At 62.6% G+C, this 57,671-nt stretch carries 48 protein-coding genes, 1 tRNA gene and 1 pseudogene (2 of these 50 running past the window's edge); 30 read left to right on the top strand and 20 right to left on the bottom strand.

Features of this window, described 5'->3' with window-relative positions:
- Positions 1-251, top strand: partial view of a response regulator transcription factor gene (locus JAB8_RS00755; RefSeq protein WP_070287889.1) — the end only. 382 nt of this gene lie to the left of the window's left edge; 251 of the gene's 633 nt are visible here — the last part of the coding sequence; the start codon falls outside the window, past its left edge; the stop codon is at positions 249-251.
- Here the strand turns inward: JAB8_RS00755 and JAB8_RS00750 are convergent.
- Together JAB8_RS00750 and JAB8_RS00745 are read right to left on the bottom strand one after the other, a co-directional pair.
- Entirely contained in the window at positions 225-3,299 is a 3,075-nt protein-coding gene (locus tag JAB8_RS00750) for a sensor histidine kinase (RefSeq protein ID WP_070287887.1), read from the bottom strand. The two genes, JAB8_RS00755 and JAB8_RS00750, sit on opposite strands and share 27 nt — an antisense overlap.
- Positions 3,300-3,307: 8 nt before the next feature.
- Positions 3,308-4,006 (bottom strand): YoaK family protein, encoded by a 699-nt coding sequence (locus tag JAB8_RS00745; protein WP_070287929.1) that lies wholly within the window; start codon positions 4,004-4,006, stop codon positions 3,308-3,310.
- 245 nt (positions 4,007-4,251) lie between these two features.
- Here JAB8_RS00745 and JAB8_RS00740 point away from each other — a divergent pair, with 245 nt between their 5' ends.
- The 4 genes from JAB8_RS00740 to JAB8_RS00725 all read left to right on the top strand — a co-directional run bounded on the left by JAB8_RS00740 (position 4,252) and on the right by JAB8_RS00725 (position 8,632).
- Complete coding sequence (locus tag JAB8_RS00740) at positions 4,252-6,126, top strand: amidohydrolase (protein WP_070287880.1); 1,875 nt, start codon at positions 4,252-4,254, stop codon at positions 6,124-6,126.
- Positions 6,127-6,135: 9 nt separating this feature from the next.
- Positions 6,136-7,224, top strand: coding sequence for a porin (locus JAB8_RS00735; protein ID WP_070287927.1), 1,089 nt, complete (start codon positions 6,136-6,138; stop codon positions 7,222-7,224).
- A gap of 98 nt (positions 7,225-7,322) precedes the next feature.
- A complete protein-coding gene (locus tag JAB8_RS00730; RefSeq protein ID WP_070287878.1) occupies positions 7,323-8,144 on the top strand; it encodes an AraC family transcriptional regulator in 822 nt (273 codons plus the stop codon).
- 77 nt (positions 8,145-8,221) lie between these two features.
- Positions 8,222-8,632 carry a cupin domain-containing protein gene (locus JAB8_RS00725; RefSeq protein ID WP_070287876.1) on the top strand — a complete coding sequence of 137 codons (411 nt, stop codon included), beginning with the start codon at positions 8,222-8,224 and terminating at the stop codon, positions 8,630-8,632.
- Positions 8,633-8,706: 74 nt separating this feature from the next.
- On the opposite strand, the gene JAB8_RS00720 is transcribed toward JAB8_RS00725, so the two are convergent.
- The 3 genes from JAB8_RS00720 to pepN form a co-directional block, all read right to left on the bottom strand.
- Positions 8,707-8,782, bottom strand: a tRNA-Thr gene (locus JAB8_RS00720).
- 117 nt (positions 8,783-8,899) lie between these two features.
- Entirely contained in the window at positions 8,900-9,901 is a 1,002-nt protein-coding gene (locus tag JAB8_RS00715) for a class 1 fructose-bisphosphatase (RefSeq protein WP_070287874.1), read from the bottom strand.
- A 135-nt stretch (positions 9,902-10,036) separates the two neighbouring features.
- Positions 10,037-12,691, bottom strand: a complete 2,655-nt coding sequence (pepN, locus tag JAB8_RS00710) for an aminopeptidase N (RefSeq protein WP_070287872.1) — start codon at positions 12,689-12,691, stop codon at positions 10,037-10,039.
- A 199-nt stretch (positions 12,692-12,890) separates the two neighbouring features.
- On the opposite strand from pepN, the gene JAB8_RS00705 reads away from it, so the two are divergent.
- Entirely contained in the window at positions 12,891-13,520 is a 630-nt protein-coding gene (locus JAB8_RS00705; RefSeq protein ID WP_070287869.1) for a DUF4136 domain-containing protein, read from the top strand.
- 181 nt (positions 13,521-13,701) lie between these two features.
- On the opposite strand, the gene JAB8_RS00700 is transcribed toward JAB8_RS00705, so the two are convergent.
- The 4 genes from JAB8_RS00700 to JAB8_RS00685 form a co-directional block, all read right to left on the bottom strand.
- Positions 13,702-14,631, bottom strand: a complete 930-nt coding sequence (locus JAB8_RS00700; protein ID WP_070287925.1) for a quinone oxidoreductase — start codon at positions 14,629-14,631, stop codon at positions 13,702-13,704.
- 93 nt (positions 14,632-14,724) lie between these two features.
- Positions 14,725-15,114: a methylglyoxal synthase gene (locus JAB8_RS00695; RefSeq protein WP_070287924.1), complete on the bottom strand. Its 390-nt coding sequence runs from the start codon at positions 15,112-15,114 to the stop codon at positions 14,725-14,727.
- 29 nt (positions 15,115-15,143) lie between these two features.
- Entirely contained in the window at positions 15,144-16,064 is a 921-nt protein-coding gene (locus JAB8_RS00690) for an EamA family transporter (RefSeq protein WP_070287867.1), read from the bottom strand.
- Between the two features lie 175 nt (positions 16,065-16,239).
- Positions 16,240-18,723, bottom strand: a complete 2,484-nt coding sequence (locus JAB8_RS00685) for an alkaline phosphatase D family protein (RefSeq protein WP_254679410.1) — start codon at positions 18,721-18,723, stop codon at positions 16,240-16,242.
- Between the two features lie 143 nt (positions 18,724-18,866).
- On the opposite strand from JAB8_RS00685, the gene JAB8_RS00680 reads away from it, so the two are divergent.
- The 12 genes from JAB8_RS00680 (at position 18,867) to JAB8_RS00625 (ending at position 29,989) form a co-directional block, all read left to right on the top strand.
- Positions 18,867-19,592 (top strand): YebC/PmpR family DNA-binding transcriptional regulator, encoded by a 726-nt coding sequence (locus JAB8_RS00680; RefSeq protein WP_070224399.1) that lies wholly within the window; start codon positions 18,867-18,869, stop codon positions 19,590-19,592.
- Between the two features lie 69 nt (positions 19,593-19,661).
- The gene (gene purD / locus JAB8_RS00675) at positions 19,662-20,930 is read left to right on the top strand and encodes a phosphoribosylamine--glycine ligase (RefSeq protein ID WP_070287865.1); all 1,269 of its coding nucleotides are present in this window, start codon (positions 19,662-19,664) and stop codon (positions 20,928-20,930) included.
- A gap of 113 nt (positions 20,931-21,043) precedes the next feature.
- On the top strand, positions 21,044-21,859 hold the full coding sequence (locus JAB8_RS00670) for a hypothetical protein (protein WP_139142880.1): 816 nt from the start codon (positions 21,044-21,046) through the stop codon (positions 21,857-21,859).
- Between the two features lie 70 nt (positions 21,860-21,929).
- Positions 21,930-23,480 (top strand): class I SAM-dependent methyltransferase, encoded by a 1,551-nt coding sequence (locus JAB8_RS00665; protein ID WP_070287861.1) that lies wholly within the window; start codon positions 21,930-21,932, stop codon positions 23,478-23,480.
- Positions 23,481-23,609: 129 nt separating this feature from the next.
- A complete protein-coding gene (gene hemF / locus JAB8_RS00660; RefSeq protein WP_070224395.1) occupies positions 23,610-24,524 on the top strand; it encodes an oxygen-dependent coproporphyrinogen oxidase in 915 nt (304 codons plus the stop codon).
- Positions 24,521-25,192 (top strand): nicotinate-nucleotide adenylyltransferase, encoded by a 672-nt coding sequence (gene nadD, locus JAB8_RS00655; RefSeq protein WP_265334685.1) that lies wholly within the window; start codon positions 24,521-24,523, stop codon positions 25,190-25,192. Before hemF ends, nadD begins: the two co-directional genes overlap by 4 nt.
- On the top strand, positions 25,193-25,882 hold the full coding sequence (gene rsfS, locus JAB8_RS00650) for a ribosome silencing factor (RefSeq protein WP_070224394.1): 690 nt from the start codon (positions 25,193-25,195) through the stop codon (positions 25,880-25,882).
- A gap of 6 nt (positions 25,883-25,888) precedes the next feature.
- A complete protein-coding gene (gene rlmH / locus JAB8_RS00645) occupies positions 25,889-26,359 on the top strand; it encodes a 23S rRNA (pseudouridine(1915)-N(3))-methyltransferase RlmH (protein ID WP_034747108.1) in 471 nt (156 codons plus the stop codon).
- Between the two features lie 8 nt (positions 26,360-26,367).
- The gene (locus JAB8_RS00640; RefSeq protein WP_070224393.1) at positions 26,368-26,988 is read left to right on the top strand and encodes a nucleoside triphosphate pyrophosphatase; all 621 of its coding nucleotides are present in this window, start codon (positions 26,368-26,370) and stop codon (positions 26,986-26,988) included.
- A 43-nt stretch (positions 26,989-27,031) separates the two neighbouring features.
- Complete coding sequence (rng, locus tag JAB8_RS00635) at positions 27,032-28,495, top strand: ribonuclease G (protein WP_034747098.1); 1,464 nt, start codon at positions 27,032-27,034, stop codon at positions 28,493-28,495.
- A gap of 2 nt (positions 28,496-28,497) precedes the next feature.
- Positions 28,498-29,280, top strand: coding sequence for an AraC family transcriptional regulator (locus tag JAB8_RS00630; protein ID WP_070287859.1), 783 nt, complete (start codon positions 28,498-28,500; stop codon positions 29,278-29,280).
- 79 nt (positions 29,281-29,359) lie between these two features.
- Positions 29,360-29,989 carry a LysE family translocator gene (locus JAB8_RS00625; RefSeq protein WP_070287857.1) on the top strand — a complete coding sequence of 210 codons (630 nt, stop codon included), beginning with the start codon at positions 29,360-29,362 and terminating at the stop codon, positions 29,987-29,989.
- A gap of 4 nt (positions 29,990-29,993) precedes the next feature.
- Here JAB8_RS00625 and JAB8_RS00620 read toward each other — a convergent pair whose 3' ends face one another.
- The 3 genes from JAB8_RS00620 to JAB8_RS00610 all read right to left on the bottom strand — a co-directional run bounded on the left by JAB8_RS00620 (position 29,994) and on the right by JAB8_RS00610 (position 32,219).
- Positions 29,994-30,533 (bottom strand): hypothetical protein, encoded by a 540-nt coding sequence (locus tag JAB8_RS00620; protein ID WP_230502344.1) that lies wholly within the window; start codon positions 30,531-30,533, stop codon positions 29,994-29,996.
- Between the two features lie 66 nt (positions 30,534-30,599).
- Positions 30,600-31,079, bottom strand: coding sequence for a hypothetical protein (locus tag JAB8_RS00615; protein WP_070224388.1), 480 nt, complete (start codon positions 31,077-31,079; stop codon positions 30,600-30,602).
- 114 nt (positions 31,080-31,193) lie between these two features.
- Positions 31,194-32,219 (bottom strand): LacI family DNA-binding transcriptional regulator, encoded by a 1,026-nt coding sequence (locus JAB8_RS00610; RefSeq protein ID WP_070224387.1) that lies wholly within the window; start codon positions 32,217-32,219, stop codon positions 31,194-31,196.
- Between the two features lie 206 nt (positions 32,220-32,425).
- Here JAB8_RS00610 and JAB8_RS00605 point away from each other — a divergent pair.
- From JAB8_RS00605 to JAB8_RS00590, 4 genes and pseudogenes are all read left to right on the top strand, one after another.
- Positions 32,426-33,664, top strand: a pseudogene (locus JAB8_RS00605) (malic enzyme-like NAD(P)-binding protein); the annotation flags it as partial.
- A 257-nt stretch (positions 33,665-33,921) separates the two neighbouring features.
- Positions 33,922-35,133, top strand: coding sequence for an O-antigen ligase family protein (locus JAB8_RS00600; RefSeq protein WP_070287851.1), 1,212 nt, complete (start codon positions 33,922-33,924; stop codon positions 35,131-35,133).
- A gap of 51 nt (positions 35,134-35,184) precedes the next feature.
- Entirely contained in the window at positions 35,185-36,918 is a 1,734-nt protein-coding gene (gene msbA, locus JAB8_RS00595) for a lipid A export permease/ATP-binding protein MsbA (protein WP_070287849.1), read from the top strand.
- A gap of 58 nt (positions 36,919-36,976) precedes the next feature.
- Positions 36,977-38,077: a glycosyltransferase family 9 protein gene (locus JAB8_RS00590; RefSeq protein ID WP_070224383.1), complete on the top strand. Its 1,101-nt coding sequence runs from the start codon at positions 36,977-36,979 to the stop codon at positions 38,075-38,077.
- A 15-nt stretch (positions 38,078-38,092) separates the two neighbouring features.
- On the opposite strand, the gene JAB8_RS00585 is transcribed toward JAB8_RS00590, so the two are convergent.
- From JAB8_RS00585 to JAB8_RS00570, 4 genes are all read right to left on the bottom strand, one after another.
- Positions 38,093-38,704, bottom strand: a complete 612-nt coding sequence (locus JAB8_RS00585; RefSeq protein WP_070287923.1) for a response regulator — start codon at positions 38,702-38,704, stop codon at positions 38,093-38,095.
- On the bottom strand, positions 38,691-40,286 hold the full coding sequence (locus JAB8_RS00580) for an ATP-binding protein (RefSeq protein ID WP_070224382.1): 1,596 nt from the start codon (positions 40,284-40,286) through the stop codon (positions 38,691-38,693). The genes JAB8_RS00585 and JAB8_RS00580 overlap by 14 nt, the downstream gene beginning before the upstream one ends.
- 119 nt (positions 40,287-40,405) lie before the next feature.
- Positions 40,406-41,794 carry an ATP-binding protein gene (locus JAB8_RS00575; RefSeq protein ID WP_083287510.1) on the bottom strand — a complete coding sequence of 463 codons (1,389 nt, stop codon included), beginning with the start codon at positions 41,792-41,794 and terminating at the stop codon, positions 40,406-40,408.
- A complete protein-coding gene (locus JAB8_RS00570; RefSeq protein WP_070224380.1) occupies positions 41,791-42,477 on the bottom strand; it encodes a response regulator in 687 nt (228 codons plus the stop codon). Before JAB8_RS00570 ends, JAB8_RS00575 begins: the two co-directional genes overlap by 4 nt.
- Positions 42,478-42,633: 156 nt before the next feature.
- On the opposite strand from JAB8_RS00570, the gene JAB8_RS00565 reads away from it, so the two are divergent.
- The 4 genes from JAB8_RS00565 to JAB8_RS00550 all read left to right on the top strand — a co-directional run bounded on the left by JAB8_RS00565 (position 42,634) and on the right by JAB8_RS00550 (position 45,492).
- Entirely contained in the window at positions 42,634-43,455 is an 822-nt protein-coding gene (locus JAB8_RS00565; RefSeq protein WP_070224379.1) for a MipA/OmpV family protein, read from the top strand.
- Positions 43,456-43,558: 103 nt separating this feature from the next.
- Positions 43,559-44,098, top strand: coding sequence for a universal stress protein (locus tag JAB8_RS00560; RefSeq protein WP_070287845.1), 540 nt, complete (start codon positions 43,559-43,561; stop codon positions 44,096-44,098).
- A gap of 46 nt (positions 44,099-44,144) precedes the next feature.
- Positions 44,145-45,143, top strand: a complete 999-nt coding sequence (locus JAB8_RS00555) for a VirK/YbjX family protein (RefSeq protein ID WP_175445134.1) — start codon at positions 44,145-44,147, stop codon at positions 45,141-45,143.
- A gap of 118 nt (positions 45,144-45,261) precedes the next feature.
- Complete coding sequence (locus JAB8_RS00550; RefSeq protein WP_070224376.1) at positions 45,262-45,492, top strand: DUF6139 family protein; 231 nt, start codon at positions 45,262-45,264, stop codon at positions 45,490-45,492.
- 65 nt (positions 45,493-45,557) lie between these two features.
- Here JAB8_RS00550 and dnaE read toward each other — a convergent pair whose 3' ends face one another.
- Positions 45,558-49,097, bottom strand: a complete 3,540-nt coding sequence (gene dnaE / locus JAB8_RS00545; RefSeq protein WP_230502684.1) for a DNA polymerase III subunit alpha — start codon at positions 49,095-49,097, stop codon at positions 45,558-45,560.
- Between the two features lie 137 nt (positions 49,098-49,234).
- Between dnaE and JAB8_RS00540 the strand changes: the two genes are divergently transcribed.
- Complete coding sequence (locus tag JAB8_RS00540; RefSeq protein ID WP_070287842.1) at positions 49,235-50,131, top strand: sulfurtransferase; 897 nt, start codon at positions 49,235-49,237, stop codon at positions 50,129-50,131.
- A gap of 61 nt (positions 50,132-50,192) precedes the next feature.
- Here the strand turns inward: JAB8_RS00540 and JAB8_RS00535 are convergent, their stop codons facing one another.
- Genes JAB8_RS00535 through wecB form a run of 3 tightly spaced genes read right to left on the bottom strand, consistent with a single transcriptional unit; the run spans position 50,193 to position 53,886 of the window.
- Positions 50,193-51,377, bottom strand: a complete 1,185-nt coding sequence (locus tag JAB8_RS00535) for a glycosyltransferase family 4 protein (protein ID WP_070287840.1) — start codon at positions 51,375-51,377, stop codon at positions 50,193-50,195.
- Between the two features lie 57 nt (positions 51,378-51,434).
- On the bottom strand, positions 51,435-52,703 hold the full coding sequence (wecC, locus tag JAB8_RS00530; protein WP_071654365.1) for a UDP-N-acetyl-D-mannosamine dehydrogenase: 1,269 nt from the start codon (positions 52,701-52,703) through the stop codon (positions 51,435-51,437).
- A 19-nt stretch (positions 52,704-52,722) separates the two neighbouring features.
- Positions 52,723-53,886 carry a UDP-N-acetylglucosamine 2-epimerase (non-hydrolyzing) gene (gene wecB / locus JAB8_RS00525; protein WP_070287838.1) on the bottom strand — a complete coding sequence of 388 codons (1,164 nt, stop codon included), beginning with the start codon at positions 53,884-53,886 and terminating at the stop codon, positions 52,723-52,725.
- Between the two features lie 1,074 nt (positions 53,887-54,960).
- On the opposite strand from wecB, the gene pseB reads away from it, so the two are divergent.
- The 3 genes from pseB to JAB8_RS00510 form a co-directional block, all read left to right on the top strand.
- Positions 54,961-55,959: a UDP-N-acetylglucosamine 4,6-dehydratase (inverting) gene (gene pseB, locus JAB8_RS00520; protein ID WP_070287837.1), complete on the top strand. Its 999-nt coding sequence runs from the start codon at positions 54,961-54,963 to the stop codon at positions 55,957-55,959.
- An 85-nt stretch (positions 55,960-56,044) separates the two neighbouring features.
- Positions 56,045-56,977, top strand: coding sequence for an aldo/keto reductase (locus JAB8_RS00515; RefSeq protein ID WP_175445133.1), 933 nt, complete (start codon positions 56,045-56,047; stop codon positions 56,975-56,977).
- Positions 56,978-57,029: 52 nt separating this feature from the next.
- Positions 57,030-57,671, top strand: the 5' portion of a protein-coding gene (locus tag JAB8_RS00510) for a glycosyltransferase family protein (RefSeq protein WP_070287835.1). Its footprint extends 117 nt past the window's final position; 642 of the gene's 759 nt are visible here — the first part of the coding sequence; it begins with the start codon at positions 57,030-57,032; its stop codon lies off the right edge, out of view.

The following is a 57,671-nucleotide window of genomic DNA, read 5'->3' as shown; positions in this document are numbered from 1 at the left end:
GGCGCCACATCACGCCCGAGATCGAGGCGGAGCTGGCCCTGTATGCCTGCAGCGACGTGCTGTCGAACCGCGAACTGGACGTGCTCAAGCAGGTCGCGCAAGGCAATTCCAACCGCGAGACGGGCGCCCTGCTGCAGATCAAGGAAGAAACCGTCAAAGCGCACATGAGCACCATCCTGGCCAAGCTGGGCGCCAGGGACCGCACCCATGCCGTCACCATCGCGCTACGGCGCGGCATCCTCGACGCCTGAACGGCGCCAGCGCTGCCACCAGCGTCGCAAGGTCCCGTGCGCCGCAGGCCAGGCGCGCCGCGCCGGTACCCGCAGGCGCCACTGCGTGCCGCACCCGTCGCGCCCGTCCACGGACAGGCGCGCACCGAGCCTGGCGGCGCGCTCGCGCATGCCGGGCATGCCCCAGTGTCCGGGAATCTGTCCGTTCGCCGCGACCACCGGCGGCAAGCCCTGGCCATCGTCGCGCACGACCAGTTCGATGCCGCCGCGCGCATAGCGCACCGCCACCTCGACCACCTGCGCACGCGCGTGCTGGAAGGCATTGCGCAGCGCTTCGCTGGCGATGCGGTAGATTTCGTGCGCGGCGCGCGCATGCAGCATGCGCGCCTCGCCCTCCTCCGCATAGCGGAACACGATGCCGTGCTGCGCCGCCAGCCGTTCGCCTTCGCGCCGCAGGATGGCGCTCCAGCGCGCGCCGCCATCGTCGCCGGCGCGCAGGTCGTGCACATGGTCGCGCCCCTCGCCCAGCATGCGGTCGGCATCGTCGAGCGCGCGCAGCATGGCGGCGCGCGCGGGATCATCCTCGGCGATGGCCATGCTGGCATTGTGAAAGTGCAGGATCATCGCCTGCGTGCCCTGCAGCAGGGTATCGTGCAGCTCACGCGCGATGCGTTCGCGCTCGGCCTGTTGCGCCTCCATCCGCACCTGCAGGCGCGCGGCGTGCTGGCGCAGCCGCCAGCGGTAGGCGCCGTACGCGGCGGCCAGCAGCAGCGCCGCGCACAGGCTGCGGAACCACCATGTCTGGTAAAAGGCGGGCAGCACGCGGAACGGCAGTTGCGCCACAGCGCTGTCCACGCCGTCGCCATTCGCCGCGATTACTTCGAAGCGGTAGCTGCCCGGACCCAGGCCCGTGTACTGCGCCAGGCGCCGCCCGCCCGCCTGCTGCCACTGCGTATCGTAGCCGTCGAGCCGGTAGCGGAACTGCAAACGCTCCGGCGTGCCCAGACTGGCGGCGTTGTAATGGAATTGCACGTCGCGCGTGCCGGCCGCCAGCTGCAGGCCGGCACTTGCGGGCGGATCGACGCGCCGGCCGTCTGCCAGCAGCGCGCCGATTTCCACGCGCGGCGCCGGCAAGGCCGCAAGCGCCTGGCGCGGATCGATCCAGAACGTCGCGCTCTGGCGCGAAAACCAGATCTTGCCATCGTCCGCTTCGGCCACCGAGCGGTTGTGCAGCATGCCGATGCTGCCGTTCAAGCCATCGACGGCGTCGTACGAGGTGGCGCGCATGGCATGGGCGGGGTCGCGCAGCGCCAGGTCCACTTGCGCGGCGGAGATGTGCGCGGCGCCGCTGCCGTGATTGAGCCACAGGCTGCCGTCGCGCGCGCGCAGCAGGCCCACCACGCCCTCGGTGGCGCTGGCCGGCTCGCTGCGCAGGGTAACGAAACGGCCGCCGCGCCACAGCGCCACGCCACGCTGCCCGCCTGCCCACACCTGCCCGTGATATTCGATCAGCATGGGAATCTTGCCCAGGTCCAGGCCCTGCGCGGGACCGAAGGTGCGCAGCCGCCCCTTTTCCAGCATGGCGACGCTGCCATCGGCATACGACAGCCACAGGCGCCCGGCCGCGTCGGCCAGCAGCGCCAGCGGCACTTTCGCGCCGCCATCGGGCAGCAGCGGTTCGCGCCGCCAGGCCCCGTCGCGGTACTGGAAAACCCCGGCGCCACTGAACACGCCCCAGATGCTGCCATCGGGCGCGAGCACGCCGGCGCGCATGCGCTTGACCGCGGCCGCGCCCGATGGATAGGCGATCGTGCGCAGCACGCGCCCATCCTCGCCGGCCAGCTGCTGCAGGCCCGCGCGGGCCGCCACCCACAGGCCGCCTGGCGCTGCCAGGATGGCGCTGACGGGCCCCAGGCGCGGCGCGCGCAGCACCGTGCCGTCGGCCCGCGCCAGCAGCAGCGGCCCCAGGACGTCGTCGCGCGACAGCCACATCGCGCCTGCCGGCCCGGCCAGCATTTCCTGGGTACGGAACACTTCGGCCACATCGGGCGCGGCACGCGTGCGCAGGACCACGGGCGCGGCCTGGCGGAAACGGTCCAGGCCGCCGTACGTGGAAACCCAGACATTGCCTTCATTGTCATCGCACATGGAGCCGACGAGGACATTGCTCAAGCCATCGCGCGGCAGGAACGATTCCGTGTCGCTGCTGATGCCCAGCTGCCCCGGCGCCAGCGCGCCGCCGCTGCGCGTGCGGTGCAAGCCGTACTGGCTGTCGAACCACAAGGTACCCGCGCGGTCGACCAGCATGCTGCCGCTGGTGCCGCTCGTATCGCGGTAAATCCACCGATGATCGAGCTGCTCGTAGCGTTCCAGCGACTCGATGATGCGGATGCCGCGCATCTCCAGCAAATAAATGCGGCCGTCCGGCCCCTGCTGCGGCGGCGCGCGCAGGTCGAGCCGGCCGATGGGCGGCGCGAAGCGCGACTGCGTCGCCTGCCATATGAACAGGCCTTTTTCACTGAACACGGCGATGCGGCCATCGCGGTCGGCAAACACGGCGGACGCCTTTTGCGCCGTGTAGCCCTGCGCCGGTCCCATCGCCTGCCAGCGCCGGCCATCGAAGCGCGAGATGCCGGACACGCCGGCCGCCCACACGGCGCCGTCGCCGCCGATGGCAAAGCCCCAGATGGCGCCCGCCTGCACGCCCTGCGGCTCGGCATAATTGCGCACCACGCCATCCTTGACGTGGCTGATGCCGCCCACTTGCCAGCCTATCCACATGCCGCCGTCGGCGGCGCGCTTGAGCGCCAGCGCCACCGTATCGGGAAAGCTGCCCTGGCGCACGCGCACGGGCTCGAAGCGCAAGCCGTCGAAACGGCGCACGCCCGCATGCGTGCCCAGCCACAGGAAACCGTCATTGCCCTGTGCCATGACGATGATATCGTCGGGCGCGCCGTCACTGGCCGTCCAGCGCGTGTGCTGCAGCTGATGGATACCGCGTGCGGCATCGATGGCCAGCCCGCAAGGACTGGCCAGCATGAACATCAGCCACAGCAGGAAGGCGCGCATGGCGGCTGTCAGGACACGGGCACGGCGGTCCGACCGCTACGCTGCTCCACCACGATCAGGCCGCCCAGCAGCACCAGCGGCACGGCCAGCGCCGCGAAACCGAAGACCAGGTAGCCAAAGCCGGCAGCGATGGCGCCCAGCGCAAAGGCCAGCAGCGGCCAGAAAAACTTCCCGCAGCGCGCACGCGTGCCCCCATCGGCCGCGCCGCGCAGCACGTCGACGGTGTCGAGCACGATCTGCGTCACGTTCCCCGTCATCATGGAGGTGGGCGCCAGATGCGCCAGCAGCAGACGGCTGGTGGCGCTGTGCACGCCCATGGCGGCCGTGCCCAGCAAGCCGGCCAGCATCGCCAGCGTGCCCACTTCCTTGCCGACCGGCTCGGCCAGCACGCCGAACACCATGAAACCAGCCAGCAAGATCCATTGCAGCAGGAAGGCCAGGGTCAGCGCCGGACCGCCGCGGCGCTCGATGGCCAGCACCATCAGGCGCGTGACGACGATGCCGGCGATAAAAGCGGGAAAGGCGAGGATTTTCAGCAGGATGGGGATGCGCGTCGGTTCGGCCAGCGCGGCGCCGATCAGCACGAAGTTGCCCGTGACATGGGCGGTAAACAGGCCGAACAGGGCGATAAAGCCCAGCGTATCGACATACCCGGCCAAAAAGCCCAGGCTGGTGCCGTATAAACGGCTGTGTGGTGCTTGATCCATGAGGACTCCCTGCGATGCGGTAAACCGCGATAAAAAATGCATCCGGACGCATGCCCAGCCGCTACTGCCGGCATGGTAATCCATGTCGCGCGCCGCCGCACCCGCCCTTAGACCAGTCGGCGCGCCGCCATACCTGCCATACCTGATCTTTTGACCCGTGTCCGCTCCCGGGCCCTGGGCTACACTGACCGCAGATCCTGGCCGCGCCCCGGCCTCCCCCCGCATTGCCACCATGGAGCCGCATCATGACCGAACCGACCCTTTCCTCCGCCGCGCCGCTGATACTGATCAACGGCTGCTTCCACACCGTCGACAAGTCGTGCCCGCAGGCGAGCGCCGTGGCCATCGCCGACGGCAAATTCCTCGCCGTCGGCGATGCCGACGACGTCATGCGCCACCGCAAGCCGGACAGCCGCGTGATCGACCTCGGTGGCCGCACCGTCATTCCCGGCCTGAACGACTCGCACCTGCACCTGATCCGAGGCGGCTTGAACTACAACCTGGAACTGCGCTGGGAAGGCGTGCCCTCGCTGGCCGACGCCCTGCGCATGCTCAAGGATCAGGCCTTGCGCACGCCGAACCCGCAGTGGGTGCGCGTGGTCGGCGGCTGGAACGAATTCCAGTTCGCGGAAAAGCGCATGCCGACCTTGGACGAAATCAACGCGGCCGCGCCCGATACCCCCGTCTTCATCCTGCACCTGTACGACCGCGCCCTCTTGAACCGCGCCGCCTTGCGCGTGGTCGGCTACGACAAAAATACGCCGAACCCGCCCGGCGGCGAGATCGTGCGCGATGCATCGGGCAACCCGACCGGCATGCTGATCGCGCGGCCGAACGCGATGATACTGTATGCGACCCTGGCCAAGGGCCCGACCTTGCCGCGCGAACTGCAAGTCAATTCCACGCGCCAGTTCATGCGCGAACTGAACCGCCTCGGCATCACCAGCGCCATCGATGCGGGCGGCGGCTTCCAGAATTATCCGGAAGACTACGCGGTGGTCGAGGAACTGGCGCAAAAGGAGCAGCTGACCATCCGCATCGCCTACAACCTGTTCACGCAAAACAAGGGCCGCGAACTGGAGGATTTTGAAAAATGGACGGAGATGGTCACGCCGGGCCAGGGCGACGATTACTACCGCCATAACGGCGCCGGCGAAATGCTGGTGTTTTCCGCCGCCGACTTCGAAGATTTCCTTGAGCCGCGCCCGGACCTGGCGCCCGGCATGGACGACGAACTGGAAAAGGTGGTGCGTCACCTGGTCTCCAAACGCTGGCCCTTCCGTCTGCACGCCACCTACGACGAATCGATCGACCGCATGCTGACGGTCTTTGAAAAGGTCAACCGCGATATCCCGTTCGACGGCCTGCACTGGATGTTCGACCACTGCGAAACCATCACGCCGAAAAACATCGACCGGGTCAAGGCGCTGGGCGGCGGCATCGCCATCCAGCACCGCATGGCCTTCCAGGGCGAATACTTCGTCGACCGCTACGGCGCGGAAGCGGCCAAGGCCACGCCGCCGATCGCCCGCATGCTGGCCTCGGGCGTGCCCGTGGGCGGCGGCACGGACGCCACCCGGGTCGCCAGCTACAACCCGTGGACGGCGCTGTACTGGCTGGTATCGGGCCGCACCGTGGGCGGCTTGCGCCTGTACGACGCGGGCAGCCGTTTGTCGCGCGACACGGCGCTGGAACTGTGGACGGCGGGCAGCGCCTGGTTCTCGAGCGAGCAAGGCAAGAAGGGCCGCATCCAGGAAGGCATGCTGGCCGACCTGGCCGTGCTGAGCGCGGATTTTTTCAGCATCGATGAAGAGGCGATCAAGTCGATCGAATCGGTGCTCACCATCGTCGGCGGCAAGATCGTCTACGGCCAGGCGGAATTTTCCCATCTGGCGCCGCCAGCCATCCCGGTGCTGCCCGACTGGTCGCCCGTGAAAAACGTGGCCGGCCACTACCGCGCCGCGCCGCCGCAAAAGACCAGCGCCATGCAACAGCACCAGTGCCAGGGCGCCTGCGGCGTGCACGCCCACGCCCACGACGTGGCGCGCAAGAGTTCCGTGCCCGTCTCCAGCCACTCCGGCTTCTGGGGCGCGCTGGGGTGCAGCTGCTTTGCGTTTTGAGGCATGGTGATGCGTGCATTCTCATGCGCTGCAGGCGCCCTGGCGCTGGCGGCCGCCCTGCCCAGCCAGGCGCAGGAAAACGTGCAGCTGTACGGCCGCCTGAACGTGGCGCTCGAAACGCTGCACTCGTCCGGCAGCGGCGACAGCGTGCAGCGCGTCTCCAACAACCGCTCCGTGCTCGGTTTTCGCGGCAGCGAAGACCTGGGCGGCGGCTGGCAGGCGCTGTTCCAGGTCGAGGGCACCCTGGCACCCGACTCGGGCGCCGGCAGCCTGGCCGCGCGCGACACGCGCGTCGGCATTGCCGGACCGTGGGGCACGCTGTTTGGCGGCAACTGGACCCTGCCCTACAACAGCGCCACATCCGCGCTCGACCCGTTCTACCCCACAACGGCCGGCTACATGAGCTTGATGGGCAATGGCTCCGCCTCGAACGATAGCAATACCAGCAACACCTACTCGTTCGACCGGCGCCAGCAGAATAGCCTGCATTACTGGTCGCCGCCATGGCAAGGCTGGTCGCTGCGCGTGGCGCGCGGCATGGGGGAAGAGCGGCCCGCCAGCGGCGCGCATCCGGCACTGACTTCGGCCGCATTGATCTACGACGGCGGCGCCCTGTACGCCACCCTGGCGCAGGAAGACCATCACGACTACCAGGGACGCGGGCTGACCGACCGTGGCAGCAAGCTGGCGATCGCCTGGCGGATCGACAGCGCCACGCAACTGGCGGTGGCAGTGGAAAGCCTGCGCTATGCGACGCCCACGGGTGAGCTGCGCCGCCGCACGGCCTACTTTTCCGCCACGCGCCAGTTCGGTCCCCATGGCTTGCGTTTCGGCCTGGCGCATGCCCAAAGCGCCAGCGGCGGCGCGCTGGAAACCATCGGCACGGTGCGCGCGGGAACCGGTACGGGCGCCACCCACGCCACCGCCGGCTACGACTACCAGCTGTCGAAACGCAGCAGCCTGTATGCCTACTACACGTGCCTGGCCAACGGCAGCAACGGCGTCGCCGACTTTGCCATCAACAGCCTGGGACGCGACGCAGCAACCAAGGGCGCCACCTTGTCGGGCGTGGCGCTGGGAATCCGGCACAATTTCTGAGCCACGATTTCCAATACGGCGGTTTTCGTGGACAACCCCGCGCGCGGCGGGTACAGTCAGCAATCGGCAACCAGGGCGGGCATCCAAAGACAAACACCATGAAGCGAGCACCAGCGCCAGCGCGCAGCGACTGGGTCAAGTGCGCCGAACCGGTACAAGGGGTCGAACGCATCGAGGCATGGTTCAAGGGCAAGGCCTATGCCATGCACCGCCACGACACTTACGCCATCGGCCGCACGCTGGCGGGCGTGCAGCGTTTCAGCTACCGCCGCGGCCAGCGCGACAGCCTGCCCGGCAATACCATGATCCTGCACCCGGACGAGGCGCACGATGGCCAGGCGGGCACCGACGCCGGCTTCCGCTACCGCATGCTGTATATCGAACCGGCGCTGTTCCAGGATGTGCTGGGCGGACGCGCGCTGCCCTTCATTGAAGGCGGCGTGTCGACCGATCCCCGCCTGGCGGCGGCCACGTCCGCCTTGCTGCCGCACGACGGCCGCCCGCTCGAAGCGCTGGAGCAGAGCGAGGCGCTGGCCGAGCTGGCGCATGCGCTGGCGGCGGCGGCCGGCACGCCGGCGCAACGTCCAAAAGGCGACTTCCTGGCGGCGCGGCGCGCGCGCGACTATTTGCAGGCGCACTGCACCCACGCCGTCACGCTGGCGCAGCTTGAAGCGGCAACGGGACGCGACCGCTGGAGCCTGTCGCACGACTTTCGCGTCTTCTACGGCACCAGCCCGTACCGCTATCTGACGATGCGGCGCCTGGAAATGGTGCGGCGCCTGCTGCTGGCAGGCAGCACGCTCGCCTCGGCCGCCATGGCCGCAGGCTTTGCCGACCAGAGCCACATGACGCGGCATTTCCTGAAGACCCATGGACTGACGCCTGGCCGCTGGCTGCGCTACGCCAGCGGCCAAGGCTGAAAACACCCACGATCGTTCAATACGGCCGGCAGGCGCCTGCGTATTCTGGCTGTATCGCCACTTGAACGGAGCACAGCATGACTATCACCACCACCACGCGCGGCCAGGGCCGGTCCATCGACCTGGCAGGCAAGGTCTCCCTGTTGGAGGGGCACTGGCAGCCGCGCGTCATCGCCGAAATGAATGACTACCAATTCAAGGTCGTCAAGGTACTGGGCCAATTCCAATGGCACCGGCACGCCGATACGGATGAAACCTTCATCGTGCTGGACGGCGAATTGCGCATCGCCCTGCGCGGCCCCGGCTACGCGGAAGGACACGCCATCGTGCTCACTGCCGGCCAGATGGCCGTGGTGCCCAAGGGTGTCGAACATAAACCGTGCGCCCTCGCCGAAACCAGGCTGCTGCTGATCGAGCCGCGCGGCGTGGTCAACACGGGCGACGGCGACGCGGGCGAGCGCACTTTGGAGAACGATCAGTGGATTTGAAGCAGGAAAGATAACAGTGACAAAAACAAAAAACCCGCTGACTTTTGCAAGTCAGCGGGCTTTCTGATGAAACCTGGTGCCGTTGGCCGGAATCGAACTGGCGACCTTCACATTACGAATGTGCTGCTCTACCAACTGAGCTACAACGGCGAAGACCCACATTCTACAAACAATGCACAAAATTTGCTAGTGTCAACGCGAACTTTTTTGCATTTTTTTAGCAGCCCGGCTGCGGGCCGCTGAAAATCGTGGAAAAGTGCGGCTTTTTTACTCGGCGTGATACGCGGTGACGCGGGCCACTTCGTCCTTCGAGCCGAGGAAAACGGGCACGCGCTGGTGCAGCTTGTGCGGGGCGATGTCCATGATGCGCTGCTGGCCGTCGGTGGCCGCGCCGCCGGCTTGCTCGACGATGAAGGCCATCGGGTTCGCTTCGTACATCAGGCGCAGCTTGCCCGGCATCGAGGTGTCGCGCAGGTCGGCCGGGTACATGAAGATGCCGCCGCGGTTCAGGATGCGGTGCACGTCGGCCACCATCGAGGCGATCCAGCGCATGTTGAAATTGGTGCCGCGCGGGCCCGTGTCGCCGGCCAGCAGTTCGTCGACATAGCGCTTCACGGGCGGATGCCAGTGGCGCGCGTTCGACATATTGATGGCGAATTCCTTCGTCGTCGGCGGAATCTGCATATTGCTTTGCGTGAGCACCCACGAACCCATTTCGCGGTCCAGGGTGAAGCAATTCACGCCATTGCCGAAGGTCAGCACCAGCATGGTTTGCGGGCCGTACACGGCGTAACCGGCCGCCACTTGCTTGCTGCCCGCCTGCATGAAATCCTTCTCCGTCGGCTGCCCCATGCCGTCCGGCGCCTTCAGTACCGAGAAAATGGTGCCGATCGAGACGTTGACGTCGATGTTCGACGAGCCGTCCAATGGGTCGAACAGCAGCATGTATTCGCCCTTCGGATAGCGGTTTGGGATCGGGTGGATCGATTCCATTTCTTCCGACGCCATGGCCGCAAGGTGGCCGCCCCATTCGTTCGCTTCGAGCAAAATCTCGTTGGAGATGATGTCGAGTTTTTTCTGTACTTCGCCCTGCACGTTTTCCGTGTCGGCCGTGCCCAGCACTTCCCCGAGGGCGCCCTTGCCGACGGCGTGGCTGATGGTTTTGCAGGCGCGCGCGACGACTTCGATCAGCAGGCGCAGTTCGGCCGGAATGCTGTTGTTCGAGCGCTGCTCTTCAACCAGGTATTGCGTAAGACTGATGCGTTTCATGAAACCCCTTAGTTAGTGTTTTAAATACGTCTCGTGCGGTGATTGTCGGCTTGCGCGCCGTTGGCGCCAAGCCGACCTACGAAATCATGACGCCGTGTAGGTCGGATCAGCCCGCAGGGCGTCATCCGACAGCCGTCAATTGGCCAATGCCTTGGAAACGACTTCCATCACGTCGTTCGACAAACTGGCCTGGCCGGCGACTTGCTCCAGCGCCGTGCGCATGTGGTTTTGCAGCGCCGGCACGTAACGGCGCCAGCGCTCCATGGAGCGCGCCAGGCGCGCGGCCACTTGCGGGTTCAAGGCGTCGAGCGCGATGACCTGCTCGGCCCAGAAGGCGTAGCCGCTGCCGTCGGACGCATGGAATTGCGATGGATTGCCGTTGGTGAAATTGAAGATCAGGCTGCGCGCGCGGTTCGGATTCTTCAAGGTGAAGGCCGGATGCGTCATCAGCTGGCGCACGGCTTGCACGTCGGTCGTCGGCGCGGCCGCCTGCATGGCGAACCACTTGTCGACCACCAGCGCTTCGTTCTCGAAGTCGGTATAGAAGCTGGTCAAGGCCGCCTGCGCATGCGGCTGCGAGCCGGAATGAATCAGCGCCGCCAGCGCCGCGGCGCGGTCCGTCATGTTGCCGGCATTGTCGAACTGCAGCCGCGCCAGATCCAGCTCCGCCGCTTCGGGCGCGATCAGCAGATACGACAGGGCCAGGTTTTTCAGCGCGCGCTTGCCGGCCGACAGGGCGTCGGGGCTGTAGTCGCCCGGCGTCTGGTTGGCGTGGTATTGCGCCAGCAATTCAGGTTTCAGGGCTGCCGCGATGGTGCGGCGCATGAACTGGCGCGCCGCATGGATCGCCTGCGGGTCGACTTGCGCCATGCGCTCGGCGATGATGGTTTCCGACGGCAGGATCAGGGCCAGCTCGCGGAAGGCAGGATCGAGGGTGTCGTCGGCCAGCAAGGCGCGCTGCGCTGCGATGAAGGTGTCGTCCAGCGCCAGGGTCTCGCCGGCGGCGACGGCGGCGGTCAGTTTCAGCAGGCGCTCCATGGCCAGGCGCTGGCCCGCTTCCCAGCGGTTCACGGGATCGCTGTCGTGGCGGAATAGGTGCAGCAGCTCCGCATCGGTATAGCCGTATTCGAGCACCACGGGCGCGGAAAAATCGCGCAGCAGCGATGGCACGGGTTCTTCCGTCACATGCGTGAAACGGAAGGTCTGCGACGCCTGCGTCAATTCCAGCACGACGCTGGCAGCGCCGTTCGACGCCACGCCATCCACGTGCAGCGGCAGGTCGCTGCCATCGGCAGCCAGCAAGCCAACGGTGACGGGAATGTGGAAAGGCAGTTTTTTCGGCTGGCCCGGCGTGGCGGGGCAGCTTTGCGCCAGGGTCAGCTCGAACGTCCGGCTGGCGGCGTCGTAGCGCGTGGAAGCGGTGACGACGGGCGTGCCGGCCTGGCTGTACCAGCGTTCGAACTGGGTAAAGTCGCGGCCATTCGCGTCCGCCATGGCGGCGCGGAAGTCGTCGCACTGCACGGCCTGGCCATCGTGGCGCTCGAAATACAGGTCCATGCCCTTGCGGAAACCGTCGCGGCCGACCAGGGTCTGGTACATGCGCACCACTTCGGCGCCCTTCTCGTAGATGGTGACCGTATAAAAGTTATTGATCTCGACGAAAGAGTCGGGACGCACGGGATGGGCCATCGGGCCCGCGTCTTCGGGGAACTGCGCCTGGCGCAGGGTGCGCACCTGGTCGATGCGCGTGACGGCGCGGCCCGTGTCCGTGCCGATCATATCGGCCGAGAATTCCTGGTCGCGGAACACGGTCAAGCCTTCCTTCAGCGACAGCTGGAACCAGTCGCGGCACGTCACGCGGTTGCCGGTCCAGTTATGGAAGTACTCGTGGCCCACCACCGCTTCGATGCCCGCGTAATCGACGTCGGTCGCCACGCGCGGATTGGCCAGCACGTACTTGGTATTGAAGATGTTCAGGCCCTTGTTTTCCATGGCGCCCATGTTGAAGTCGCCCACGGCGACGATCATGAAGCGATCGAGGTCCAGCTCCAGGCCGAAGCGTTCCTCGTCCCAGCGGATCGAGTTTTTCAGCGACTGCATGGCGTAATCGGTCTTATCGAGGTTGCCCTCTTCCACCCACACCTGCAGCAGCACTTCGCGGCCGGACTGGAGCGTGTAGCGCTCTTCCTGGCATACCAGGCGCGCGGCGACCAGGGCGAACAGGTAGGACGGCTTCTTGAACGGGTCTTCCCACTTGGCGTAATGGCGGCCGTCGCCCAGGTCGCCCTCTTCGATCAGGTTGCCGTTCGACAACAGCACCGGATAGTGTTCCTTGTCGGCGCGCAGCATGACTGTGTACTTGGCCATCACGTCCGGGCGGTCCGGGAAGAAGGTGATGCGGCGGAAGCCTTCCGCTTCGCACTGCGTGAAGAAATTATGGTTCGACACGTACAGGCCGGACAGCGAGGTATTGTCCTGCGGCGCCAGCACGGTCTCGATATCGAGCGTAACATCGTCCGGGGCCTTGGGGATGGTCAGCATGCCGGCCGTCAGCTTGTATTGCGACGGTTTCAGCTGCTTGCCGTTCAGGCGCACCATCACCAGTTCGATGTGTTCGCCGTGCAATTCGATGCTGCGGCTGGTGCTGGCCGGGTTGTGGCGCATGCGGATCCGGCTCGCCACCACTGTGCGGGCGGGATCAAGATCGAAACCAAGTTCGACGCTGTCGACCAGGAAGCTGGGCGGCGTGTAATCTTTGCGGTAAATCGTCTGAGGGCTGTCTGTGCGCATAGGGATTTGGGTGGGAGCGGAGGCAAAAGCCTATTTTACCAACACCAGCCCCCCGATAGTCGCGATTCAGCTCAGGAATGTTGGATTCCCTTACACGCCGACATACCAGGTAACATTCTGTAATAATGAATAGAAACAAATAGAACTATTCTTATAATACTAAGCGATGAATTGCGTCTACTAATCAGGAGGTCATGCAATGAAACGATATCTCACCATCATGATGGCCGCATTGACCGTGTTGCTGACCGGATGCGCCACCACCATACGCAGCGATGTGACCGTCTTCCATGAGTGGCCTGCGCAATTGCAGGACAAATCGTATGCGTTTGAAACGCCAGATGCCGAAAATGACACGCTGGAATACCGCAGCTACCAGAACCTGGTGCGCGCGGAACTGGCCAAGCACGGCTTCGGCGAGGCTTCCGGCCCTGCGGCAGCCAATTTGCGCGTGGCAATGCATTTTTCCACCGTCGACTATCCTGAGCGCGTGCTGCAAGCCACCGACCCATTCTGGTATGGTCCTGGCTACTGGCCTGGCCGCTACGGCTACCGCTACGGCGCATGGCCAGGCTATGGCCGCTTCGGCTACAACCCCTATTGGTATGGCCCGCTGGAAATGGAAGAGAGCGTACGCCATAAGTACGAACGCGAATTGCGTGTGACGATCAATGACCGCAGCGGCAAGAAACTGTACGACGTGACCGTGCAATCGACCAGCAACAAGCGCGCCACGTCGCAAGTGATGCCCGCCATGGTGGCGAGCGCCTTTGCCGACTTCCCCGGCCAGAGCGGCGTGCCACGCAAGGTCGAAGTGAAAATAGAATAATTTCGTGGCAAGACAAAAAAACCGGCTGGTGCAGCGATGCGCCAGCCGGTTTTTTCATGCCTGTTTTATGCCTATGAGTAATACGCCTCGGCGGCAAAGGTGAGCGCGCCGATCAGGGCCACGGCCAATAACAGCACGAGCAGCAGGCGGCCGAACTTCGGCGCGCCGTCATGTGGGCCGCTCATGGCACGATGATGGTCGAACCGGTCGTCTTGCGCCCTTCCAGGTCCGCGTGCGCCTGGGCGATATTGGCCAGGCTGTAGCGCTGGTTGATCTCGATCTGCACTTCGCCGCTGCTGACGACGCCGAACAGCGAGGCCGCCATCTCTTCCAGGTTGGCGCGGTTCGAGGCATAGCTGAACAGGGCCGGGCGCGTGATGAAGAGCGAGCCGCGCGAGGCCAGTTCGCTCAGCGTAAAGGCCGGCACGGGACCGGAAGCGTTGCCGAAGCTGACCATCATGCCCAGCGGCGCCAGGCAGTCGAGCGAGCCCGTAAACGTGTCCTTGCCGATGGAATCGTAGACCACGGAGACGCCCTTGCCGCCCGTGATCTCGCGCACGCGCTCGACGAAGTTTTCCGTGTTGTAGTTGATGACGTGGGCCGCGCCGTGCGCCTTGGCCAGCGCCGCCTTTTCATCGGAACCGGCCGTGCCGATCAGGTTCACGCCCAGCACCTTGGCCCATTGGCAGGCGATCAGGCCCACACCGCCAGCGGCCGCGTGGAACAGGACGGTATCGCCCGCCTTCAGCGCCACCGTGCGGTGGAACAGGTATTGCACCGTCAAGCCTTGCAGCATCATGGCGGCGGCCGTATCAAAACCGATGCGCTCGGGCAGCACCAGCAGCAGGGCCGCCGGCAGGTTGCGCTGCTGCGCATAGGCGCCATTGATGCGCGCCGCATACGCCACGCGGTCGCCGACCTTCACTTCCGTGACGCCCTCGCCCACCGCCTCGACGATGCCCGCGCCCTCGACGCCCAAGCCATTCGGCAGCGGCTGCGGATACAAGCCCGTGCGGAAATATACGTCGATGAAATTGAGGCCGATGGCCTCGTGTTTCACGCGCGCCTCGCCGGGGCCGGGCGGCGGCAGTTCCACGTCCACGTATTCCATCACTTCCGGGCCGCCCACGCGCTGTACGCGAATGGCTTTGGTGGTAATCGTTGCGCTCACAATATGCTCCTTGAAGAAGAATCGGGAAAAACGTCAGGCGGCCGCGCTGGCCCGCGCCTGCAGCTGCGACAGCACCAAATGCGCCGACGACAGATTCGTTGCGCACGCCACGTTGTGCACGTCGCAGGCGCGCACCAGGGCGTTGATGTCCGGCTCGTGCGGCTGCGGCGTCATCGGGTCGCGCAGGAAAATCACGCAATCGATCAAGCCTTCCACCAGCAGCGAGCCGATCTGCAAGTCGCCGCCGAACGGGCCCGAATGCTTGCGCTCGACGGCCAGGCCCAGCTCGTTGATCAGGCGGCCGCCCGTGGTGCCCGTGGCCGACAGTTCGCAGCCCTGCAAAAAGTCCAGGTATTCGCCCGCCAGGGTAATCATGTCATCTTTTTTCTTGTCGTGGGCAATCAGGGCGATGCGTGTTTTCATGGTGCGGACCATTTCAGTGAGTGAAGGAATTATTTCTTTTTCGACAGCAAGTAAATACCGGCCAATACCAGGCTGGTGCCAGCCAGTTGCCAGTTGGTGATCGGTTCGTCGAGGATCATGGCACCGAGGAACAGGGTCGACACGGGGCCGATCATGCCCGCCTGCGAGGCGACGGGCGCGCCGATGCGCTCGACGGCGATCATCGTCATGAAGACGGGCATCACCGTGCAAAAGATGCCATTGAGCAAGGACAAGCCATACACGGGCATGGGCTGGATCAGCAGTTCGACGGGGCGCAGGATGAAAAATTGAGCGATGCAGGCAAAGCTGGCCACGCACATCGCGTAGCTGACCAGGCGCATCGAGCCGATGCGTTTCACCAGCTCGCCCGAGCCCAGCAGATACACGGCATACGAACAGGCCGAGCCCAGTACGAGGGTGGAACCGAGCGCCACATTGCTGGCGCCGCCCTGCAAGTCGTGCACGAACACCAGCACGATGCCGCAATACGAAGTGAGCAAGGCCAGCCATTGCAGGCGGCTGATGCGCTGCTTGAAGTACACGGTGGTAATCAGCAGCACGAAGGTGGGCGTGAGAAACAGGATCAGGCGCTCGAGCCCCACGGAAATGTATTGCAGGCCCAGGAAGTCCAGATAGCTGGACAGGTAATAGCCGACCAGGCCCAGCCCGACGAGGCGCCAGCGGTCGCTGTTTGATAACGGCGGCTCCGTGCGCATCTTCCACCAGGCGATGACGGCGAACACGGGCAGCGAAAAGATCATCCTGAAGGCGATCAGGGTGACGGCGTCGATCTGGTAGCGGTACAGCAGCTTGGCGACGATGGCCTTGGTGGAAAACAGCACCGCCCCGCCCACGGCGATGGCCAGGCCACCGAGATAGACGGAACGGGGAATAGATGGAGGGGTTGCTTGCGGGGAACTGGAGCTCATGCCCAGATTGTAATGGCAAAAGCGAAAGGCGGCGTGGGTGGGGCGTAGGTCGGGCGTAGGTCGGGTTAGCCCAAAGGGCGTAACCCGACACCACCGCAACGTAACCCGCCCCCCATCCCCGCCAACCATGTTGTCGGATTACGCGCGGCATCGCCGCGCTAATCCGACCTACCCTTTACGCCACCACCACCGCCGCCGCGCCCGCCGTCACTGTGGCCGTCGTCACGCGCGCAATCACGTTCGACGGCGCCGCCGTGCCGATCAGTTTATTCACCTGCTTGAACTGCGCCACCAGCTTGCCTGGCGTCAAGGTCACCACCGTGTAGCCCTGCGCATCCGTATTCAAATGCTTGATCCACGGATTGTTGCCAAGGCCGGACAATTGCTGCGCCAGGCCCAGCAGGGTCACGCTGAAGTCAGTGCTCGCTTTCAAGCCAGCCTGCACGGCAGAGACCGTTGCGTCGAGCTGCGCTTCCGGCACGCCCTTGGCGGCCAGGGCGCCGCGCAGTTGCACGCGCAACTGCTCCAGCAGGCTGTCGACGGTGGGCGCCGTCTTGCCCATGGTGTAGTCGAGCAGGTTGACGTCGAGGTTGACCGTGCCCAGGCCCGTGACGGGAATGGCCAACGGATAACTGACGAGAGTGCCGATGTCGCCCATGGCGGCAGCGGCCGACTTCAGGTAGCTGAAAAAGGAATCCGAGCTGACGCCGGCCGAGACCAGGTCCACCATGACGGGCGTGCCGCCGCCGGCCGCGTCGAAGTCGTCGCTGACCGTGCCGGCAAAAAACGAGTGGATATCGCCGGTAATGGCGACCACGTTGCCGATGGCGTTGTTTTTCAGATGCGCCATCAAATTCTTGCGCTCGCTGTTGTAGCCATCCCACTGGTCGCAATTGAGCAGGAAGCGCGTGAAGAACGGCGCCAGCGCCGCTTGCTGGCCCGACGCGGCGACAAAGCTGGACGCCGCGCCCTTGGCCTGCACATCGGGCTTGATCCAGCCGAAGGCGATCACTTGCGCGGCGGCCGCAGGCGTGGCGCTGTTGTAGGCGGCCACCGTGATGCCGGCCTGGGCCGCGCTCAAGCCGGCGCCCACGGCAGCGGCGCCCTGCGCGCCGGCATTGGCTGCCGCGCCGGCAATCGCCATGGCCGCCGCTTGCGCCACGGACTGCGATGCACCGGCCGTCGAGGCGGCGACGATGCTTGAGGCCAGCGGCACGCTGCCGCCCACCAGCGGCAAGGTGCCGGCGATGGCCTGGCCCACGTTCGACATCGCGCTCAGGGCCAGCAAAGTGGCAATCGCATCCGTGCCATTCAAGCCCATGCGCAGCAGGGACACTTCATTGCCCCACAGCTTCCAGGTCGAGGTGGCCGCCTTCATCTTGCTTTTCCACCAGTCGCGCTGGGTGCTGCCCAGCATGCCGACGGCGCTCAGCGGATCGGCGCCAGCCTTGGCGGCGGCCGCCATTTTCTGCCCTTCCACGCTGTCGAACAGCGCTTGCGGCACCAGGTAGCGGCTGCCGATGCTGCCCAGCGGCTTGCCCGTGGCGGGGTTGATCGTCGATTCGGCGATCGCATGGTCGGCGCGGTACAGGCGCTCGTCCGTCATCACCAGCTGCATCAGTTTGCCGAACTGGAAATCGCGGTAGATCTGGATGTTCTGAAACGTTGTCGCGGCGGCATCGAACGTGATGTCGGCCGGCATGTATTCGAACCATGCCTGGTTGGCGCTGCGGCGGCGGGCCGGCTGGTGCAGATCGCTGCCATCAAGCGCCACGATGCCTTCGTAGGTGGAGGCATCCTGCCAGGCGTCGTCCGTGAATTCATGGTCGTCCCAGATGGCGATGAAGGCAAAGCGCTCGTGCACGGCTTGCAGGCGCGTATCGGTGCGGTATTTCTTGTACAGGTAGCGGTAATCGGCCACCGTGGTCGCGTATTTCGCGCCGGAGGTGCCGCTTTTATACGTGCCGTCGGGCAATTTCAGCTGGTCGTGGCGGCTTTCCACGGCGCCGCTCTGGAAGGCTTCGCCCACCGTTTCATAGATGTAATCGCCCAGGTGGACGATGAAATCGAGCGATTCGTTGGCGGCGATGTGCGACAGCGCGCCCCAATGGTTGATGCTCCAGTCCTGGCACGTCAGGTAGGCGAACTGCAGCTGCGACACGTCGCTGGTCGCGGCGGGCGCCGTCTTGAAACGGCCCACGTTGGAGCGCACGTCGCCGGCGATGAACTGGTAAAAATACACCTGGCCCGGCTGCAGGCCCGTCACCTTGTGGCGCAGGGTATTGTCGAAATCGGCTTTCAGGGGCAGCTTGGCGTCGACGATGGGCGTGCCGGCCAGGGCCGTATTGCCGCCCAGGGCGGCCGTATTGTCGCTGGCGCTGACGATCAGGCGCACGGCCACGTCCGACTTGCCGGCCACGGCGGGCGCGACGGCGTCGAAACCGGCTGGCACGACGCGCGTCCACAGCATGGCGCTGTCGGCGCGCGGATCGCCCGAGGCCACGCTTTGCGGGAATTTCCAGTCGCTGCCCGAGGCCAGCGGCACGCCAGGATCGCTGTGATCGGTGCTGCCGCAGGCGGCAAGGCCGACGGTGGCCACGGAAACCGTAATAAAGCCGCCCAATTTCAGAAATTGCCGCCTGTCCATTTGACTTGCCATGATGTCGCGCCCTCGATATGGTGAAAGCGCGTCACTTTAGCAACAGATTGTGTCATCCTGATGACGGAGCCATGCCGCTTCGCAGGGGGCCGATATGCTAAAATGTCGGCCACAATTGAACACCCGTCTAAGGAAGATTCGACATGGCAGGACATAGCAAATGGGCCAATATCAAGCATAAAAAGGCTGCCACCGATGCCAAGCGCGGCAAAATCTGGACGCGCCTGATCAAGGAAATCACGGTCGCGGCCCGCATGGGCGGCGCCGACGCCATCACCAATCCGCGCCTGCGCCTGGCCGTCGACAAGGCGGCTGACGCCAATATGCCGAAAGACAACGTCCAGCGCGCGATCAACCGCGGCAGCGGCGGCGTCGATGGCGCCAACTACGAAGAAGTGCGCTACGAAGGCTACGGCGTGGGCGGCGCGGCCGTCATCGTCGAATGCATGACCGACAACAAGGTCCGCACGGTGGCCGAGGTGCGCAACGCATTCAACAAGAATGGCGGCAACATGGGCAACGAAGGCTCCGTCGCCTTCATGTTCCAGCACTGCGGCCAGCTGCTGTTCGCGCCGGGCACCGACGAAGACAAGCTGATGGAAGCGGCCCTGGAAGCGGGTGCCGACGACGTCATCGCCGATGAAGAAGGCGGCTTCGAAGTGGTCACGCCCGTGCACGATTTCGCCGCCGTCAAGGAAGCGCTGGAAGCGGCCGGCTTCAAGGCCGAAGTGGCCGAAGTCATCATGAAGCCGGCGACGGAAACCGTCTACGCGGGCGACGACGCCGTCAAGATGCAAAAACTGATCGATGCGCTGGAACTGCTGGACGACGTCCAGGAAGTCTTTACGAATGCCTTGATCGAAAACTAAGCAAAAATATGCTGTACACCTCAAGGGCGGCACCGCCGCCCTGCAACCCACACTGAACGAACGGTCCCTATGAAAATTCTGGTAGTCGGCTCTGGCGGCCGCGAACACGCCCTGGCCTGGAAACTGGCCCAGTCCGAACGCATACAGATGGTGTATGTCGCACCGGGCAACGGCGGCACCGCGCGCGATGCGCGCCTGGTCAATCTCGACATCAGCGACCCGCAATTGCTGGCCGACTTCGTTCAGCAGGAACACATCGGCCTGACCGTCGTCGGCCCGGAAGTGCCGCTGGCGGCCGGCATCGTCAACCTGTTCCGCTCGCGCGGCCTGAAAATCTTCGGCCCGACCAAGGAAGCGGCACAGCTGGAGTCGTCGAAGGACTTCGCCAAGGCCTTCATGCAGCGCCACGGCATCCCGACGGCCGCCTACCAGACGTTTTCCGACGTCGCTCCCGCGCATGCCTACGTCGACGCCATGGGCGCGCCGATCGTCATCAAGGCCGACGGCCTGGCCGCCGGCAAGGGCGTCGTCGTTGCCATGACCCTGGAAGAAGCGCACCAGGCGGTCGACATGATGCTGTCCGATAACCAGTTCGGCGACGCCGGCGCGCGCATCGTCATCGAGGAATTCCTCGCCGGCGAAGAAGCGAGCTTCATTGTCATGTGCGACGGCAAGAACATCCTGCCGCTGGCCACCAGCCAGGATCACAAGCGCCTGAAGGATCACGACCAGGGCCCGAACACGGGCGGCATGGGCGCGTATTCGCCAGCGCCGATCGTCACGCCGGCCATGCATGCGCGCGTCATGCGCGAAATCATCAATCCGACCATCCAGGGCATGGCCAAGGACGGCATCACGTTCACGGGCTTCCTGTACGCGGGCCTGATGATCGACGACAAGGGCACGCCGAAGACGCTGGAATTCAACTGCCGCATGGGCGACCCGGAAACGCAACCCATCATGGCGCGCCTGAAGACCGACCTGGTCACCGTCATGGAACACGCCGTCAACGGCACGCTCGACGCAGTGGAACTGGAATGGGACCGCCGCACGGCCGTTGGCGTCGTCATGGCCGCCGCCGGCTACCCTGACGATCCCGTCAAGGGCACGCCGATCGGCGACATCCCGGCCGAAACGCCGGACGCCGTCACCTTCCATGCGGGCACCCGCATCGACGGCGAACGCCTGGTCACCAACGGCGGGCGCGTGCTGTGCGTGGTGGGCCTGGGCGACAGCATCAAGATGGCGCAGAAGCAGGCATATGAAACCGTGGAAAAAATCCATTTCGACGGCGCGCAGTACCGCCGCGACATCGGCTGGCGCGGCCTGAAGCACTAAGCACCCAGCACGCCGCTTTGCGGCAAACGGCGGGGCCGGCGCGGAAGTCATCCGCCCCGGCCCCGTTCGTATTGGCGCGCCGGGAAAACCGGCGTTGCGCTAAGATGCAGCCCATGTCCAGCCCCAGCCAACTCCACCCCGCCCTCGCCCAGGTGCGCCAGCTCGGCCTGATCACGGACGATGAACTCGACGACGCCATCGCCGAACTGGACATTATCGAACTGCAACGCAGCCATAACGAAGAAGAGGATATCGACGTGCCGGAGCTGGCCGCTGACGCGGGGCTGGTCGACACACTGGCATGGCTGCTGCTCACGGACCTGCTGCCGCAGCACGGCTTCCTGCAGCGGGTGCGCGACCTGCCGCGCCAGCATGACGGCGCGGCCCTGCTCGAGCGCCAGCAACTGGCCGCCGACGCGCTGCGGCAAGTCAACCGCCAGGCCATCGACACCCTGTACGACGAGGACCTGATCGACCAGTGGCAGCGCGACGCCGCGCACGCCAGCTTGCCTGCGGACCGCCTGCTCGCCTCGCCGGTTGCCGCCCTGTGCGACATGCTCCGGCAAGGCACCTTGTCCGCGCCCCAATTTGAAGCGCTGCGCCTGCGCGCCCGCCAGCGCGGCTCGGAACTGGCCGTCATCATCGTCGACGCCGCCGCGCGCCAGACCCGCCGCGAGCTGCCCGCCCATGCGCGCCCGGGAACGTGGGTGAAGGCCGCGCTGATACTGCTGGTACTGGCCTTTGCGGCCAGCGCCATGATCAGCAAGCAAGTGCCCACTCCCGCCGCCGCCACCGCTGAGCAGGGCGCCGAACGGCATGACCTGCAGCAGCGCGCCGCGCAGGCCGTGGAAAGTGCGCGCCTGCCCGGCGCCGGACCGGACCTGTCCGTCACCGTGGAGCAGGACGGCGCCGCGCCGCCGGCGCGCTGAACCACGGCGCACTTCCCGCGCCGGCGGTGATGATGGCATACTGCCGTTTTGCCACCAATGCGGGGAAACCATGGCCTGGAATGAAGGATACGTGTCGGATATCGAGTACACCAACGGTTTTTACAGCGACCTGAGTCCGCATCACCTCAATTTCAGCTGCATCCTCAACGGCATCGAACCGGTCCCCCTGGATCAACCCTACACCTACTTTGAACTGGGCTTCGGGCGCGGCCAGACGCTCAACGTGCTGGCCGCCGCCAACCCTAACGGCCAGTTCTACGGCAACGATTTCAATCCGGCACATGTCGCCGGCGCACGCACCCTGGCGGCAAAGGCACAGTTGGGCAATCTGACCCTGCTGGAGAACAGCTTTGAAGAATTGGCGCAGGGCCGCGTGGCCGATCTGCCGCAGTTCGACTTCATTACCCTGCATGGCATCTACACCTGGGTCAACCGGGAGAACCGCCAGCATATCGTCGACTTCATCGCGCGCTACCTGAAACCGGGCGGCATCGTTTCGCTCAGCTATAACGCCATGCCGGGATGGAGTTCCGCCCTGCCGCTGCAACGCCTGCTGCTGGAGTTTGCCGCCAGCTTCCCCGGCCGCAGCGACATGCAAATGCAGGCTGGCATCGCCTATGTGCAACAGTTGCAGAATCTGCAGGCTGGCTACATCGCGGACAATCCCGCACTCGCGCCGCGCCTCAATGCGCTCATCAACAGCGATCCCCATTACAGCGTGCATGAGTATCTGAACCAGGACTGGGAACCGCTGTACCACGCCGACGTGATGCGCGATGTGGCGCGCGCCAAGCTCGATTTTGCCGGCTCCGCCGACCTGCCTTTGGCCTTTCCCGAGCTGTACCTGAACGCCGACCAGCAAGCCACCATCGACTTGCTGCCCGATGCGGTCAGGCGCGAAACGATGAAGGACTATTTTCTCAATACCAGCTTCCGCAAGGACGTGCTGGTACGGGGCGCGCGCCGCATGGGGGCCGTGCGCCAGGCCGAATGTTACGCCGACGTGCACCTGGCCATGCTGGTACCGCGCGCAAAAATGACCTTTACCTTCCAGACCAAGGCGGGCGTCGTGACAGGCAACGAGCAGGTCTACGGCGCCGTCTGCGACGCGCTGGCCAACGGCCCGCATAGCCTGGCCGAACTGGCCGCACTGCCCTCCTTGCCCGGACAGAGCGTACAAAGCCTGGCGGAGGTGGCGGCCATGCTCGTCACCGGCGGCCAGGTCGTGATGTATTTCCCGAGTCAGGCGCACGCCGACAGCGGCGACGCAGCCGCGCGCCGCCTGAACCGGACCGTCGGCGCGCAGCAGCGCTACGGCGACGACTACCGCATCCTGTGCTCGCCATTGACAGGCAGCGGTATCGATACGGAATTCATCGACCGGCTGCTGTTTTCGCTGCTGACCCAGGAGCGGGAGCAGCCGGACCTGACCACCCTGCAGGCGCAGGCGGCCACCGCCATGGCGCGCTGCGGGCGCCGCCTGCTCAAGGATGGCGCTGCATGCGCCGACGAGGCGGCGCACCAGCAGCTGCTCAACGCGGCCATCGAGGAATTCATGCGGGACACGCTGCCCGTGCTGCAGCAATTGCGCGTGCTGTAGAAGGCGCTGGCCGCGGACGGTGTGCGCGGCCGGCCCAAAACCACAGCGCAAGCGCCGCCCTATCACAAAAACGCGTAACAGGGTACAATCCGTCCTTACTTTTTTATTTCGGCCTCGTCGGCCCACGCGATGTCGTCAACTCCCTCTCCTTCGGCCGTCAAGGCTTATTTGCTCGATTTGCAAAGCCGTATCGTGCAGGCGCTCGAAGCGCAGGACGGCAAGCCCTTCCTGACCGATGCCTGGCAGCGCCCCGAGGGCGGCGGCGGCATTTCGCGCCTGATCGAGGAAGGCAATGTGTTCGAGCGGGGCGGCGTGAATTTTTCGCACGTCACCGGCGCCGCATTGCCGCCATCGGCCGCGGCCGCGCGCCCTGAACTCGGTGGCAAGGCATGGGAAGCGATGGGCGTGTCGCTGGTGCTGCATCCGCGCAATCCCTACGCGCCCACGGTGCACATGAATGTGCGCTTTTTCAGCACCGTGAATACCGATGGCGAACCCGTATGGTGGTTCGGCGGCGGCATGGACCTGACGCCGTACTACGGCGACGCGGGCGACGTGAAGCACTTTCACCAGGTGTGCCATGACGCGCTGGCGCCGTTCGGCGGCGAACTGCATCCGAAGTTCAAGCAGTGGTGCGACGATTATTTCTACCTGAAGCACCGGCGCGAAGCGCGCGGCGCCGGCGGGATCTTCTTCGACGATTTCAACGCCCTGGGCTTTGACGACAGCTTTGCCATGCTGCGCAGCGCAGGCGACGCCTTCATCGACGCCTATGTGCCGATCCTGGCGCGCCGCAAGGACACGCCGTACGGCGAACGCGAACGCGATTTCCAGTGCTACCGGCGCGGACGCTATGTCGAGTTCAACCTGGTGTTCGACCGCGGCACCCTGTTCGGCCTGCAATCGGGTGGACGCACCGAGGCGATCCTGATGTCGATGCCGCCCGTGGTCAAGTGGCGCTATGACTGGCATCCGGAGGCGGGCAGTCCCGAAGCGGCGTTGTATACTGACTTCCTCGTGCATCGCGACTGGCTGCAGGCGTGAAGGAAAGTGGTACGGCATGCGTGGCGCTACTCGGTGGCAGCTACGATCCGGTGCACATGGGCCACGTCGCGCTGGGCACGCATTTTTCCAGCCTGCTGCACGCCGACGAACTGCGCGTGATTCCGGCCGGCGCGCCCTGGCAAAAGAGCAAGCTGGGCGCCACCGGCCAGCAGCGCGCCGAGATGGCCAGCCTGGCCTTTGCCGGCCTGCCCCTGCCTGTGGTGATCGACCGCCAGGAAATCGAGCGCAGCGAACATGGGCAGGCCAGCTACACCATCGATACCTTGCGCCAGGTACGCGCCGAGCTGGGACCGCGCGCTTCCATCGTTTTCCTGATGGGCGCCGACCAGCTGCAGCGGCTCGCGACATGGCGCGAATGGCAGCAATTATTTGAATACGCGCATATCTGCGTCGCGGCCCGCCCCGGCTTCGCGCTGAATGACACAGCAGTACCGCGAGTGGTCGCCGACGAGTTTTCGCGCCGCCTGGGGTCTCTGAAAAGCATCCGCAACACGCCGCACGGTCTGACTTATCTGGCACAGGACTTCGCGGTGGATATCTCCGCCACCGAAATACGTGCGGCATTACAACGGGGGAATCGGGCAAACTCGCTTCTTTCCCCGCTAGTGCTAGACTATATTGAACAACATAATTTATACAAAAGCTAAATGGACATCAAAAAACTGCAAACCCTCGTCGTTGACGCCCTGGAAGACGTCAAAGGCCAAGACATCGCCGTCTTCGAAACGAGTCATCTGACCAGCCTGTTCGACCGCATCGCGATCGTCTCCGGTACCTCGAACCGTCAAACCAAGGCGCTGGCCGCCTCGGTGCGCGACAAGGTCAAGGACGCCGGCGGTCAAATCATCGGCATGGAAGGCGAGGAAACCGGTGAATGGGTGCTGGTCGATCTGGGCGACATGATCGTCCACATCATGCAAGCGCCTATCCGCGCCTACTACCGCCTGGAAGAAATCTGGGGCGACACCCCGGTCAAGCTGGGCGCCGCCAAGCGCGCGCCGAAAAAAGCGGCCGGCGACGAGCCGAAAAAGGTCAGCGGCCATCTGGCGGCAAGCAAGGCCAATGTGGAAGCTTCGCCCGTGATCGAAAAGAAAGCGCCAGCGAAGAAAGCCACCGCTGCCACCGCCGCCAAGAAAGCCCCGGTGAAAAAAGCCACCGCTCCCAAAGCCGTCGGCAAGACCGTGAAAGTCGCGCCTACCAAGACCGAAGCAGCTGCCGTGAAAGCGCTGAAAGCGCTGCCGGAGAAAAAAGTGCGCGCCCCACGCGCGGCCAAGCCGGCAGCCGATGCCGCACCGGCAAAAACCGTGATCAAGCGTATCAAAAAAGTCGAAGCGTAAGCCTCGATGCAGCTCATCATCGCTGCGGTCGGCCATAAAATGCCGGCCTGGATAGAGACGGGCTTCGCGGAATACGCGAAGCGCATGCCGCCGGAATTGCGCATCGTGCTGAAAGAAATCAAGCCGGTGGAGCGCTCCGGCAGCAAGACCGCCGCCACGGCGATGGCGCTCGAACGCGAGCGCATCGAAGCCGTCCTGCCCAAGGGCGTGCGCATCATCGCCCTCGACGAACGCGGCAAGGATCTGACCAGCGTCGGCCTGTCGCAGCAATTGATGGCGTGGCAGCAGGATGGCCGCGACACGGCTTTCCTGATCGGCGGGGCCGACGGCCTCGATCCGCAACTCAAGGCGCGTGCCGAAGGCATGCTGCGCATTTCCAGCATGACCCTGCCGCACGGCGTGGTGCGCGTGATCCTCGCCGAGCAGCTCTATCGTGCCTGGTCGATCACGCAAAACCACCCCTACCACCGTGTCTGAACTCCCCCATGAAAACGGCTGATCACAAGATCTACCTCGCCTCCAAAAGCCCGCGCCGGCGCGAACTGCTGCGCCAGATCGGCATCGATTTCGAATTGCTGCTGCTGCGCAGCGACGGCCCGCGCGGCGCCGACGTCACCGAGGAAGTCCTCCCCGGCGAATCGGCGCTCGACTATGTCGCCCGCGTATCGAATGAAAAAGCCGCCTTCGCCTGGGACCTGGTGCGCCGCCGCCACCTGACCCCGCGCCCCGTGCTGGCGGCCGACACCACCGTCACCATCGACGGCGTCATCCTCGGCAAGCCGGCCGACCGGGCGGAAGCTGTGGCGATGCTGCAGCAGCTGTCGGGCCGCACGCACGAGGTGCTGACCTCGATCGCCGTGCACTACAAGGATTTCGCCGAACAGCGCACGCAGGTGTCGCAAGTGCGCTTCGGCGTGCTCTCGCCCGCCTCGATCGCCGCCTATTGCGCCACGCCGGAACCCTACGACAAGGCCGGCGGCTACGGCATCCAGGGCAGCGCCGCGCTGTTCGTCGAGCATATCGAAGGCAGCCATTCCGGCATCATGGGCCTGCCCCTGTACGAAACCGCACAGTTGCTACGGCTGGCAGGTTTGCCCCTGCCCTGATCCCGGGTATGATGTCATTCGTTGCCTCCACTCCCGCGCCCCCATGAACGAAGACATCCTGATCAATATCACGCCGCAAGAAACGCGCGTCGCCCTCATCCTGCAGGGCGCCGTACAGGAATTGCACATCGAGCGCACGCTCACGCGCGGCCTGGCCGGCAATGTGTACTCCGGCAAAGTGGTGCGGGTGTTGCCGGGCATGCAGTCGGCCTTCATCGACATCGGCCTGGAACGCGCCGCCTTCCTGCACGTGGCCGACATCTGGGAAGCGCGCGGCCACGACGGCCAGAACGCGACGCCGGCGCCGATCGAAAAAATTCTGTTTGACGGCCAGGTGCTGACGGTGCAGGTGATCAAGGACCCGATCGGCACCAAGGGCGCGCGCCTGTCGACGCAGATTTCCATCGCCGGGCGCATGCTGGTCTATCTGCCGCAAGACAAGCACATCGGCATCTCGCAGAAAATCGAAAAGGAAGCGGAGCGCGAACAGCTGCGCGTGCGCCTGCAAAGCCTGCTGCCGCCCGATGAAAAAGGCGGCTACATCGTGCGCACCATGGCCGAGGATGCGTCCGACGCGGACCTGAAGGCGGACGTCGACTACCTGCGCAAGACGTGGAGCACGATCACGCACGGCGCGCGCACGCGTCCCGCCACCAGCCTGCTGCACCAGGACTTGAGCCTGGCGCAGCGCGTGCTGCGCGACTTCGTCGGCGATGAAACGGCCACCATCCAGGTCGATTCGCGCGAAAACTATGTGAAACTGCGCGAATTCGCGGAAATCTACACGCCCAGCGAACTGACGCGCCTGCAGCACTACACAGGCGAGCGCCCCCTGTTCGACCTGTACGGCGTGGAAGAAGAGATCTTGCGCGCGCTGGGCCGCCGCGTGGATTTGAAGTCCGGCGGCTACCTGATCGTCGACCAGACGGAAGCGATGACCACCATCGACGTCAACACGGGCGGTTTTGTCGGCGGGCGCAATTTTGCCGACACGATTTTCAAGACCAATCTGGAAGCGGCGCACGCCATCGCGCGCCAGCTGCGCCTGCGCAATCTGGGCGGCATCATCATCCTCGACTTCATCGACATGGACAACGCCGAGCACCGCAACGCCGTGCTGGCCGAACTGAAACGCACCTTGTCGCGCGACCGTACCAAGGTGTCGGTGAGCAACTTCTCGCCACTGGGCCTGGTGGAAATGACGCGCAAGCGCACGCGCGAGTCGCTGGCCCACATCCTGTGCGAACCGTGCCCCGCCTGCGCCGGCAAGGGACAAGTGAAGACTTCGCGCACGATCTGCTATGAAATCCTGCGCGAACTGCTGCGCGAGGCAAAACAGTTCAACCCGCGCGAATTCCGCATTCTCGCCTCGCAGGAAGTGGTCGATCTGTTTTTGGAAGAGGAATCGCAGCACCTGGCCATGCTGGGCGACTTCATCGGCAAGAAAATCTCGCTGCAGGTGGAGAACGCCTACCACCAGGAGCAGTACGACGTCATTCTGATGTAGCCATGCCCGGCACCACCGCCTTCTGGCGCGACCCGGCCATGCCCCACGTGGAGAGCCGGCGCGCCTGCCACAGCCGCGCGTGCTACAAGCCGCACAGCCATCCCACGTTTTCCATCGGCGCCGTCGATTCGGGCGGCAGCATCTTTACGGGCAGCAAAGAGGGCAAGGTGGCTCTTGGCAATGGCAGCCTGGTGCTGGTGCCGGCTGGCTGCGTGCACGCCTGCAATCCCCTGCCTGACGCCGTCTGGAGCTACCAGATGCTGCATCTCGATGCGCAGTGGCTGCAAATCCACGTGCCGCGGCTGGATGCAAGCAGCGCCAGCGTACTGCACGAACCTGTCCTGTATGCGCAGTTCTGTGCCATGAATGCGCTGCTGTTCTCGCCCGCAGCCGCGGCCGCCAAGCAAGAGGCCCTGCTGGCCTTGCTACACGCCTGTGCCGATGCCGGCGGGGCAATCCCCCTCCCCTCGCACGCTGCCCGCATCCCGATGCAACTACGCCCGGTAGTGCAGCAGCTGCAGTCTCAACCGCTGGCCAGCCTGGCGCAACTGGCCGAACTGGCCGGCATGAGCCGCTACCAGCTGATCCGCGCCTTCCGTGCCGCCACCGGCATGACGCCGCATGCGTACCAGCTGAATCTGGGCGTCAACCGCGCGCGCAGCGACTTGCAGGCGGGCAACGCCCTGGCCGACATCGCCTGCGTGCTGGGGTTTGCCGACCAGAGCCACCTGCAGCGCGTCTTCAAGGCGCATGCCGGCATCACGCCGGGACGCTATCGCCGCTGAAGCGCCTGCAATTTTCTTCAATACAGACCGGAGCGTCCCCCCGCATACTCGCGCATCGCCATTGCCGGAGTCGCGTTTCATGCAGGATTTTCTCCTTATCGCCGCTGCCCACTTCCTCGCGCTGCTGTCGCCGGGGCCCGATTTTTTCCTCGTCGCCCGCAGCGCGCTGGCGCACGGCTGGCGCGGCGCCATGCCAGCGTGCATCGGCATCGCACTGGCCAATGGCGTGTTCATCGTGGCGGCGTTTGGCGGCGTCGCCGTGCTGCATCCAGGCAGTCCCCTGTTTATCGCCGTGCAATTGGCGGGCTGCGCTTATCTGCTGTACCTGGGCGGCCTATTCCTGCGCCATGCGGGCACCACGACGCTGACGGCAGCGCCGGCCGCCACGCCCGGCAAGGCGCACTGGCGCAACGGCCTGGGCATGGGTTTCCTGTCTGCCATCCTGAATCCGAAGAATGCGCTGTTCTACGTGAGTCTAGCGTCCGTCGTCGCCAGCCGGCAAACGGGCAGCGGCTCGGTCGTGCTGTATGGCGTGTGGATGGTGTGTGCGGTGCTGGCGTGGGACATGGCGGTGGCGCTGGCCATCGGCAATGGCGCGCTGCGGCAGCGCCTCGCGCGCGCCCTGCCATTGCTGGAACGGCTGTCGGGCGTGATGCTGATCGTGCTGGCGGTGCTGCTGCTGGTAAATGTCGCCAGCAGCAGTGTCTGACGGATCAGGCCGGCAGCGGATCCAGGTAAAAGACGGCGTACACTTTCAACGGCGTGGTTTCCGTCGCTTTCTCCGAGCGCACGACGGAGCAGTCGTCGGCAGCCAGGCTGCGCCAGTTCTGGATGCCGGCCTTGGCGAACATCGCGTGCGCGGGGGCATTCGCGGCCAAGTCCAGCACCAGGCAGGCGTTGCGCGGGCCGGCGCCGTAGTTGACGGCGCGGATCTCGATGCCGAAGGTTGTCATCCACGGTTCCCACAAGCCCTTTTCCTTGCCGGCCGCCATGCGCTCGAGCATGTCGCCAAAGCTCAAGCCTTTCTTGACGGTGCTGCGCAAGGCGGCCAGCGACGGCGCCAGGCGGGGATCGGGCTGCTTGTTGCCGGCGCGGATCTCGGCGATTGCCTTCAATTCCTTGATGATGGCTGCGTCGCGCTCCGTGTAGTCGCGCATGCGCGCGTAAAACTCGGCATCGAGGAAGGGATTGACGGTCAGTTTGGCGACGCCCTCTTCGCGGCGTTTCGGGGAAGGCGTGTTGGTTTTGGTCATGGCGGTAGAGGGCAAGAGAAACGATGAGGGGCGCCAGTTTAACATCATGGCGCGTCGGCGGCGGCGTTAGCGCCGCTTTAATGTTGCGCCTGGCGGGTGCGGGGCGGCCACTACGGCGCGCGCACCGGGCCGCATGAAGCCACGCCGTGGCCCGAACAGGAAGACGGCGCCGGCATACAGTCCCGCCAGGGGGAAGCGCACCTCCCTGAGCAACTGGTGGAAAATGGCGATCGACTGCGCGCGGGTGACGGGCATCTCGGCGCGCCACTGGCACAGCACGTCATGCACGAGGCTGGCATGGTAGGTGGCGGGCAAGCCCAGGTGCTGCGCGCCATCGGGCGTGCCCACATAAAACAGGCCGAGCACGCTGATACAGGGCGAACAGCCATCCCAGGCATAACCGGCACGGATGCGGATCGCCGATTCGCGTATCGTCACCCACTCGTTTTCAAATTCAATGCCTTCGAGTAGCGGCGAGCAATAACCATAGTCACTGCCCAGTGCATAGCGCCAGGCGCTGCCGGGCATGCCGAAATTCTTCGGCATCAGCGGCCTCCCTGCTGTGCATGCTTTTCCGTCGTCTGCATGGCGTTGTCTTGATTAATATCAATATCAAGATTTAAACATACTCTGGCAAAAGAAGGGCAACAAGTGGCAGGCTCAGGCGCGCGGCGGCGCCGTCGACTCGCGCACCACCAGCTCGGGCTTCAGGCGCACGTCGATCACCGGGGAGTCGGGCGAGGCGATGGTTTGCAGGATCAGCCGGGCCGCTTCCGTGCCGATGCCGTGGTGGCGGATGCGGATGGTGCTCAAAGGCGGACGGATCATATCCATGTAGGGCATGTCGTTGTGGCCCACCACGGAAATATCTTCGGGACAGCTCAAGCCCAGTTCGCGGATGGCGTCGTAGCAGCCGAGGGCCACCAGGTCGCTGCCCGTCACCACGGCCGTCGTTTGCGGCGACTGGCGCAGCAGTTCCAGCAGGGCCGCCTTGCCGCATTCGCGCGAATAGCCGCTGCTTTCAAAGACGAACGCTTGCGAGGGGTCGAGTTCGCTGGCCTGGATGGCGGCCAGGAAACCGAGACGGCGCACGTGGCCCGTGGACAGGTTTTCCGGGCCGGCAATGTGCGCGATATGGCGGTGACCGAGCGCCAGCAAGTGTTCCACGGCCAGGCGCATGCCGACCACGTCGTCGCTGACGACGCAGGAAGCGACGCCCGTTTCGTCGCTGCGGTTGACGGTCACGACGGGCACATTCTGGTCGATGCACATCTTGATGACGGGATCGTCGCGCCGTGCGGTAGCCAAAATCAGGCCATCGACCTGCTGCCCCAGCAGGCGGTTGATGACGAACAGCTGCTCTTCCTCGTCGGCGCCCACATTGGCGACGATGGCCAGGTAGCCATGCTTGCGCAAGCCCTCTTCGATGCCCAGCAAAATCGGCGGGAAAACAGCGTTGGTGATGTCGGGCAAGACCACGCCGATGATGCGCGACTTGCGCGTGACGAGGGTCGAGGCGGCGCGGTTCGGCCGGTAGCCGAGGCGGCCCGCTTCGGCCAGCACGCGCGCGGCCACCTCGGCGCTGACCATTTGCCGCGTTGCCGGGTTCATCACGCGCGACACGGTGGAAAAGTGCACGCCGCTGGCCCGCGCAACGTCGCTTAAGGTGGGGTTCTTGTTTGTCATGGGCTTCCCGGATCGCAATACTGTGATTTTATCGTAAAAATTCCCCATTTCGTCAAAAACCGAGCAAACGCTTGCATTGAAATAAAGCCGTTGCCCAAAGCGGTTTTGGTACGCTTAAGTACATTCCAGCCTTGACAGCGTGCAAACGCTTGCATACCATGGCTCGGACTTACCACTCGGGCCTGGTTGCCCCTCCCAGAATTCCTATGTCTACTTCGCACAGCAAGCATGCCGAACAGAACGGCGAAACCTTCAACCTGAAAGAAGCCGCCCTCGCCTATCACGCACAACCCCGCGCAGGCAAGATTTCCGTCACGCCCACCAAACCACTGGGCGACGCCCGCGCCCTGACCCTGGCGTACTCGCCGGGCGTGGCCTTCGCCTGCGAAGCCATCGTGGAAGATCCGCGCACGGCCGGCACCTACACGTCGCGCAGCAACCTGGTGGCCGTGATCACCAATGGCACGGCCGTACTGGGCCTGGGCGATATCGGCCCGCTGGCCAGCAAACCGGTGATGGAAGGCAAAGCTTGCCTGTTCAAGCAGTTCGCCGATGTCGATGTGTTCGACATCGAGCTGGCCGAGAACGACCCCGACCTGTTCATCGACACTGTGGTGCGCATGGAGCCGACCTTCGGCGGCATCAACCTGGAAGACATCAAGGCGCCCGACTGCTTCTACATCGAACAGCAATTGCGCAAGCGCATGAACATTCCCGTCTTCCACGACGACCAGCACGGCACGGCCATCATCGTCGCGGCCGGCATCCTGAACGGCCTGGAGCTGGTGGGCAAGGATATCGGCAATGTGAAAGTGGCCGTCTCGGGCGCCGGCGCGGCCTCGATCGCCTGCCTGGACTTGCTCGTCTCGCTGGGCCTGAACAAGTCGCTGCTGAAAGTGTGCGACAGCCAGGGCGTGATCTACCCGGGCCGCGATGCCAACATGGAAGAGAACAAGGCGCGCTACGCGAACGATACGAGCGACCGCGACCTGGCCGACGCCATGGTCGGCGCCGACATCTTCATCGGCGTCTCGAAGGGCGGCGTGGTCAGCGCACAGATGGTCGAATCGATGGCCGCCAAGCCTTTGATCTTCGCCCTGGCCAATCCGCATCCGGAAATTGCCCCGGAGAAAGTGCACGCCGTGCGCGACGACGCCATCGTGGCGACGGGCCGCTCGGATTATCCGAACCAGATCAACAATGTGCTGTGCTTCCCGTACATCTTCCGCGGCGCGCTCGACGTGGGCGCCACCACCATCAATGAAGAGATGAAGCTGGCCTGCGTGCGCGCCATTGCCGCGCTGGCCAAGGAGCCGTTGCCAGGCCACGAGAGCAGCGCCCTGACGCCGTTGCAACTGATCCCGTCACCGTTCGACGAGCGTCTGCGCAGCTGGGTCGCGCCTGCCGTGTCCCAAGCGGCCATCGCTACCGGCGTAGCCACGCGCGTGCCGGCTACCGCCTGATGCGCAAGGCAAGGCCCGCCTTGCCTTGACAAAATTACAGCAAGTTACCATTGCTTACAAAAAAACCATGGCCAAAAAAACCATGGTTTTTTCGTTTCTGCCCGTGGAGACACTCAAATCCTTATTTAATAAGCAGATACTATGCGGGCATTCTTGCATGAACCTTCGATTACAATGGCGACTACTTTATGTTGCTACAGTTGCCAGTATGGCGATAATACGCATTACCAAGGATATTCATGCTCGGCCTGACTTCTGTTTGTGTTTTTCTTTTTTCTGCATTGTCATTGGCTGTGACCAGCGGATATTCATGGGGCGCCGTGGCCCTTCTGCTTGCGAGTACCTGTCTGCTATGGAAACGCCCCCGCCTGAACCTGCAGCGCCGGGATTATCTGCTGCTGGGCACGCTGCTATTGTATTTCTTCGTTTTCACGGCGAACATGCTGTATCACGCTGATCCAACGCGCGAACTCGACATGCCACTACGTGCGCTACTGGCCACACCGGTACTGCTGTTACTACTTGCCTATCCACCTCGCCCCGCAGCGTGGTGGGGTGGCGTTGCCATCGGCGCCATCTGCGGTGCCGCTTTAGCTTCCTGGCAAATTCTCGTGCTGGAGATGTACCGTCCACAAGCGGCCACCAGCAATGCCATTCACTATGGCAACGTCAGCATACTGCTTGGCATGCTATCGTTGTGCGGCCTGGACTGGGCACGCACGCAGAGCCGTCACCTGGCATGGAGCATGTTATTGCTGGCCGGTGGACTGACTGGCATCGTGGGATCCATCATCAGCGTCAGCCGCGGAGGTTGGCTGGCACTTCCCGTCTGCGCCTGTCTTTTTCTATACCACTACTCGAAAGGCCGCGGAGCACGCTACGTGGCCGCCCTGCTGAGCGCACTCCTGGCCGTGTCCACACTGGCTTATACGCTTCCGAACTCGCGCGTACCTGAACGCATAGCAATAGCGATGAGTGAAATAGAACAGTTTCAGGACAGCGACACGGTGACCACATCCATCGGCCAGCGCATCGAAATGTGGCGTACCGCATGGGCTCTTTCCGATGAGCATATCTGGCTTGGCATGGGGCGCAGCGGCTACCTTGCCGCCAAGCAAACGCTTGCGGAGGGGGGCAAAATGGACGCCAGCATCAAAGACTACACCAACGCCCACAATGATTACCTCGATGCACTCGTCAAACGCGGCATCGTCGGCGTACTGGCCTTATTGGCGCTCTTCCTCGTGCCGTTGGCTCTGTTTGTGCGAGCACTGCGTCACGGCCCTGGCAGCGCCAGGCCGTTCGCGCTGGCCGGCGTGGTGCTATGCACCTGCTACCTGATTTTTGGCCTTACGACGAGCTCGCTCACCCTGAATATCGGCATCATCATGCTGGTCTTCCCGATGGTGATATTGTGGGCCCTGTTGCGCCAGCAAGAGCGCACCGCTTGAGCTCGTTTTTCGCCTGACCGTTTTTGCTGCCCCCTGCAAGGAATCATACCGATGCTCACGCCCGACCTGAAGCGCCTTACCGCGCTGCACGCGCCCTATAAGAAACACCTGGCCCTGGCCCTGCTGGCGATGGTCGTCACGGCGGGCACGGAACCGCTGCTGCCGTATGCGCTCAAGCTGCTGCTCGACAATGGTTTTGGCGGCAAAGTGCGTTTTTCCTTCTGGCTGGTGCCGCTGATCGTCATCGGCATCTTTGCCATCCGCGGCGCGTCGACGTTTGCCAGCAGCTACCTGATGAGCTATGTCTCCACGCGCATCCTCAACGAATTGCGGCGCCGGATGTTTGCCAGCATGCTGAACTTGCCCATCGACTTCTACAACACGCACACCGTGGGCAAGGTCATCAACTCCATCATGTTCGAGGTGCAGCAGATCATCGAGATGGTGACCAAGGTGTTTACCTCGATCGTGCGCTCCTCTCTGACCGTGCTGGGCTTGCTGGCATGGCTGCTGTACCTGAACTGGGCACTGACCCTGGTGACCCTGGTGCTGCTGCCCGTGCTGACCATCGTCGTGCGCACCACGGGCAAGCGCCTGAAAAAACTCAACCGCGACTCGCTGGCCGTCAATGCCGAGCTGACCCAGGTCATCGAAGAAACCACGCGCGCGCAGCAAGTGATCAAGATCTTCGGCGGCCAGGCCTACGAAAAAGCGCGCTTCGAAGAGCGCGCCGAACAATTGCGCCGCTACAGCATGCGCATGACCACGACCTTTTCCGCCACCGTGCCCATCACGCAGGTAATTACGGCCGCCGCCGTGGCCCTGGTCATCGTGATGGCCCTGTTCCAGTCGGAGCAGGGGCAGATCACGGTCGGCGGCTTTGTATCCTTCATCACGGCCATGCTGATGCTGCTGACGCCGTTGAAGCAACTGGCCGAAGTCAACGGTCCCCTGCAACGCGGCATGGCCGCCGCCGAAGAAGTCTTTTTGCTGATCGACAAGACACCGGAACGCACGGGCGGCAAGCCGCTGGCCGGCCGCAGCAAAGGCCGCATCGAGTTCAAGGACGTGAGCTTTGCCTACCCCGGACATCCGGAACCGGCCCTGCGACACATCGACCTGAACATCGCGCCGGGACAAACGGTCGCCTTTGTCGGCATGTCCGGCGGCGGCAAATCGACCCTGGTCAGCCTGCTGCCCGGCTTTTACTCGGTCAGCAGCGGTGAAATCTTGCTCGATGGACAGAATATCGATGCCATCGCCTTGACCAGCCTGCGCAGCCAGATCGCCATGGTCAGCCAGCAGGTGGTGCTGTTCGACGATACCCTGGCCGCCAATATCGCGTATGGCGATGCGGCCCCGGACCGGCAGCGCATTGAGGCGGCCGCCGCGGCAGCCTTCCTGTCGGACGTCATCGACGGCTTGCCCGACGGCCTGGAAACGCGCCTGGGCGACAATGGCTCGCGCCTGTCCGGCGGCCAGCGCCAGCGCGTGGCCATTGCCCGCGCGATCTACAAGGATGCGCCCATCCTGATTCTCGATGAAGCCACCTCGGCACTGGATACGGAGGCGGAACGGGCCGTGCAAGCGGCACTGGAACACCTAATGCAAGGAAAAACCACCTTAGTTATTGCTCATCGCCTATCAACAATTGAACGGGCGGACCGTATCGTGGTATTGTCACATGGGAAAATAATGGAAACCGGCAGTCACCAGCAATTATTGGACGCCAACGGCGCCTATGCCAATCTGCACCGCCTGCAATTTTCCCAGCAAGTGGCATGACACCATCCCACCCAGTGGTATGACACCATCGAATGAATACCTGAAATCGTACTGATACATGACGCCCTTGATTCCCGCCGAACTGCTACAAAAGTCGGACAAAATTCTGTTCATCGCCCATCTGGCGCTGGGAGACTTCACCTACCTGCAAAACGGCTTCCGCGCCTTTGCCGCGGCCTACCCGCATATCCAGATCCACCTGTGGGTCGATGAAGTCCGACGCACGTCCGACGCCAAACAATGGGAAAGCTTGCGCACCTATTCGCTGTATGACTGGGTGGAACAGTCGGGCCTGTTTTCCAAGGTGTACCGCAAGACTTACAGCCCCGCGCTGTACGAAGAGTCGCTGCGCGAAGCCAAGGCGGAGCACTATCCTGTCGTCGTGTCGCTGGCCCACGTACGGCCACAGCAATATGCGGACCTCGCCCGCGCGATCAGCCCGCACGGGCTGGTGATCGGTACGCGCAAGCCGTTCAGCCCCTTGCGCCCCTGGCATTACCTGGCCTACCGCAAGATCGATGCCGTGCTGGCCTCGTATGCGGGACAGGATGCCGGCGAACACCATATCAGCAGCGTGTATGCGGACTGGTTCCATCAATTGACGGGACTCGACATTCCCGTGGCCGAACGCTATCCCTTCGTGCACATTCCCGAGCACGCATTGCAGCAAGCGCAGGAGCAGCTGGCCGCCTGGGGCTTTGCCCCGCGCCAGGGTCCGCTCGTGCTATTGAACCCGTTTGCCAAGTCGCACAAGCGCGGCTGGCCCCTGGAGCGCATTGCCGAGCTGATCACGCGCATGCAAGCGATGCCGAAATGGCAGCATGCCTGCTTCCTGATCAATGCCATGCCGCAGGAACTGGCCAAGGTGGATGCCGTCGTGCAGGCGCACAACTTGCCGCGTACGCAGGCCTTCAGTGCCGTCGACAACTTTTTCCAACTGCCGGCCATGCTGGCGCAATGCGACCTGATTATTTCGGTGGAAACATCGATCATGCATCTGGCAAACGCCGTGCATGTGCCCGTGGTGGCATTGATGCGCAAGAAGAATCCTGAATGGGCCCCCTTCGACAGCGCCAACAGCACCGTCATCACGGTGGCGCGGCGCAGCGACTGGGTCAAGGCGATTTCAAGCGATCAGGTATTGAAGGCGATCGCCTAGAGAACTCTTCCTCGGCTAGCCGGTGCCCAGCATGCTGATGCGCACCAGGTCGGCCACATTATCGACGCCCAGCTTGTCCATCAGGCGCGCCTTGTGCACTTCCACCGTGCGTACGGAAATACCGAGCGCCGGGGCGATATCGCGGTTGTGCTGGCCCGTCACCACCAACTGCATCACTTCGCGCTCGCGCGGCGTCAAGGCGCGCAGCAAGGCGAGCCCTTCCACCTGGCGCTGCAACTGGCCGCGCGCATGCGCCTCGCGTGAAAATGCTTCATCGATGGCGGTCAGCAGCTTGTCGTGGTCAAATGGTTTTTCCAGGAAATCGCTGGCCTGCGCCTTGAATGCCTGGCGTGCCAGGGCCACGTCGCCGTGCCCCGTGATGATGATGATGGGCAGCATGCATTTGAGCTCCAGCAAGCGGCGCTGCAGGCTCAGGCCATCCATGCCCGACATGCGGATATCGATCAGCAGACAACCGGCCCACTCGGGCCGCCAGCTGTGCAGGAAATCCTCGCCGCAGGAAAACAGCGCCGTGCGGTAGCCGCGTATGCCCAACAGCAAACCCAGCGCATCGCGCACGGCGGGATCGTCGTCCACGATAAACACCGTCAAATTACTTGTCACCATACTCTCCCCTGGCGCCCGCACTGGCGTGCGCCAGAGGCAGGATAAAACGAAACATACCATGCTTGCCCACTTCGGCCCATAGCTGGCCGCCATGCGCTTCGACGATGCTGCGGCTGAGTACCAGCCCCAGCCCCAGGCCGCTGGCCTTGGTCGAGACGAACGGTTCGAACAGGCGCGCGGCCAGGCTGTTGGAAATGCCGGGCCCGCTGTCTTCCACGGACAGGCGCAGCCGCCCGCCCTCGAGCGGCTCGGCCGACACCGTGATGCGGCGCTGGCCGCGCGGCTGGGCCATCACCGCATCCTGTGCATTGGCCAGCAAGTTACGCAATACCAGTTCGATTTGCAGGCGGTCCGCATTGACGGCCAGCGGCGACGGCGGCGCCAGTGCCAGCTCGATGCCATGCTCATGGAACAGCGGCGCGAACTGGCGCGCCAGGCCCTCGATCAAGGCGCTCGCCTGCACCGCCTCGAGCTGCATCGCGCCGGTACGGAAAAAGTCGCGCAGGCGGCGCACCACGTCTGCGGCGCGTCCCGATTCAACGATCATGTGCCCGATGGCGCCCTGCAGCAAGGCGCCGTTCTCGCCCCGTTCCAGCAGGTATTCGCACGCCTTGCCATAGGTCGACAAGGCCGTCAGCGGCTGGTTCAGCTCGTGCGCCAGGGCGGCCGCCATTTCGCCGGCCGCCGCCAGGCGCATCGTGTGCTTCAGTTCGTCGGCCACCTGCCGCATTTCATCGACGACGATGCCGATAAAAAAGCCCACCAGCGCCAGCACGGCGTCGAGCAGTTGCAATTCATAAAACTGTATATCGACGGCATGCGTCCATTTCACCAGGGTGATGATGCATAGCTGCAATACAAACACGGCCAGCACGGCGCCATGCAAGCCCTGGCGCGAGGCGGCCCAGATGACGGGGAGAAACAAAAAATAGAAATGCTTGTATTCGGAACGCACGATGGAACCGAAAACGCTCCACAGCACGAAGCAGGCCAGGGCCAGGTACGCCAGGGTTTCCCAGCGCCAGACGGCGGCATGCAGGCGCTCACGCCCCCGTTCGCTGAACAGCACCCAGATCAGCGGCATCGACACCAGCATGCCGACCGTGTCGCCGATGCCGAAACGCCAGACGGCCGTGCCCCATTCGGCGGACGGTATGCGCCCCGTGAGCGACAGCAATGAAATATAGCCGATTGCATTGAGCGCGGTGCCAAGCAGCACGATGAGAACCCAGGCGCTCAGGCGGCGCCGGTTGTCGAAGATGTCGCTGCTGCTGAAACTGCGGCGCAAGACTACGCCGATACCGCCATAGCCGAGCACCAGCCACGCCGAACAGAGCAAGGTCAGGGGCAGGCCAGCCGGCATGCCGCGCACCAGCACCTCGCCGGCCACCAGGGCGATGAACCATGGCAGCGCCGCCTTGCGGCCGTGGATCAGCCAAAATACCAGACCCAGCGCGGGGTCGGGATTCCACGGGGTGATGTTCAGCCCGTACATCGGGTCAATATACGTGGCCCAGTCAAACAGCAGGTACAGGCCGACAAAGGCGGGATACGGCAGGTAGCGGGACAGGAAGGGGCGCATAACGGTGTTTTTTAAACTGTTCCGCATTATGCATCGCAAGCGTGCGCCACGCCATGCCATCTTGCGTTATAGGCACATGAAATAATTTTCAGGCAATATCGCAAAGCCTGCCAGCGCGGTCAGGCTACGGCCAGGGGCAAGCGCACCTCGACCAGCAAACCCAGGCCACCGTTACCGCTGTGCAACTGAATCGTGCCGCCATGCTGGCGTACGACGGAAGCGACGATCGACAAGCCCAGGCCGCTGCCTGGCTGCGCCTGCTGCGGCGCGCGGAAAAAGCGGTCGAACACGCGGTCATACAGTGCCGGCGCGATGCCCGGTCCCTGATCGGCCACATGCAACACGGCCTGGCCCCGCTCCGCATGCAGCGACACCGTCACGCTGCTGCCGCGCGGGCTGTACTTGATGGCGTTTTCCACCAGGTTGTCGATCAGCGACACCAGACTCTCGCGCTGTCCGGGCACGCTGAGCGAGACGCTGGCTTGCAATTCAAGCTCGATCTCGCCCGCCTGGGCCAGGCCGGACAGGGCCGCCAGACGATCTTGCAGCAAGGTATCGAGCGCCTGGCGCCGCGGCAACTCGCCCGCGCCCGCCTGCACTTCACTGCGCGTCAGCTGCAGCAGCTGGCCCACCAGACGCGCGGCCCGGTTGCCGCTGTTCAAGATACCGTCCAGCAGCTCTTGCTGGCGCGCATCATGTACCTGGCCCTGCAAGGCCTCGACATTGACACGCATGGCCGCCAGCGGCGTGCGCAGCTCATGCGTGGCATCGGCGATGAAGCTGCGTTCGCGCGCAGCGCTGGCATCGACCCGCTGCAGCAGCGCATTGATATTGTCAACCAGTGCTGCCAGTTCGCCATGCGGCGGCTTGAAGGTCAGCGGACGCAAATCCTGCGGCCCGCGCGCCGCCACCTCCTGCGCCAGCTTGCGCCACGGGCGCATGGCAAGGCGGATCGACAGCCAGGCCGGCACCAGCAGGAACGGCAAGCTGATCAGCAACGGCAGCAGGTAGTAACCGCGTGAATTGATGGTGATGAACAATTGCCAGGCGCCTCCCGCTTCCAGCACCGTCACGCGCGTGCCGCCCTCGGCCAGGCTGCGGCTGCGCCAGGCCTGGCCCTTGATGTACACGACTTCCATCTGTTCCGGGCCGGCGCTGCGGATCCCGCTGGGCGCATCGGGCGACTTGTAGACCAGCTTGCCTTCGCGCCAGACCAGGATGCGCGGCGCCAGTTCCGGCACCTGCCCCGTTTCAAACTCCTCGCGCAGGGCTTCGTCGATGGCGCGCAAGCTTTGTTCCTGGCGCTGCGGCTGCTCGGCCAGGTTATCGGCCACGCTGATAATGGCATGCAGGACGCCGCGGCTGACAGTGCTCGCTTCATCCGCGCCCTCGACCAGCACATACGCCACGGCCAGGCTCCACACCATGGTCAGCATCAGCATTTGCGCCATCATCAGGCGGCGCACCAGGGTAGGCTGGCGCAGCATGGCCCAGAAACGCCCCATCATGCGCCGGCACCCGATGGGGTGGATGATTCGCCCTGCTGGTCGATGACATAGCCGACGCCGCGCACGGTACGGATATAGCCTTCGCCTATCTTGCGGCGCAGGTTGCCCATATGCACGTCAAGGGTATTGCTGGCATTGGCCAGCCCGCCGGGCAGGATATGTTCTTCCAGCACGCGGCGCGTGATGACCCGGTTGGCGCGCATCAGCAAGGTCTTCAGCAAGGCATATTCACTGGCCGTGAGCTCCACGGGCCGGCCATGCACGCTGACACGGCGCGTGGGCACCTGCAGCAGCAGGCCGCGCAACTCGATGGTGTCGCCGTCGAAGCCATAGCTGCGGCGCGCCAGGGCGCGCACGCGCGACAGCAGCTCGGCCAGCACGAAGGGCTTCACCAGGTAATCGTCGGCGCCGCCATCGAGGCCCCGCAAGCGCTGTTCCAGCGTGTCGCGGGCGCTGAGGATCAGCACCGGCAAGCGGGCCGCGCGCAGCCGGGCCAGCAAATCGAGGCCATCGCCATCGGGCAAGCCCAGGTCCAGCAGCACCAGCTCGCAACTGTCGTGCTCGATGCTGCGCGCCGCATCTTCCAGGCTGCGGACCCAGACCACTTGCATGCCCTGGTCGCGCAAGGCGATCCGCACGCCGTTGCCCAGGTCCATATCATCTTCAATCAGCAATATCTTCATGGTGGGTATTAAACCACCGCAAGCTGAAGAAAGGGTAAAGAAGCGCTCTTCATGCAATCTTAATAAAAGGCTCATTTTTCCTTCATGGCAAGGACAGATACTACCGGCAGTCAATCGAGCCACTCCGGACTCGGTTCTCATCTGACGGAAACTTCCATGCACGCACCCACAACCCTGCTGACCTCGCTGGCACTTGCTAGCGGCATGATCCTCAACCCGCTGGCCGCCGCGGCGGCCGAACCGCCGGCGGAAAATGTCTTCACCATCGGCGGCGGCGTCGCCGCCGTCTCCAGCTATTCCGGCGCCGACAAGCTGTCGGCCTCGCCGCTGATCATCCTCGATTACGCCATGGCCAATGGCCTGTTCTTCAGCACGTCGCGCGGCATCGGCTATGGCGGCCAGGCAGGCGCCTTCAGCTACAGCGCCGCACTGGGCTACCGCGGCAACCGCGAAGACCACAAGCGCACGGGCGCCAACGGCTGGGGCGGCAGCGATTACCTGAAGGGCATGGGCGAAGTCAAGGGCAACGCCAGCGCCCTGCTCAGTGCCGGTTATTCGCCTTTGCCGGGCCTGTCGCTGAGCGTCACGAGCGACATTCCCCTGTCGAACCGCGAAAATGGCGCGAACGTGCATTTCGGCGCCACAGGACAGATCTACGGCCGGGCCGATGCCAAGGGCGTGCAGCAAGACAGCGTGACCATCGGCGGCCAGCTGGGCTGGGGCGAGCGCAAGTACGTGCAGACCATGTATGGCGTGACGGCCACCCAGGCCGCCAATACCTCGTTCAAGCAATACACGCCCAAGGGCGGTTTCTATGAAGCGCAAGCCACCGTCAACTGGGAACACCGCTTCGATGCACGCTGGGGCATCAATACGCTGATCGGCGTCGAGAGCCGTCTGGGCGACGCGGCCAAGAGCCCCATCGTGCAGCGCAAGACATCGCCGATCGGCGCCGTGTATGTCACTTACCGCTATTAACAACACGCGAACATAAGGGAAACCCGTACGCTGTTTCGCCAATTTACAGCGGATACGGGCATGGATAAGATGACACGGTTTTTCCACCACGGCCATCTTTTCCATGCATGCATCGCGCCTTGCCCCGCAACGCCCCCGCGCCCCGGAAAGCGCCGCGGGTGCCTGCGGCAAGCCGGGCCAGGATACCTTGCTGCTGCTCTTGCCCGTCAAGCGCGCCAGCGACATCATCTACGGTGCGCGCTACGCCAGGCGCCTGCAGGAATGGGGCATCAAAGTATGCGTCAGCCTGTTGCACGTGACACCGGCGCCGCGACGCTGCGCCGATGGCCTGCCCCGGCACAGCGCCAACGAATGCGATGCCCTTGACCTGGCCACGCAGCACATGATGCACGAGGCGGGACTCTACCTGAGCCGCTCTCATATCGATTTCAGCACCCACATTTTCGCCGGCGAGCCGCTGTTTACGATCCTCGATACGGCTGAGCTATTGGGTTGCCACGAAGTCGTCTTGCCAGCACACAAGCAAGGCGGCTGGCCGCGCCGGTTTTCAGGCGGACTGGCCGGCAAGCTGGCGCGGGGCAGCCGCGGCACCACCATCCTGCTGGCAAACCACGAGGGCGTCAGCAGCCCTGTACCCGTCTGAGCCGGAACGGCTTCGACGCTCCTCCTTTATCATGGACATGCGCACGATGATGCCAACTATTACCCTGTCTGACGGCTTGATGGCGATGCCGAGCGGCATGCGCCGCTGGCGCGAACTGCTCAAGCTGCATCTGCGCGCCCGCGTGCAACAGCGCCAAACCCGACTATGGCTGCAACTGCTGAACTCGCATCCGGTGTTTCATGATCTGGTACACGCCTATCCGCACATGATCCACAAGGTCTACCGGCCTTACCTGAGCCTGACCTTGAATTGCCACCAGCGCGTGGAATTGCTGGCCGAACACTACCATTTCATCTTGCAGCAAGGCTGGGGCAAGCTGATGGCTCAAGCGGCGCACGGGCCCGTACGCCTGGGCACAGTGGCGGGCAAGTCGGGCGCGTCCTACCACCTGCAACTGTGTTCGCTGCATCCGATGGACCGCGAAGGCGAGATGGTGCTGCAACTGATGGATGACGACGACGTCCTCTATTCGATCGCCTTTTCCTTCTTCGGCAGCCAGTTGCGCGCCACCTTGGGCATGCGCATCGGCTGCCTGCAAGGCCCGAAGGGCGAGGAAAGCGCACACCGCGTGCGCGAGGCAACGCGCGACTTGCACGGCATGCGTCCCAAGACCCTGATGGTGCGCCTGGTGCGCCAGCTGGGGTACGAACATGGCTGCCGCAAGATGCTTCTTGTCGGCAACATCAACCGCGCCGTGCACCATTCCGCCAAGAAAGGCCGTTTGTTCGCCGACTACAATGCGCTATGGCAAGAACTGGGTGCGCAAGTGCGCCAGGATGGCGATTTTGAGTTAGCGTGCGAAAACCTGCCCTTGCCGGCGCTGCAAGACATTCCTTCCAAAAAACGCTCGGAAGCACGCAAGCGCCACGAATTGACGCTGGCCATGATCGCCAGCCTGCGCAGCGGCCTCGACGCCCATCGCAGCCCGATGCAAGCCGCCACGGCAGGTGCTGCGGCCGCCGCCAGCGAGGCGCGGCAAGCGGCCATGCTCGATGACGACGACTACGCTTCCGTTGTCGCCTGAGCGCCGCCCCCAACTGCGGCACACGCTACAACCCGTGCACGGCGCAATCCTGTTACGCTAGCGCTATCGGTACGCATTACGGTGCGCCGGTTCCCCCAACGCTTACTAGGAGGCATTCATGCGCGTAGACATCTACCGCCGGGCCGAGCACGACGGCATTTTTTCCTACCTCGCCGTGCCGGAAGGAAAACTCATTCCGGAAGAAGTGACCAATACCGACTGGCAGCTCGAAGTACGCGCCAGCGAAGTGGCCGACGATGCCCAGATATTGCCGGACTACCATATCGAACAGCCGCACCAGCAGATCGCCGCCAAGGGCTATGCGATCACGGGCCTGAAAGACATGTAAACGTAAAAAAAGCCAAACCAGCATGTCTGCGGTTTGGCTTTGTTGTCTGCGCCGGGCGGTGCCGGTCAGTATTCGACCGCCACCTCTTGCGCGCCTAGCATCTGCTCCAGCGCCATCTGCAATTCATCCGATGGCGCCACTTTCCACTCGTCGCCAAACTGCAGCACGCAACTGACGCCTTGCGGGCTGACCCGCGCGGCGATCGGCAAGCCCGTCTCGGCCCGGTGCGGCATGATCACGTCGCGGATGCGCTTGGCGTCCAGGGTGGCCGGCAAGGTCAGGCCCAGCTGGCGGCCATATTGCACGCGCGCGGCGATGATGTCGAAGGCGCTCTCGGCCGTGATACGCAAGCCGCCCGAGAAACGGTCTTCCGACACCTTGCCGACGACGGCCAGGAATTCGTCTTCCTTGAAGATTTTCCGGTTGGCATCGAACAATTCGCCATACACCGTCACTTCCACCGTGCCGCTCTTGTCATCCAGGGTGACGATGAGGATCTTGCCGCGCTGCGTCATCTGCGTGCGCAAGCCCGTGATGACGCCGGCCATCATGCGCGGCTCGCGCGACGGCGACAGTTCCGACAATTTCGTGCGCGCGAAACGGCGCGCCTCGGGCGCATACGAATCGAACAGGTGGCCGGACAGGTAGAAGCCCAGCGCGATCTTTTCTTCCGTCAGGCGCTGTTTATCTGTCCACACGGGCACCTTGACGTACTCGGGCGGCGCCACCATGTCGCTGTCGTCGCCGCCGAACAGGCTCACCTGGTTGGCCGCCTTGGCCGCCTGGTCGGCGCATTCCATGGCGAACGCCACGGAAGCGAGCAGGATGGCGCGGTCGACCTTCAGGCAGTCGAACGCGCCGCTGCGGATCAGCGACTCGATGGTGCGGCGGTTGATCTGTTTTTTATCCACGCGCTTGCAGAAATCGAACAGGCTCGTGAATGGCCCGCCCGCCTCGCGCGCGGCGATGATGGCTTCGATGGCATTCTGGCCCGAGCCCTTCACGGCGCCCAGGCCGTAACGGATCTGCGTGACTTTCTTGCCGCTCACGGACGGCGGCGCGCCGCTCGGCGTGAAGCGGTAGTCCGATTCGTTGATATCGGGCGGCAACAAGGTCAGCTTGCAGATTTCCAGCGAGTCTTCCACCAGGATCTTGATCTTGTCCGTGTCGTCCATGGCCAGCGACAAGTTGGCGGCCATGAAGGCGGCCGTGTGGTGCGCTTTCAGATACGCCGTGTGGTACGACAGCAGGGCGTAGGCGGCGGCGTGCGATTTATTGAAACCGTAGCCGGCGAACTTTTCCATCAAATCGAAGATCTCGTCGGCCTTTTCCGCCGTCAAGCCGTCTTTCGCCGCACCGGCGCGGAAGATCTCGCGGTGCTCGGCCATCTCTTCGGCCTTCTTCTTGCCCATGGCGCGCCGCAGCATGTCGGCGCCGCCCAGCGAGTAGCCGCCGACGATCTGCGCCATCTGCATCACCTGCTCCTGATACACCATGATGCCGTAGGTTTCGGACAGAATCGATTCCGTGCGCGGATCGGGATAATCGAAACGTTCACCGTGCTTGCGCTTGCAAAAATCCGGAATCAGGTCCATCGGGCCCGGGCGGTACAGCGCCACGAGCGCGATAATGTCTTCAAAACGGTCGGGACGCGCGTCTTTCAGCATGCCCTGCATGCCGCGCGACTCGAGCTGGAACACGGCCACGGTCTTGGCCTTGGTCAGCAAGTCGTACGACGGCTTGTCGTTCAGCGGCAAGGTCGCCAGGTCGAAGTTCGCCTGCGCGGGATCGAGCTGCTTGATGTAGCGCACGGCGCGGTCGAGGATGGTCAGCGTGGTCAGACCCAAGAAGTCGAACTTCACGAGGCCGACGGCCTCCACGTCATCCTTGTCGTACTGCGACACGACGCCCGAATCGCCGCCCTGCGTGTACAGCGGACAGAAGTCCGTCAGCTTGCCCGGGGCGATCAGCACGCCCCCCGCGTGCATGCCGATATTGCGCGTGATGCCTTCGACCTGCTGCGCCAGGTCCAGCAGCTGCTTGACCTCTTCCTCGTTTTCCAGGCGCTCCTTGAGCAGCGGCTCTTCCTCGATGGCATCGGCGATCGACACGGGTTTACCGGGCTTGAACGGAATCAGCTTCGAGATGCCGTCGCAGAAGTTGTAGCCGAAATCCATCACGCGGCCCACGTCGCGGATCGCGCCCTTGGCCGCCATGGTACCGAAGGTGGCGATCTGCGAGACCGCCTCCTTGCCGTACAAATCCTTGACGTGCTGAATGACTCTGTCGCGCCCTTCCTGGCAAAAGTCGATATCGAAGTCGGGCATCGAAACGCGTTCGGGATTCAAAAAGCGCTCGAACAGCAGGTTGTACTGCAACGGATCGAGGTCGGTAATGAGCAGCGAATACGCCACCAGCGAACCGGCGCCCGAACCGCGGCCCGGACCGACGGGCACGCCGTTTTCCTTGGCCCACTGGATAAACTCGGCCACGATGAGGAAGTAGCCGGGGAACTTCATGTTGCAAATCGTGTCTGTCTCGAATTTCAAACGCGATTCGTAGCGCGGACGTTCCTTTTCGCGGCGCTCGGGATCGGGATACAGCTGGATCAAACGCTTTTCCAGGCCCGCCTGCGATTCGGCCACGAGGAACTGGTCGATCGTCATGCCCGGCGGCGTGGGGAAGTTCGGCAATTGCGGCTTGCCCAGGGTCAAGGTCAGATTGCAGCGCTTGGCAATTTCCACGGAATTGGCCAGCGCGGCCGGCAGGTCGGCGAACAGTTCCGCCATGTCGGCCTGCGACAGGAAGCGCTGGCTGTCATTGAAGCGTTTCACCCGCTTGGCGTTGGCCAGCATTTCGCCTTCGGCGATACAGGTGCGGGCTTCGTGGGCGATGAATTCCTCAGGAGAAATAAATTGCACGGGATGCGTGGCCACCACGGGCAAGCCCAGCTTGGCCGCCAGCGCCACCGCATGGCGTACCTGCGCTTCCTGGTTGGCCTGGCCACCGCGCTGGATTTCGATATAGAAATGGCCGGGGAAAATCTCGGCCCAGCGCTGCGCATTGCGTTCGGCCAGGGCCAGGTTGCCATTCTCGATGGCGATACCGACGTCGCCGAAATGCGCGCCCGACAGCACGATCAGGCCATTGGCCGCGCTTTCGCCCGGGTACAGGTCGTAGGTATTCGTCGCCAGCGCTTGCAGCCACTCGATGCGCAGCTCGGCGCGGCCCTTGTACTGGTTCGTCAGCCAGGCCGTCGACAGCAGTTCGCACAGCTGCAGATAGCCCATGCGGTTCTTCGCCAGCAATAGCAGGCGCGACGGTTTTTCGCGGTTGTCGTCATTCGTGATCCACACGTCGACGCCAACGATGGGCTTGATGCCCTTGCCGCGCGCTTCCTTGTAGAACTTGACCATGCCAAACAGGTTCGACAGGTCGGTGACGGCCAGCGCCACCTGCTTGTCCTTTGCCGCCGCTTTGACCACATCGTCGATGCGCACGAGGCCGTCGACGATCGAGTACTCCGAGTGCACGCGCAAGTGGACGAAAGCCGGACCGGGCTGCATCGCTTGCTGTGAACCTGCCGGAGCGCCGGCCTCTTGCATTACCATTTCCATCCTGTGTACCGTTTCGTGCAAAATTCAATGGGGTCTATTCTACCGCGTCGCGGCCGCGGACCGGGTATCCTGCCTGGCCTGTCGGGCTTATAATATCGGCTGTTCAGTCTAAGCCGATCGCCATCATGCAAGCCATCACCCCAGCAACACCCGCCGTTTCCGCCGCCGCCAGCCAGCCCGCCGCCACGTTTGTCAATATCGCCGCGTATAAATTCATCACGCTGGACGATACGGAAGCCATGCGTCCCTTGTATCAGGAGCAATGCCTGGCGCTGGACCTGAAAGGCACGATCCTGCTGACGCCCGAAGGCATCAACATGTTCCTGTCGGGCACACGCGAGCATATCGACAGCTTCCTCGCCTGGGTGCGCAGCGATGTGCGCCTGGCCGATCTGGAATGGAAGGAAAGCTTGTCGAACGAGCAATCGCACAAACGCATGCTGGTCAAGCTGAAAAAGGAGATCATCACCATGCGCATGCCGCTGATCAAGCCGGAACTGGGCCGCGCCCCGTCCGTCGACGCGCATACGCTCAAGCGCTGGTTAGATGCCGGCGTCGACGATGCGGGCAAACCCGTGGTCATGATGGAAACGCGCAACGCCTTTGAAGTGGACGTGGGCACGTTCAACAACACGCTCGATTACCGGATCGACAAGTTCACGGAATTTCCGGCCGTCGCCGCCGCCCACAAGGACGAACTGGAAGGCAAGACCGTCGTCACTTTCTGCACGGGCGGCATCCGCTGCGAAAAGGCCGCCATCCACATGAAGGAAATCGGCTACGACAGCGTGTACCAGCTCGACGGCGGCATCCTGAAATATTTTGAAGAAGTGGGCGGCGAGCACTACACGGGCGACTGCTTCGTGTTCGACTACCGCACGGCCCTGAACCCGAAACTGGAACCGACGGAAACCGTGCAGTGTTTCGTCTGCCGCGCCGTCGTTACGCCGCGCCAGCAACTGGCGCCGGAATATGTGTATGAGGTGTCGTGCCCGCATTGCTACGGCAAGGGCGGAAATTAAGCATCCGGGCGTACCGCGCATGGGGAGAGAGGCTGCCCTACATTGCAACCTCCACAATGACTCAAGGCTTCCCGCAGGAGGCGATGATATCGCGGGCCAATTCCCTGGCGATGTTTACGCGGGAAAACTTGGCCACGAATTGCTCACGGCGCGTGTCCCGGATCAAGAGACGGTCAAAAGCGGTGACGGCAGCATCTGCGTCGCAGGGATAAAAGACGGCCGCATTCGGTATTTCCTCAGCAACAAATTTCGCCGCATAGCCATCGACCCCTGCCAAGATCGGCTTACCGCTGGCCCCATACTCGAACAATTTCGAGGGTAGCACTTTCTTGAACGCATCATAATCATTCAAGTGCACAAACAGCACATCCGCAGCCTGGTATGCAGCGATCAATTCATGTCGTTTCATCGGTGGCAGGAAGGCGACATTGTCGCTGCCAGCCTCCTTCAGCGCATTTTCCAGCGCCGCCCGCCGCCCGCCATCGCCGATCACGGTAAACCGTGCGCGACCACGCAAGCGCTTGGCAAGCGTGGGCAAAATCAGATGCAAACCCTGTCCTTCACCGACATTTCCAGCATAGACGATCGAAATCAGCGATGCCGCTGGAGCAGAAACGGGCCGCTCGGCCGTTCCGATATACAAGAACTCGTCGTCGATACCATTGGTGAAATACGAAAATTTCTGATCCGGATAACGACTTGAGAAATAGCCGGCAAACCCTGCGGAAATCAGGTTGACCTTGTCGGCTCGGCGAATTGCCCACCTTTCCAATAGGGAAAACACCGGCTTGAAGATTCCGGCCATATGTTTGGGCAACACATCCTTGATCGTGTCGACAAAGATGTCGCGGATGTCAAGATGCAGTCCAGCGCAACGGTTCCTCGCGATCCACGCACCCAGTACAGCAGTCATCAGGCGCGAGGAAGTGGCGCAGACCAGATCGTATTGGGCTGATTTGGCCAGCTTGATTGCGCTGCGGGCAAAGGCAAGGAAAGCCTTCGACTGATCGACCATGCCGCTTTGATGCGCAGGCAAGCCAATACGCCGAATCGTCAGGCCTGCGTGCTCCTCAACTTCCGGCGCCACAGCCGCAAATTTACTGTAACGGTTGGGCATGGTCGTGATTACATCGACATGGGAGCCGGCAGGCAAGGTTGCCAGCAGGGCGTCTGCCAGGGACGCGGCGCGAAACGAACCCGGACACAGATCAGGCGTGTAATAAAAACTTAACAGCAAAACTCTCATTCATTTTCCTTCTGTTCTACTGCAATAGCGCCTGACACAGTGCCCACCCAACGATACTCAGGCGTAGGAGTTGCCGACGATATCCAACAGCATGGCGCCAGGCGCCAGCTTGGCGTCAATACCCTTGAAGTCGCTGTGGCGAACCAACAACACGAGAATATCAGCCTGGGCAACCGCGTCATCGACAGAGACGAGCGCATGCTTCGCAAGCGAGCCAGCCAAGGCATCAATATTGGGCTCCACCAATAACAGGCGGGCGCCGGTGGTTGCAGCAAATTTTTCTGCAATGCTCAGGGCAGGACTTTCTCGCAGGTCATCAATGTTGGGCTTGAATGCCAAACCGAGCATGGCTACCGTCAGCGTCGATTCGGCCTGCCCGGCCGCAACCCGTGCGTCAACCGCCTCTTGCACCTGAGTCAGCACCCATTCCGGCTTGTGATCGTTGACCTCGCGGGCAGTGCGGATCAAACGTGCTTGCTCCGGCGTTTTATCAACAATAAACCATGGATCGACAGCAATACAATGCCCACCCACCCCGCAGCCCGGCTGCAGAATATTGACGCGTGGATGGCGATTCGCGAGAGATATCAACTCCCATACATTAATATCAAGCTTATCGCTGATCAGAGAGAGTTCATTGGCGAAAGCAATATTCACATCACGGAAGGCGTTTTCAGCCAATTTACTCATTTCCGCCGTGCGAACATTGGTATGCAGCAACTCTCCCCGTACGAAAATGCGGTACACATCGGCGGCCAGCGCCGCACACCGCGCCGTCACACCACCGATGATGCGGTCGTTGGCCACCAGTTCATGCACCACATTACCTGGAAGTACGCGCTCCGGACAGTATGCCACGTGTACATCGACGTCTGCGTCAGCCGCACTGAGCGGGAAACGCAGGTCGGGACGCGCAAGCTGCATCCATTGCAGCATCTGCTCGGTCGTGCCAACCGGCGAGGTTGACTCGAGAATAATGATGTTGCCCTTTTTTAGCACAGGTGCGATCGATTCGGCCGCTGCCCGCACGTAGCTCAAGTCTGGTTCATGCACACCCTTGAACGGTGTCGGCACGGCGATCAGGAAGGCATCGGCTGCTTCCGGGCGGGTAGTTGCACGCAGGCAGCCCTCGGTGACAGCGGCATGTACCAGCATGTCCAGTTCAGGTTCAACAATATGAATCTTGCCGGCATTGATGGTATCGACTGCGTGCTGGCTAATATCAACGCCAATCACCTTGACACCTCGCGATGCAAACATGGCTGCAGTGGGCAGACCGATGTACCCCAAACCGATGACTGAAATTGAATTGAATTTTTGATTCACTTGATAACTCCTGTTGAATTTAAAGTGCCGCCAGCTTGGCCGTCTGCTGCACATGATGTGCTAGAAGCGCGTCAATGATACGGACACTCGCAGCTCCATCACCGTAAGGATTATGGGCAAAACTCATCATTCCGTATGCCTGCTCGTCACTGAGCAACTCGGTGACATTGGCAACGATACGTTCGACATCGGTGCCGACCAAACGCACCGTTCCAGCGGCCAGCGCTTCGGGCCGCTCGGTAGTGTCGCGCATGACCAGCACCGGCTTGCCCAGTGAAGGTGCCTCTTCCTGGATACCGCCAGAATCGGTCAATATCAGATAGGAACGCATCATCAGGAAGACGAATGGCAAGTACTCCTGCGGAGCGACCAGATGCACATTCGAGACACCGCTCAGCAATCGATTTACGGGTTCCTGGACATGTGGATTCAAATGCACGGGATAGACGAAGTCAACGGCCGGGAATTGCTGTGCCAGGCGTTGCAGCGCGACGCAGATACGTTCAAAACCGCCGCCAAAATTTTCCCGGCGGTGGCCAGTAATGAGCACGACACGCGCATCTTCGCGCAGGAACGGAAAAAGTGCGGCCTGTTCTTGGTACAACTGTGGCGAGGCCCGCAACTTGTCACACACCATGACAAGGGCGTCAATGACCGTATTGCCAGTGACGACAATACGAGCGGCGTCGACGTTTTCCCTCAGCAGGTTAGCACTCGACTCGGTGGTCGGAGCAAAATGCATCTCGGCGAGCACGCTGGTCAGCCGTCGGTTGGCCTCCTCCGGCCAGGGCGAATACAAATTTCCCGTGCGCAACCCAGCTTCGACATGGCCCACTGGAATACGCTGGTAAAACGCAGCCAGCGAGGCGCAGAATGTCGTTGACGTATCGCCATGCACCAGCACGTAGTCAGGACGAAATTCGGCGAATACTTCAGCAATATTTTGCAAAATATCGGTCGTGACGGTATACAGATTCTGGTCGGGGCGCATGATATCTAGGTCAAAATCTGGCTTGATATCGAACAGATCAAGTACTTGATCGAGCATTTGCCGGTGCTGCGCCGTGACGCAAACCTTGCTATCGATGTCCGGATGCAGGGCCAGTTGGCGCACCAAAGGCGACATTTTAATCGCTTCAGGACGGGTCCCGAATACAGTCAGTACTTTCAATTGTTTCTTCATTGCATCTCCCGACCGGGCTATATCAGCCTCAGCCTTGTCAAACCGTCTAAAAAATGCAGCGTCAACAACCACCGGTATCCCGTATACCGGCGGCTGGAGCGATACGATGCAGGAAAATTAACTGTCGACGCCGCCGCACTTGGGCGGCCCCTCCGTTCCACGCCCTGCAAGAGCGGGACACCGCATGCCATATATATACGTTCCGGGGACATGCTGCCGGTCTGCGGCGGGCAAGCGCACTCGCCCGAATCAGATACGTGCGAGATACACCATTTGGCGCCCCCCCACAATCATGAGTCTGAGATGATAACCGTTTACTTCGCGAATAATCAATTGAGATTTGAAACTTGGTCCCCGATTCTTTGATGCCGGAAGTCAGCTGGCTGACACATACTACCTCGGAGGAAGGCATTTGGACCTGGGCATTTTCAATGCAATGCATTAAAGACAATACGCTGCAGCGTGAAAGAATACCAAGCAAAGGTTGACTTTACGCGAAAGGGAAACACGAAAAGTACTTCGTTCCTGCTACAATTTCGAGTAACATATCAAGTAAAGTTAGCCGTCATTCCTGCGAGCACTAGTATTGCCGCACACATTTCTCTAGCATATTCGAACTAAGTTGGCACCACTAACGCTATGTCCCGACACTACAAGCAAAGGAAACTTGCCAGCATGAAATTATTATAGTTAATACAATAAGATCGTGCGCTTCATCCTGGCTGCAAGCTTGCAGACTGTGTTGCGCGGCATGGATATGCAATATGCACTGAAGTGTGCAACGATCTTGCCATGGCGCACACCGCTATTGCTAGCGTGCTGTTCTTCAGCAACGTCGTTCTTGACATCAGCCCTGTTCACGACACACCATTTTCCTGATTGCCATCTGCACAAGGCCAGTGACAATGGGCTGCGCGACCGGGCAATCCGGACAGTTGCCCTCTCTCAATCATGCGGATATGACTTCGTCACTGCGAGAAGAATGGCCGCCGGCTCAATATTACCCTGCAATCGTCATGCCAAAAAGTAGGCTGCGATATTATCGGATTTTAATAACTTAAGGGCATAACGAATATGTTTACAAATTCCACCATTCTGGTAACGGGCGGGACCGGTTCCTTTGGCAATAAATTTGTGCCAATGACACTCGCCAAATATAATCCCAAAAAAATCATTATTTATTCCCGTGATGAAATGAAACAATGGGAAATGGCAAAACGTTTTCAAGGCGATCCACGTATCCGTTTCTTCATCGGCGATGTACGTGATCGTGAACGTCTGTACCGGGCATTGGATGGCGTCGATTATGTAGTGCATGCTGCGGCCACCAAAATTGTCCCAACTGCCGAATATAATCCGTTTGAATGCGTGAAAACCAATATCAACGGCGCGATGAATCTTATCGATGCGTGCATAGACAAGAAGGTCCGCCGCGTCGTCGCCTTGTCGACGGATAAGGCAAGTAGCCCGGTGAATCTGTACGGTGCGACGAAACTGGCATCGGATAAATTGTTTGTAGCAGGAAACTCATATGCTGGCGCAGATGGCTGCCGCTTTGGTGTTGTCCGCTATGGCAATGTGATGGGTTCGCGCGGTTCGGTCATCCCATTCTTCCTGTCGATTAAGGATAAAGGCGTACTGCCTATTACCGACCCACGCATGACCCGCTTCATGATTACGCTCGAACAAGGCGTCGAACTAGTGTGGCACGCCTTTGAAGATATGCAGGGCGGCGAAATCTACGTCAAGAAAATCCCATCAATGAAGGTGACCGATGTTGCCAATGCCGTCGACGATACCTGCACGCAAGAAACCATCGGCATTCGTGCCGGCGAAAAACTGCATGAGCAGATGATTAGCGCCGAAGATGCTTTGCTGACCTACGAATATGCGGAACATTTCAAGATTCTGCCTGCGATTCACAATTGGAGCGAAGATCCGTTCCGCATCAAGGATGGCGTCAAAGTGCCAGAAAACTTCGTTTATTCCAGCGACAACAACCGCGAATGGATGAGCATTCCTGAATTGCGCTCGTGGATCGAACAGCACACCAACGAAATCGACAAGGTTTAATTGTCACGCCGCACCCATTGTACTGTCGAACGAAACACCCCGGCATATAATGCCGGGTACTGTGCAAGCAAGTAAGGAGTTAAATTTGAATCCAGTCCCGCCAGGAAAGATCGAGTCCCCCCTCCCTTTCAACGCCGGAGTGCTGGCGCGTTTTGGCATAGGTGCCGCCCAGTTTGGCATGTCCTACGGCCGGTTCAATACCCAAGGCATGCCTTCGCAGGATGCGGTACGCAATATACTGATCGCGGCCCGCAACTTTGGCCTCTCGGTCATCGATACCGCGCATGAATACGGCGCCTCGCAAAGTGTACTCGGCCAGTGCGCCGAAGAAGCCCGGCATTTTGCTATGATCACCAAGACGCCGCGCCTGCCAGCCGACTTCACGGCAGCTGATGCGCAAACCCTGGCCGAAGCCTTGCGCGCCGCACTGGGGACGCTGCGACGTGCCTCAGTCGATGGCTTGATGGTTCACAACTCCGACGAACTGCTGGCACCTGGCGGGGGCTACGTCTATGAGCAGCTGTTGGCTCTGAAAGAGGCCGGACTGGTGCGAAAAATCGGCATATCCGCCTATACCGGAGAAGTAGCCGAAAAGATCGCAGACCGGTTCCCCATTGATCTTGTGCAATTGCCAATAAACTGGCTGGACCGACGGCTCATCGAGTCGGGAACGCTGCGTCGCCTGAACGAAAAAGGCATCGAGATCCATGCCAGATCAGCATTTTTGCAAGGCTTGCTACTGGCCGATCCTGCCACGCTGGCACCTAACTTTGACAGCGTTCGGCCAGTGCTGACGGCGTTTCGCGACAGTTGCACGCAGGCGGGCGTCAGTCCTGCGCACGCAGCGCTGCATCACTTGCTGGGAACGCCGGAAATCGCGCGTATTATTGTAGGGGTCGAGTCCATTGAACAATTGAATGAATTGTTCGGCAATTTCCCGCCCCCTCCGCCGATTCATTTCGCCGACTTCAGCTGCAACGATGTCCGCATCCTGAATCCCGTATTATGGAACGCGTAAGCATGCGTGCGCGGCAACACGTGCAATCATCGATGCAAGGAACACAGTAAAAATGAAAATTGTTGCAATTATTCAAGCTCGAATGGGATCGAGCCGCTTGCCACGCAAGGTCTTGTCGGATATTGCCGGCCGCACCATGATCGATCGCATTATCGAACGCGTCTCTGCAGCCAGCCTGATCAACGAAATCGTCGTGGCGACGTCGCTCAGCGAAGACGACGACGTCCTCGTCGAACATGTGCTGGCGGGTGGCGCTGCACGCGTATTCCGTGGCTCAATGGATGACGTGTTGTCACGCTATTATGAATCTGCGCGCCTGCATGGAGCTACGCACATTGTCCGCATCACGGCGGACGACCCGCTAAAGGACCCGCAGATTATTGACCGTGCAGTGCGACTGCTGCTTGAAGACACCAGCCTCGCTTACTGTTCGAATACAATTACACCGACCTTCCCCGAGGGTCTTGACGTCGAAGCATTCACCTTCACGGCGCTGGAAACAGCGCACCGCGAAGCGCAGCTACCTTCCGAGCGCGAACACGTGACTCCATATATCTGGAAAAACAGCGCCCTATTCAAGGCGTTGAATTTTGTCCATGATACAGAACTGCAGGATTGGCGCTGGACTGTGGACAAGCCGCAGGACCTCGAATTCATGCAGCATGTCTATACGCAGTTTCAGGACCAGCCGCTG

It is taken from the genome of Janthinobacterium sp. HH106 (genome assembly GCF_001758725.1).
Lineage (GTDB): Bacteria > Pseudomonadota > Gammaproteobacteria > Burkholderiales > Burkholderiaceae_D > Janthinobacterium.
The sequence above is the reverse complement of the archived record's forward strand: the minus strand, read 5'-3'. Positions and strand labels throughout refer to the sequence as shown.

Coding starts and splice junctions, on each gene's coding strand:
- JAB8_RS00640 (WP_070224393.1), top strand. CDS start 26,368: ATGAAAACGGCTGATCACAAGATCTACCTCGCCTCCAAAAGCCCGCGC.
- JAB8_RS00555 (WP_175445134.1), top strand. CDS start 44,145: ATGATGCCAACTATTACCCTGTCTGACGGCTTGATGGCGATGCCGAGC.
- JAB8_RS00620 (WP_230502344.1), bottom strand. CDS start 30,533: ATGACCAAAACCAACACGCCTTCCCCGAAACGCCGCGAAGAGGGCGTC.
- JAB8_RS00750 (WP_070287887.1), bottom strand. CDS start 3,299: ATGCGCGCCTTCCTGCTGTGGCTGATGTTCATGCTGGCCAGTCCTTGC.
- wecB (WP_070287838.1), bottom strand. CDS start 53,886: ATGAAGAAACAATTGAAAGTACTGACTGTATTCGGGACCCGTCCTGAA.
- JAB8_RS00690 (WP_070287867.1), bottom strand. CDS start 16,064: ATGAGCTCCAGTTCCCCGCAAGCAACCCCTCCATCTATTCCCCGTTCC.
- JAB8_RS00680 (WP_070224399.1), top strand. CDS start 18,867: ATGGCAGGACATAGCAAATGGGCCAATATCAAGCATAAAAAGGCTGCC.
- rlmH (WP_034747108.1), top strand. CDS start 25,889: ATGCAGCTCATCATCGCTGCGGTCGGCCATAAAATGCCGGCCTGGATA.
- JAB8_RS00665 (WP_070287861.1), top strand. CDS start 21,930: ATGGCCTGGAATGAAGGATACGTGTCGGATATCGAGTACACCAACGGT.
- JAB8_RS00585 (WP_070287923.1), bottom strand. CDS start 38,704: ATGGTGACAAGTAATTTGACGGTGTTTATCGTGGACGACGATCCCGCC.
- JAB8_RS00580 (WP_070224382.1), bottom strand. CDS start 40,286: ATGCGCCCCTTCCTGTCCCGCTACCTGCCGTATCCCGCCTTTGTCGGC.
- JAB8_RS00725 (WP_070287876.1), top strand. CDS start 8,222: ATGACTATCACCACCACCACGCGCGGCCAGGGCCGGTCCATCGACCTG.
- JAB8_RS00705 (WP_070287869.1), top strand. CDS start 12,891: ATGAAACGATATCTCACCATCATGATGGCCGCATTGACCGTGTTGCTG.
- JAB8_RS00625 (WP_070287857.1), top strand. CDS start 29,360: ATGCAGGATTTTCTCCTTATCGCCGCTGCCCACTTCCTCGCGCTGCTG.
- JAB8_RS00540 (WP_070287842.1), top strand. CDS start 49,235: ATGCAAGCCATCACCCCAGCAACACCCGCCGTTTCCGCCGCCGCCAGC.
- msbA (WP_070287849.1), top strand. CDS start 35,185: ATGCTCACGCCCGACCTGAAGCGCCTTACCGCGCTGCACGCGCCCTAT.
- JAB8_RS00575 (WP_083287510.1), bottom strand. CDS start 41,794: ATGATGGGGCGTTTCTGGGCCATGCTGCGCCAGCCTACCCTGGTGCGC.
- JAB8_RS00670 (WP_139142880.1), top strand. CDS start 21,044: ATGTCCAGCCCCAGCCAACTCCACCCCGCCCTCGCCCAGGTGCGCCAG.
- JAB8_RS00590 (WP_070224383.1), top strand. CDS start 36,977: ATGACGCCCTTGATTCCCGCCGAACTGCTACAAAAGTCGGACAAAATT.
- JAB8_RS00610 (WP_070224387.1), bottom strand. CDS start 32,219: ATGACAAACAAGAACCCCACCTTAAGCGACGTTGCGCGGGCCAGCGGC.
- JAB8_RS00730 (WP_070287878.1), top strand. CDS start 7,323: ATGAAGCGAGCACCAGCGCCAGCGCGCAGCGACTGGGTCAAGTGCGCC.
- JAB8_RS00550 (WP_070224376.1), top strand. CDS start 45,262: ATGCGCGTAGACATCTACCGCCGGGCCGAGCACGACGGCATTTTTTCC.
- JAB8_RS00695 (WP_070287924.1), bottom strand. CDS start 15,114: ATGAAAACACGCATCGCCCTGATTGCCCACGACAAGAAAAAAGATGAC.
- dnaE (WP_230502684.1), bottom strand. CDS start 49,097: ATGCAAGAGGCCGGCGCTCCGGCAGGTTCACAGCAAGCGATGCAGCCC.
- pepN (WP_070287872.1), bottom strand. CDS start 12,691: ATGCGCACAGACAGCCCTCAGACGATTTACCGCAAAGATTACACGCCG.
- JAB8_RS00740 (WP_070287880.1), top strand. CDS start 4,252: ATGACCGAACCGACCCTTTCCTCCGCCGCGCCGCTGATACTGATCAAC.
- JAB8_RS00630 (WP_070287859.1), top strand. CDS start 28,498: ATGCCCGGCACCACCGCCTTCTGGCGCGACCCGGCCATGCCCCACGTG.
- rng (WP_034747098.1), top strand. CDS start 27,032: ATGAACGAAGACATCCTGATCAATATCACGCCGCAAGAAACGCGCGTC.
- JAB8_RS00570 (WP_070224380.1), bottom strand. CDS start 42,477: ATGAAGATATTGCTGATTGAAGATGATATGGACCTGGGCAACGGCGTG.
- JAB8_RS00615 (WP_070224388.1), bottom strand. CDS start 31,079: ATGCCGAAGAATTTCGGCATGCCCGGCAGCGCCTGGCGCTATGCACTG.
- JAB8_RS00535 (WP_070287840.1), bottom strand. CDS start 51,377: ATGAGAGTTTTGCTGTTAAGTTTTTATTACACGCCTGATCTGTGTCCG.
- JAB8_RS00715 (WP_070287874.1), bottom strand. CDS start 9,901: ATGAAACGCATCAGTCTTACGCAATACCTGGTTGAAGAGCAGCGCTCG.
- JAB8_RS00560 (WP_070287845.1), top strand. CDS start 43,559: ATGCATGCATCGCGCCTTGCCCCGCAACGCCCCCGCGCCCCGGAAAGC.
- purD (WP_070287865.1), top strand. CDS start 19,662: ATGAAAATTCTGGTAGTCGGCTCTGGCGGCCGCGAACACGCCCTGGCC.
- hemF (WP_070224395.1), top strand. CDS start 23,610: ATGTCGTCAACTCCCTCTCCTTCGGCCGTCAAGGCTTATTTGCTCGAT.
- JAB8_RS00735 (WP_070287927.1), top strand. CDS start 6,136: ATGCGTGCATTCTCATGCGCTGCAGGCGCCCTGGCGCTGGCGGCCGCC.
- pseB (WP_070287837.1), top strand. CDS start 54,961: ATGTTTACAAATTCCACCATTCTGGTAACGGGCGGGACCGGTTCCTTT.
- JAB8_RS00700 (WP_070287925.1), bottom strand. CDS start 14,631: ATGGAATACGTGGACGTGGAACTGCCGCCGCCCGGCCCCGGCGAGGCG.
- JAB8_RS00600 (WP_070287851.1), top strand. CDS start 33,922: ATGCTCGGCCTGACTTCTGTTTGTGTTTTTCTTTTTTCTGCATTGTCA.
- rsfS (WP_070224394.1), top strand. CDS start 25,193: ATGGACATCAAAAAACTGCAAACCCTCGTCGTTGACGCCCTGGAAGAC.
- JAB8_RS00685 (WP_254679410.1), bottom strand. CDS start 18,723: ATGGCAAGTCAAATGGACAGGCGGCAATTTCTGAAATTGGGCGGCTTT.
- JAB8_RS00745 (WP_070287929.1), bottom strand. CDS start 4,006: ATGGATCAAGCACCACACAGCCGTTTATACGGCACCAGCCTGGGCTTT.
- JAB8_RS00565 (WP_070224379.1), top strand. CDS start 42,634: ATGCACGCACCCACAACCCTGCTGACCTCGCTGGCACTTGCTAGCGGC.